Below are 57,671 nucleotides of genomic sequence, written 5' to 3' on the forward strand. Positions count from 1 at the left end.
CGCCAATGACGTCGTTCTCGGTCGCCTCGCCTCGCACGCCGCCGCACTCCTGCGCGGCAAGCACAAGGCCACCTTCGCCAACCACCTCGACTCGGGTGACTTCGTCATCATCATCAACGCCGACAAGGTCGCGCTGACGGGTCAGAAGCTCCAGAAGAAGATGGCGTACCGCCACTCGGGCTACCCGGGCGGTCTGTCGAAGGTCTCCTACGAGGAGCTCCTCGAGAAGAACCCCATCCGCGCTGTCGAGAAGGCCGTCCGCGGCATGCTCCCCAAGAACAGCCTCGGTCGTCAGCAGCTGACCAAGCTCAAGGTGTACGTCGGTGCCGAGCACCCGCACGCCGCTCAGCAGCCCACGACGTACACCCTCGACCAGGTCGCCCAGTAAGCGCCGCTAAGACCCCTAAGGATATTCTCGTGGCTGATACTCAGGACACCACCGAAACCCCTCAGAACTACTCGACCTCCAGCCCGGAGACGGTCGAGACCGAGGCGGCTCCCCGTCCGGTTCTCAACGTTCCCGGCGCAGCCGTCGGCCGTCGCAAGCAGGCCATCGCCCGCGTGCGTCTGGTCCCCGGCTCCGGCGTCATCACGGTCAACGGCCGTACGCTCGAGGACTACTTCCCGAACAAGCTGCACCAGCAGCTGATCAACGACCCGTTCACGGTGCTCAACCTCCAGGGCGCGTACGACGTCATCGCACGCATCTCCGGTGGCGGCGACTCCGGCCAGGCCGGCGCACTGCGTCTCGGCATCGCCCGTTCGCTGAACGGCATCGACGCGGAGAACAACCGCGCGACCCTCAAGAAGGCCGGCTTCCTCTCTCGTGACGCTCGCGTCATCGAGCGCAAGAAGGCTGGTCTCAAGAAGGCCCGCAAGGCGCCTCAGTACTCGAAGCGTTAAGCACGAGAGCCCCGATGCCGCTTTTCGGCACGGACGGCGTTCGAGGACTTGCCAACGGCATCCTCACCGCCGACCTCGCGCTCACCCTGGCCCAGGCGACAGCAGTCGTCCTGGGCCAGGGCCGCACCGCGGAAGCCCGCAAGTCCGAGGGAAAGCGACTGTCCGCAGTCGTCGCCCGCGACCCGCGCATCTCCGGTGAATTCCTCGTGGCGGCAGTCTCGGCCGGCCTCGCAGCATCCGGTGTCGACGTCCTCGACGCCGGTGTCATCCCCACTCCGGCCCTGGCGTTCCTCGTCGCCGATCACGATGCCGACTTCGGCGTCATGGTCTCGGCGTCGCACAACCCCGCGCCCGACAACGGGATCAAGATCTTCGCCCGCGGCGGCGTGAAGCTCCCCGACGAGGTCGAGCAGCGCATCGAAGCGGCGATGTCCGGCGAGAAGCTTCTGCCCACCGGTGCCTCTGTCGGTCGCATCGAGCGTTTCTCCGACGCGGAGGACCGCTACGCCCTGCACCTGCTGGGTTCGCTGCCGCACCGGCTCGACGGCATCCACGTCGTCCTCGACTGCGCGCACGGCGCAGCATCCGGTGTCTCGCCCGAGACGTTCAACGACGCCGGCGCTGAGGTCACTGTCATGGGTGCTGAGCCCGACGGCATCAACATCAACGACGGCGTCGGATCGACCCACCTCGACAAGCTCGCGGAGGCCGTCGTTCGTCTCGGCGCCGACGTCGGCATCGCGCACGACGGCGATGCGGATCGCTGCCTCGCGGTCGACGCGAACGGCAACATCATCGACGGCGACCAGATCATGGCCATCCTCGCGGTGGCGATGAAGGAACGCGGACACCTCACGGACGACACGCTCGTCGCCACGGTGATGAGCAACCTCGGTCTGCACCGTGCGATGGAAGCCAACGGCATCACCGTGCGCCAGACCGGCGTCGGCGACCGCTACGTGCTCGAAGACATGAACGCCGGCGGCTACGCCCTGGGCGGCGAGCAGTCCGGTCACGTGATCATGAGCGAATTCGCGACGACCGGTGACGGCGTTCTGACGGGCCTGCACCTGGTCGCCGAGATGGCGCGCCAGAAGAAGTCGCTCGCCGAGCTCGCCTCGGTCATGACTGTCTTCCCGCAGGTGCTCATCAACGTGCGCGACGTCGACAAGGACCGCTGCGCCGATGACGAGGGCGTGCAGGCGGCCGTCGCCGCCGTCGAGGCAGAACTCGGCGACACCGGACGCGTGCTTCTGCGCAAGTCCGGCACCGAGCAGCTGGTGCGCGTGATGGTCGAGGCGGCGGATGCCGAATCCGCTCAGTCCTACGCACAGCGTCTCGCCGACGTGGTCAAGGAGCGCCTCGCGCTCTAGCGGTGAGCCCGGGTTCGCCCGGGACGCGCCCCCGCCGGCCCGGCCCGGCCGGCGCCCCCGCGGTCACGAGGCGTGCCGAGAAGAGTTTCGCGGCTCCGAAGCATCGGAAAGCCCCGAAACTCTTCTGGGCTCCCTCCCGTCGGACGATAGGAAGGGTGCGGGGCGTTCACCGGGCGGCAACCCTGCGGCCATGTGGGACGGGGTAACGCGACACGTGATGTTGCGGCGGCGTCAATAACTTCGAGAGGTCCTGCCCTCCCCGAAGTCATTGGATCATCCCCCGTGCCTGTGCGCCGTTCTTCCCTTGTCCTTCCGTCCGTCCTCGGAACCACGGTGCTGCTGGCATCGCTGCTTCCGGCCGCGTCTGCCGCGGCAGCCAGCGTTCCGACCGTGCCCGTCGGCGCGACCGCGGCTGCGCCGGTCTCGGCCGCAACCGATGCGGCCCCCGCTCCAGCGACTCCGGCGATCATCGTCACCGAGATCCTCGCCAACACGGCGGGCGACGATCACTTCGAGTACTTCGAGATCCACAACACGACGGCAGAGGCGATCGACCTCGCGGCGCAGGGCTTCTCGTTCGCGTACTCCTACGTCGACTCCGATGACCGTTCGCGCGATGTGGCGCTCACCGTCGACGAGCCGCTCGTGCTCGCCGGGGGCGAGACGGCAGTGCTGTGGCTGAGCTACGCCACCGGCAACGTCGACTCGTTCGTCCGCACCGTCGACCAGTTCCGCGCGTACCACGGCGTGGATGCCGCGACCCAGGTCGTGCGCATCACGGGGCAGAACGGCATGGCGAACGGGGGAGACCGCGGCATCCGCGTGCTCCAAGCAGACGAGCTGCGCGCGTGGTCGCACTACCCCTCCGCCTCGATGGGCGAGGATCTCGCCGTGCACTTCCGGTTGCCATCCGAATCAGCCGACCCCACGGCTCCCGAGAGCCTGACCGTTCTCGGCCTGCAGTCCGAGCGCACACCGGGCACCGTGCTTCCGATCGCGCTCGAGCGTCCGACCACTGCACCCGAGCCGCCGGTGCAGGGCCCGGCCTCGAACTGGCCGATCATGGTCACCGAGATCGCGCCAGACAACTCCGGTGTCGACGACTTCGAGTTCTTCGAGATCCACAACACCACGGCCGAGGCGATCGACCTGCAGGGCTACTCCTTCGCCTACAGCTACGTCGACTCCGCCGACCGCAGCCGTGATGTTCCGCTCACCGTGACCGAGCCCACGGTCGTCGAACCCGGTGAGACCGTCGCGATGTGGCTCAGCTACACGACGACCACGGTCGACTCGTTCGCGCGCACGGTGGACGAGTTCCGTGCGCACTGGGGCGCCTCCGCCGAGACGCGTGTCGTCAGGGTCGAAGGACAGGCCGGCATGGCGAACGGCGGCGGCCGCGGCATCCGCGTCGTGCACACCGGCGACGACATCGCGAACTGGTCCTTCTACCCGTCCGGATCCGTCGGCGTCGACGTGACCGCGCACTTCCGCATCCCGGGCGACATCGCCGCGCAGAGCATGCTGCTGCTCGCCGAATCCGGCGCACCGACACCTGGCACGATCACGGACGAGGCGCTCACGGCGCCCGAGCCCGAGCCGGAGCCCGGCTTCGACCCGCAGCCCGACCCGTCCGTCGTGACCGCGCCGCTGCAGGTCACCGAGGTGATGCCCGACTCGACGAACGTGGGCGCATCCGACGGCTACGAGTTCATCGAGGTGTACAACGCCACGAGCGAGCCGATCGATTTCGGCGACTACACGATCAACTACCTGTATCCGGTCGACGAGTACACGAACACGCAGACCGCACGCTGGCCGGCGACCCCTGCCGACGTCGTGATCCCCGGTGGCGATTCGCTCGTGCTGTGGATCAAGAACGGGCCCAACAACGACCTGGGCGCGGCGGAGTTCAACGGCATGTTCGGCACGTCGCTGACGCTCGGTGAGGACCTGGTCGAGATCTTCGCCGGCGGCATGGCGAACTCGTCGCCGCGCGGCATCGAGATCATCACGAACACCGGCCACACCGTCAACCGCGGCTACTACTTCATGGGCGACACCGACGACACGGTGGCCGACCAGGGCATCCGCTACGCGATCCGTGAAGACGACCTCACCCTGCAGCGAATGCTGGGGATCGCCCCCGCCACGCCTGGCGCGGTGCAGTCCGACCAGGTGCCCGCCGGGCTCATGATCCCGGCGCCGGACACCGTCGCACCCGCGATCGAGAACCTGACGGCCGCGGAGATCGATCCGGCATCCGACTTCGCGCTGAACTTCCGCGTCACGGATGACGTGCTGCCGCGCACGGTCACGCTGTCGCTGGCGAACGACGTCGACGGCGCCTTCACACCGATCAACCTCAGCGACGCGGGTGACGGCACCTACGTCCACACGATCAACGCGGTCGACCTGTTGGGCAAGTCGTGGTTCGAGTACGCTGTGACGGCGTCCGACGGCACGAACGTCACGAGCACCGACACGGTGCGGGTCGCGGTCGCGGGCGCCAACACCGACCCGCTGCGACTGAACCTCGAGGAGGGCGCCTTCGTCGGCGGAGTCACGACCGTCGTCGGCGCGGGCGATGAGCATCCGGCCGAGATCGAACTCGATGTCGACGGTGAGCCGCTCGAGACCGTGACGAGCCTCGAGGCCGAGCCGGTGTTCGCCTTCGAGGCGTCGAACACCGACTACTACTTCAAGAACGGCGTGCGCATCGGCGACGACGTGCTGAGCATCTTCGACGAGGGCACGTACGCGAACTGGGAGACGATCACGACTCCGGTGCCGCTGTCGTATGTGCGCGAGGGCGACGAGCTCGTCGTGAGCGTCTGGGCCGGCACGAAGAAGGCTCCGGAGATCGACGAGGGCGAGAACAACGACGACTTCACGATCCGTGGGCTTCGGCTCATCCTTCCCGATGGGCGCACTCTCACTCCGCAGGGATACGACGACCCCGCGGCCGTGCTGCAGATGGGCGACAGCGCAGGGAAGTTCGACTTCTTCGACGCGCGGTTCACCCTGCCGGAGGACGCCTTCTCCGCAGTGACCGCCGAGTGGGACACCACCGCCCGCGACGACGGTGCCGCGGTCGTCACCGCGACGGATGCCGAGACCACCGTCTCCCGCGCGGTCAGCGTCGACAACACCGGACCAGAGGTGACGACCGAGATCGTCGACGGCTCGGCCTACCAGGGCGAGATCGCGATCGACGCCGAGGTCGTGGACGCCGGAATCGGCGAGGTCACCACGATCGCGACGCTCGACGGCGTCGAGATCGCACTGCCGCACACGACGTCGTCGGTCGAGCTCACAGCCGGCGAGCATGTCGTCGAGATCACGGCGACGGATGCTCTCGGCAACGCCTCGGAGTACACGGCGACCTTCATCACCTATGACGAGCAGCCCAGCGCCGGTGCGATCGCGCCGGTCGAAGGGGCCGAGGTGACGGCGGGCGATGTCACGCTGCAGGCGAAGGTCGAGGATCCGACCGGAGACGTGCTGGATGTGTCGTTCCTCGAGGGCCGCAGGGTCGACCTGTCCGACGGCGACATCGCGCTGCAGTCCGGCACGGTCAACGACGCGCAGAGCCTCGAGCGCGATCAACCGGAGACGCTGAGCGACGACGACATCCGGATGCTGTCCACCGCGGACGGTCTCGCCAACGACGTGTCCTCGAGCGCGGAGTTCCCGTACCAGCTGTTCGACGTCGAGACCGGTGACGCCGGCGACGGCTCGCTCGTGCGGGTGTCGTGGACCGGGCATGCGGATGCCGGTGCCACGGTGATCCTGTACGCGCTGACGGCCGATGGCACGTCGTGGACGGAGCAGACCAGGCAGGTCACGGCCGATGAGGGCTCGTTCACGCTCGATGCCGCCGTCGATGTCACCGCGCATGCGCGCGACGGGGTCGTGCGGGTGCTCGTGCAGCACTCGGAGGGCTTCGCGGGTGACGATCTCAGCACGCGCGAGTCCGATGTCGCCGCGCGGCATCCGCTCGACACTCCGCGTTCGGAGTACGACTTCACGTTCGGCTGGGAGTCCGACACGCAGTACTACAACGAGAACGCGATTCCTGAAGAGGACCGCTACCGCCACCAGCAGGCCATCCACTCGTATCTGCTCGAGCAGCGCGAGGCGATGAACCTGCAGTACCTGTTCCACACCGGCGACATCGTCGACGATTACGACCAGATGTACCAGTGGGAGAACGCCGACCCCGAGTATCAGCGTCTGGACGAGGCGGGGCTGCCGTACGGCGTGCTCGCCGGAAACCACGACGTCGGTCACCAGCTGATCGACTACACCAACTACGGCACGTACTTCGGCTCTGACCGGTTTGCGGGCAACCCCTGGTACGGCGGCAGTTTCGAGAACAACCGCGGGCACTACGACCTGCTCTCGGCCGGCGGCATCGACTTCATCATGGTGTACACCGGATGGGGCCCCGGTGACGCCGACATCGCCTGGATGAACGAGGTGCTCGCGCAGTACCCCGACCGTGTGGCGATCATCGCGCAGCATGAGTTCATCCTCACGACGGGCGGGCTCGGGGAGATGCCGCAGCGCATCCTCGACGAGGTCGTGGCGGTGAACCCGAACGTGAAGATGGTGTTCTCCGGGCACTATCACAGCGCTCTGACCCGGACGGATCAGTTCGACGATGACGGCGACGGTGTCGCGGAGCGCAACGTGTACTCGATGCTTTTCGACTACCAGGGTCTGCCAGAGGGTGGTCAGGGCTTCCTGCGACTGCTGCACTTCGACACGGTCGGCGAGCGCATGATCGTGCGGACGTTCTCGCCGTCGCTGGAGGATCCGGCCAACGGGGGAGCGCTCGGCAAGTACGACTCTGACGATCCGACGCTCGTGAACGCTCCGCAGGAGTTCGAGCTCACGTTCGATCAGCTCGGCATCGAGGCGGGCGAGCGGATGCTGGGCACCGACGCGTTCTCGGCCGAGATCCTCACCGCGAGCGAGATCGCGTCGTTCGAGGGTGTGGCTTCCGGCTCGATCCTCTCGGCGACGTGGCCTCTTGCCGAGGTGGGGGAGCGCGGATGGTACGTGCGCACGAGCGACCCGTACGGCGCGGTCGACTTCTCGCCGGTGCAGCTGTTCACTGTGCTGGCGGCTCCGGATCCCGACCCAGGCACCGGCGGCGGCGGCGACGGGGGCAACGGCAACCCGGGCAACGGCAACGACAACCCCGGCAATGGCAATGGCAATGGCAACCCAGGTAACGGGAACGGAAACCCCGGCAACGGCAACGGGAACGGCGGCAACGGTTCCAACGGCTCCGGTGGCGGAGCGGGCGGCGGAACGTCCGGCGAGGCGGGTGGATCCGGTGCGGATGCCGGTGACGACGCCCTCGCGACGACCGGTGGCGAGGTTTCGGGCCTGATCGGCTGGGCGATCGCGGGTGGGCTCGCGCTGCTGCTCGGCGGCGGACTTCTCATCCGCCGCCGCATCACGAGCACCACGCGCTGACTTCGCGTCAGTTTCTCACCGCGACACCCGTCGGGCTCTGACGACCCGGCGGGTGTCGCTGTTCGTGTCGTGGGCGCCAGCGAGCAGTACCGGTTCGTTGGCGCGTTGCGTCGGCGTCTCGGGGATGGCGTGCTTCGTCGGTTGCTTGGGACGTGTGGGCCGTCGCCTGCGTTTAGCGTGCGCGGCTCGGCGCGCGTGAATGGCCAGTGGAGCTTGGGAGTCGCCGGGTTCGCGCGCGAACGGCGGCGGCATCGACCGGCTACGCCGAACGAGCGAGTCGCGGATCCGTACCGTCGGTGGGCGCACTTCTCCAGTGCGGCCATTCGGGTGGCGGATCCCATGCCCAACGGATCGCGGATCGGCTGGTGAGTGGGATGGGCTCCCGGCTGGCGCCGATCCCGCTGCCGGCTTTATCACCGCCCGTCTCGCCGATTCCACCGCTGCCGCCTCCGCCACCGGAGCCAGACCCAGACCCAGACCCAGACCTAGACCCGGGCCCAGAGGCGTTCGCGCCGCGACCGCCCGGCGGATGGAGCATGAACCCGCCAAGTCCTTCGCGCGTGATCTTCCAGCCGTTGTTGTGCAGCAGCATGTGGTGATGTCTGCAGAGCAGAATGCCGCGGTCGACGTCGGTGAGACCGAGATCCTCATGCCAATGATCGCAATGATGCGCTTCGCAGTACGACGCGGGGACTCGGCATTCCGGGAACATGCATCCGCCGTCGCGAACAGCCAGCGCGACGCGCTGTCTCGCGGTGAACAGCCGCTGTTCGCGGCCGACGTCGAGAGGATTGCCGCAGCTGTCGACGATGACGCTCCGGCCGCCGACGGTGCACAGGTTCCGATCGACCACGGTTCCGGGTAGGGCGTCACCGCGATCTTCGAGGTGTCCGGTGGCGAGCATCCGTCCGAATGCATCGCGCACGCCGGCGGCACCGTCCACCGTGACGATTCTTATCCCCGGCTGGCGGGCGCCGAACACATCAGCGGCATTCGCGAGTGCACCTGCGCGCAGGATATCGGTGAACAGATCGTAGGTGATCTGGTCGTTCGTGCGCGGGTCGTCGACAAGAGCGCTCGCCGCTGCGCGTTCCTCATCTGTCATGAACCTCGGTCCGCCGCGGCGGGGGCGCAGCGCAGCATCCTGGATCGAGTCCAGCCACGCGGCCGTCTCGTCGTCGGAGATGATGTGCGTATGGTGCTGCCCGTCCGCATTGCGCCATGACCGCCACGATCTGGCCGCGTACGAGCGCTCGAACCGTTCCTGCACGCCCTGCGGATCCAGCGTGTCGCGCACCTGCCGCGCACGACGCGCGAGGTCTTCGACCGACATGTCGGCGGCCTCGACCACGAGCTGCGCCGCGGCGAGCGACCACACCTCGATCATCGCTTCCGTCGGGCTCTCGGCGCCGTCGCGAGCAGGAGGCTGGCCCATTCCACGGAAGATCGCATCGTGTTGGGCGGTCGTGATCCTGCCGTTGAACAAAGCCTGCCGCAACGGCTCGTGCCACGGCATCCGCACCTCGTGATCGTGCGAGCGGCCGTTGCCGCTCGGCTCGGCACCCCAGCCGCCGTCAGGCCCGGACGCACCGGCACTCGCACCATCGGCGTCACCTGCCGTCGCACCCTCATAGGTGGCGCCGTCTCCGTCTCCTACCGCGCCTTCCCAAGCCCCCGAGCCGCCAGCACCGGCACCGGCACCAGCACCAGCACCAGCACCAGGACCAGGACCAGGACCAGCATCAGCACCCGCACCAGCGGAATCGTCACCCCAACCCCAACCCCAGCCGGACCCCGCGCCCTCTCCGCCGGACGCATCTCCAACCGCACGGCCCGCCGCCGCGGCATCCGCCCCTTCGATCAACGACTCGCCCAACCGCACGGCGCGCGCCGCATCCGAGCGCGTGCCGCCGACGATCGATTGCACCAACGACATCGCGTTACGGTGCCCGCGTGCCGCCGCCAGCCCTGAATGCCCGGCCTCGCGCCGCGAGCGCTCGGCCACCACTCCCGCACCGACCGTCAGCATCCGTTCGGCGCAGTGCGCAACCGCCGCCGCACCGGCCAACGCGCCGATGACCGCATCATCGTCGAGTCTGCGCATGGCTGTCAGCAGGACGTCGATATCGACGTCGCCCATACGCGATTCCAACCCCTCGAGGGTGTCGCGCAGTTCGCTGAAAATGGCCATACTTCATAGTGTCAGCGGCCGCTGACATTCGAACAAAGATTCGTAGATCTGTGGATAACTACAGCGTGCCCCAGCGCCCGATCGGCCACAGGATCAGACCGACCTTGCCGACGACATCCTCGCGCGTCGCCCACCGCCAGCACGAAGCATCCGCATCCGGCACGCCGCGGCAGTGAGCCGCCGAGTCCGACGAGTTCGCCCGATTGTCTCCGAGCACGAGGTACGACCCCTCGGGTACCGTCACGGAGTCGAAGCACCGCATCGACGCGGGCTCGGTCGTGCAATCGAGCGTGCCCGCTTCGAAAGGGAAGTCCGAGCCCAGATACGTCTCGTCGAGTTCGACACCGTCGACGGTGATGGCTCCGGATGCTGTGCAGCACTCCACGACCTGCCCCGGCCCCGCGATCACCCGCTTCACGAGGGTGTGGGGGCCGGACGGCCCGAATCCGGTGACCTCGCCGACCCATCGGGCCGCGGCCTTCCACCAGGGCTCGGAGGCAGCCGCATGCGCGCCCCAGGTCTCGTCGGCATCGAACACGATGACGTCGCCGGTCGCCGGTTCTGATCCGACGTAGGCCAATCGGTTGACGAGCAGTCGATCGCCGGGCTGCAGGGTCGACTCCATCGACGCGGACGGCACCAGGTACGGTTTGGCGACGAAGGTCAGCAGCAGACCGGCGACCGCGAACGCGGCGATCAGGTGAAACCAGGCGCTGCCGGTGATGCGTCGCCAAAGCGGCCGGGATGCGGGAGCGGCGGGAGCATCGGTCGTCACACCCCCACGTTACCGGTGACGCATCTCAGCGAGCGGATGCTGCGCCGGTGCCCACTTCGACCGGCTCAGCGAGCGGAAGCTGCGACTCGATGCCCCTGGAACGGCCGGACGCCCAGGCTAGGCTCCGCATATGACGCCGTTTCGAACCCGATCCACTGCTCGACACTTAGCGATCGCGGTCGGCGCTGCCCTGCTTCTCGTGAGCGCCACCGGCTGCACGGCGGTCGCGGGTCCCGACGAGAGCGCATCGAGCGTGGACGCCGTAGAGGTGGTGGAGACGCCGGTGGCGACACCGACGCAGACACCGACGCAGACACCTGCCGAGACGACCTCGGCTGCCGATGAGGCGACCTGCGAAGGCTTCGCCGACGTGCAGACGATCCTGCTCAACGCGGAGACCGCCCTCCACCAGGACCGCATGACTCAGAAGGAGAAGGGCGCGTGGTTCAGTCTCGCGTCCCGTGTTCTCGGCAACGTCCCGTCGGCTGACGAGGGGCCGGTGGCCGAGGCTCTCGCGACGCTCACGCAGGAGTATCCCGCAGTTCCAGACCTGGACTCCACCGACATGGGCTCGGCGGACGAGTGGTACACCGCAGCAGGTGCGCTCATGGATGCGTGCGATGCGGCAGGGCACACCGTCATAGCGAACGCCTTCGCCGGCGGCTGAGCAGGTTCGGACCCGGCGGGCGAATCAACCTACGGCGCCGCGCAGATGCGGTACAGCCCGCTGTCGACGAGCACCTCGGTCGTGCATTCCATCCCGGTCAGGCGCGGCGCATCGGCCATGGCGGGGGCATCGAACAGTCCCACGTGCGCGCCGGTGAGCACGATCGGAGCCACCGCCGCGCCCCACGGCTGGGCCGCGAGCCATTCGATGTCGTTCTCCTCGACCCACTCCTTCAGCGGGGCGACGGCGGCGCGCTGCGTGGCCAGCGTGAGCCACGGGGGCTGGGTGGCGGCGACCGCGTGCACGGCGGCACCTCCACCGATCCCCAGGAAGACGACCCCCGCCGCGACCACCGAGACGACACGAAGGCGCCGCATCTGCAGCATCCGCTGGGCTCCCCACACAGCGCACGCCGCAAGGATCGGGAAGAACGCGAACACGCCGGCAGCCGGATGCCGCACCCACAGCGGCAGGTGCGACGCGGTGGCCCACCAGCCGACGAACGCGAGCGCGCCGACGGCGGACGCGGCGACGTAGACGACGACATCCGAAGACGAGCGGCGCGAGATCCACAACCCGCCGACGATCAGCAGCACCGAGACCACCGCGACGACCACGGCGACCCACACCGGCACCGACCACGACTCCGCGAGCGTCGTCAGCTTCTGCACCACTGTCGTCGGCTCGCCGGGCTGTCCGCCGCTGCGCACGAACGCGACGAGCGCCCGCAGGTGATCGATGAATCCGTCGAAGCCGAACGTCACCAGAGCGGCGAGCTCGAACAGGAACGTCGGCAGGGCGACGAACAGCAACGGCACGATCGAACTGCGCACCCACGCCCACACGCGCGACCATCCCGTTCCGGGAGCGAGCAGCAGCAGCGCCACCGCGAAAGCGGGCAGCGCGAGCAGCGCGATGAGCTTCGCCTGCACGGCGAGTCCGACAAGCAGCCCCGCGAGCCACGCTCGTCGCGGCAGCACGACGAGCGCCCAGACGAGCAGCGCCGCAGCGGGGATCTCGCCGAGCAGATCGGCGGGCCCCTGAACAGGCGACACCCCCGCAGACGTCGTGAACGCGAGTGGAACGGCGACCGCGAGAAGCGCGGCCCAGCGTCCGCCGATGCGGCGTCCGAGCACCCAGAGCCCCACGAGCAGCAGCACCCAGTATGCGAGCGGGATCAGCCGTGCCGCCAGAACAGGGTCGATACCGGTGGCGAGCAGCGCCGCGACGGGCAGCAGCACGACGGGTCCGGTCGAGATCCGCGCGTCGAACAGGGTGAGTGTCGACCCCGAGAGGGCGCCGTCACTCGCGTAGCCGAGCCCGGCGAGCAGATTGCGCGGCACGGTGAGGTTGAGCGCCTCGTCCTCCCAGAACCGCCAGACCGTCAGGCTCTGCCACGCGACGAGCACATGGCCGACCAGCAGGGCTGCGGCCAGCACCCAGAAGATGACGGAGCGAGCTCTGGTCATGTCAATCGTCAGAGAGGGGTCGTCGGATGCTGCGCAGCGGCGCCGATGGACGAAGCGACAGCGCCCACGCCTCCTGAAGAGCGGCGATCGCGAACTGGCGCAGCCGCTTGGGCGGCAGCCGAACGCCGGCGGCGCGGCCCCACATGGTTCCGCTGGCCGATTCGCCGCGGCGGGGGATGCTGGCCACGCGCACGTAGCGCACGATGAAGCCGCCGCGCGCCTCGGCGAGCGAGAAGTGCACGTGCGGCACGGTGACATCGGCGGGCACGGCATCCACCAGCGTCTGCAGAGCCGCCGGCCGATACGCGCGCAGGGGAGTGTTGACGTCGGGGATGCGACGACCGGATGCTGCGGCGATGAGCAGCCCGACCGCCGACGTGAGCACCTTGCGGTACCAGGGGTCGGTGCGCCCGTCGCGCACACCGTGCACGACGTCGGCGCGGGTCGTCTCGGCGGCCGTGATGAGGCGCACGAAGTCGACGCCGAGGAACTGGCCGTCTCCGTCGACGTGCACGAGCAGGTCGGGGTCGATCGCGAGCCCGGCGCGGTACGCGGCCAGTGCCGTCGGACCGTGGCCGCGATTGGCCGGCTGCGTCTGCAGGTCGACGTCTGCCACCTCGTCGAAGACGTGGGCGGTGTCGTCCGTCGAGCGGTCGTCGGCGATGACGAACGAGACGCGGTCTGCGAGGGGCGCGACGTGTTCGCGGATCTCGTCGATGAAGCCGCGGATGCCCTCGGCCTCGTTGTAGGCCGGCATGACGATGGCGAGATGGGTGAAGGTCAAAGGGTTCCTCGGCGGGCGTGTGCGGCGAGAGTACGCGCACGAAGTAGCCTAGTGGAGTGAAGATCCCTGCCCGTCTGCGCCGCCTTGTGGGCGTGGGAAGCCGATTTCTCGTGGTCGGTGCGCTCAGCACGGTCATCGAGATCGCGGTGTTCAACCTGCTCGTGTTCGTCTGGGGCTGGGATCCTGTGCTCTCCAAAGTGGTGGCGTCGCTCGTCGCCCTGGTCAACGCCTACATCGGCAATCGGGAGTGGACATTCCGGCACCGCGATCGCCGCGGCCGCGTCTCGGAGCTCGTGCTCTTCCTCGGCGTGAACCTCGCCTGCACCCTGCTGGGCGCCGCGCTGGTCTGGCTCGGCGTCGAGGCCTTCATCGGCCTGCGCGGGCACGCACCCGGTGCGCTGGCACTGAACATCGTGAACCTCGTGAGCATCGTGATCGTGGTGCTGCTGCGGTTCGTGCTGTACCACAAGGTGGTTTTCCGGGCTGCTCCGACGAGCTGAGTCCGCCCGAGCCTGTGCGGTCAGGTCAGGTGCGCGAGGGCCGCGGAGCCGCGATGCGCGGCCTGCTGGTGCCGCTGACGAACCCCAGCAGGGCTTCGAGCGGACCTCGCCGGTGCAATCGCGCGAGCACCGCGCCGATCACGAGGACGCCGACGATCTGCAGCAGCAGGATGCCGACTCCCTGGGCGTACCAGACCGGCGCCGTGGCTTCTCCGGCGATGATGGCGCGCGTTGCGACTGCCGATAGGAGCATCGTCACGAGCACATGTGCCGTGTAGATCGTCAGTGGTGCGGCACCTGCCGCGCGAACGGTCTCGACGGCGAAGCCGTGTTCCCGACGGCGCACATCGAAAAGCAGTATGAACAGCCCGATGAGAAGGCACGCGCCCGCGACCGTGCGCAGCATGTCGGCGGGGTTGCCGCTGTGCGGGGTGGGGATGATCAGCATCCACAGCTCGGTGCCGATCGGGGCGCCGCGCCCGCTGCTCAGCATCGATTCGCCGACATCGGGCAGTCCGAACCACGTCGGGCGCATGCGTGCGATGCGGCCGACAACCGTGATGACGGCGTAGATCGCGAGTCCCCAGAACACGAGGCGCAGGCACAGCCGGCGCAGCGCGTTGCGTGTCAACGTCGCGAACAGAATGCGGGCGAGCAGGATGCCGGTGAGCATGTAGGCGACCCATGTGATGGCGGGGTAGTGCCCGGTGAGAAGCAGATCACGAAGAACACGACCCACTTCGTCGATCGGTCCGGGTGCCGACGTCGGCGTTGCGGCGATCCCCTCGCGCACCTGTGCGTTGACGGCACCGCCGCCGAGCCACAGGACGACGGCGATCACCGTGACGGCTGTGGAAGGAAGAAGGAGCGCGAACGCGGCGATGATCATCGCGACACCGTAAGCGGTGAGCACGACACTTATAGGACCGACCAGAATCTCGAGCAGCACGCCGATGAGCGAGATGGCGAAGCCGCGGATGAGGATGCTGGTGAGCATCCGCCCGCGCGAACGATCGCGCATGCTGCGCGAGAGCAGCACGAGGCTGACGCCGCCGAGCACGGCGAAAGTCGTCGCCGAAGTGCTGCTGATGGTCGCCCCGATGAGTTTTCCGGCGAGGCTGTCGATGCGACCGGCGTTCGGGTCGGATCCGAGCTGCACCACGAGGTGTGCGGCCATCATGCCGATGATCGCGACGAAACGGGCGATGTCGATGCCGACGATGCGTCGTCCGGCGAGTGGTTGATCGGACGAGGTCATGTGCCCATCCTGGCATCCTGAAGGTGCACAGCACGATCAGTGAGAATGGAATGCGGAACGGGGGGACGCATGCCGGATCAGACAACGACACCGACGCGGTGGCACATCATCACGGTGTGCGCGGTCGTTTACGCGGTGGCGCTGTTGCTCGTCGCGTTCTGGCCGGTGCCGGTCGACACGTCGGCGGCAAAGCTGCTCGGGTGGGTCACCGAGCACTTCCCTGTGCTGACGTACCGACGCATCGAGTTCGCAGCGAACATCCTGTTGTTCGTCCCGTTCGGCGCGCTGCTGGCGTTACTCATGCCCGAGATGCGGTACCTGGTGCTCCCGCTCGGGTTGCTCGTTTCGGGAGGCATTGAGATCGGCCAGGCGGTGTTTCTGTCAGCGCGTTTCGCGACGTATTCCGACGTCATCGCGAACGTGGCGGGGGCGTGCATCGGTCTTGTCTTGGTCGTGATAGGGGAGACATGGGCGCGTCACAGGCGCCCGGGCGTGCCTTCCCGCTAGTTCTACGGTGGCCAGCCGGACGTCGCTACAACCGGTTTGAACGCGAGCGCTGCTCGCGCAGCATCCGTACGCCGCCGGGCAGGGACGCGATCCCGCGACCCCATCGCGCGATCCGACCGCTGATGGTTCCGACGGCACCTGGGCGGGTGTCCGGTCGCGCACGGCGCAGTTCTGCCTCTGGCGGCCAGAACGCGTGCCAGAGAACCGTCGCCCTCTCACGTGGTGTCCCGTGGGTGAAGGCCACAAGCCAGGGATAGGCACCATGTGTCGCGGTCATCGCGCGACGCTGCCACTCCCGGTACGCCTCGGAAGAGAGTTCTTCTGGTGTCGGGGGCGCGTCGACGCCGAGCGAACTCAACACCGAGGCTGCGGTCGCGGTCGACCCTGTCGATCGCGCGAGTTCACCAAGGGAGTTCTTCTCCTCGGCGGAGAGCGTCAGCGACTTCACAGATGCGAGCTCGCGTTCATGGCGGGTCTGACGACTTGATCCGCGCAGCGCGTGCAGCGTCACGATGAGGATACTTCCGAGCTTGTCGGCGATTGCGCACGGCTGATGCGCGATCATCATCTCTTCACGCCTGTTCCACAGAGCGTCGAACACGTCGGCCGGAGCACCGAGGAACCCCGGGAACGTGATGTGCGGGTCCAGGTCGCACGGCCACGTCTGCTTGATGAAGGTCTTCGAATGCAGCACCGTCAGCGCTTCGATGCCCGGTCGCTCGTGCCAACCGATCGTGCGGAGCAACTCGCAGAACTCGTTGAATCTCGCGGGTTCGACGAGAAGGTCTACGTCGGATGACGCCCATGCCTCGCGCAGTCCGTGGAAGGTGAGCGTGGGGCCTTTGATGAAGAGGACCCGGATGCCTGCATCGGAGGCGAGTCGCTGCGCCATCGCGTGCGCAAGCTCGACTGCTTCGAGCATGCGGAACGTGCTCGCAGTTGCCGACATGACTCCATGCTAGCCAGTGGCGGGGGTCGCCCTGCCGGTCCGGAGCGGTCGCGCTAGAATCGGAGCCGTTGCGGCACTTATTCTGATCGCTCGCACGCAGGGTAAAGACGAGGAGCCGGTTGACCGTGACGACGTACAAGATGCTCGTCGCCGCGCACAAGCCCGCTGTGATGCCTGACGATGAGCTGTACTTTCCCGTGCACGTCGGCCATGCGCTCTCGGAAACCTCGCTGGGCTACCAGCCGGACGACGAGGGCGATAACATCTCAACGCTCAACAGGTCGTATTGCGAACTGACGGCGCTCTACTGGGCGTGGAAGAACCTCGACGCGGATGTCGTGGGGCTGAGCCACTATCGGCGCTATTTCGTCGGTAATGCCGTCGGTCCGCGGGGTTCGGCGGTCATGTCATCAGACGACGCGCACGCACTGATGTCTGGAGCGGATGTCGTCCTGGCCAGGCCGCGAAACTACTATGTCGAGACCATCGACTCGCATTACCGCAATGGGCATCACGGCAGCGACCTCGACGTGCTCCGTTCCCACCTGTCAGACGCGCACCCGCAGTACCTGACGTCGTACGATGCGGTGTTCCAGGGACGCAAAGTGTCGCTCTACAACATGTTCTTGATGCGTCGTGACTGCTTCGATGAGTACGCGCAGTGGTTGTTCGGCGTCCTCGACGCGGTGGCACCGCACATCGATAACGGAAGCCGCACCGCCTATCAGCAGCGGACGTTCGGGTACCTGGGGGAACGGCTGCTGAATGTGTGGGCTCATGCCCAGAGCGAGAATCGTCGAGTGACGACGCACAAGATCGTCAACACGGATGGCGAGCCGAAGGTGCAGAAGGCCGTCGGGATGCTCAAGCGGAAGTTCGGGGGAGCATCGTGACCCGTGCGCAGAAGCTTCGTTCCCAGAACGACCATCGCTCAGTAACGGAAGAGACCTCGTCATCGGGCCTATACATAGTGACGCTCGTGTGTCTGCTCGGCATCGGTGCCGCTGCGATGCTGGGGCTGAACTGGTTCGCCGTCGTGCTGGTGCTGGTGGGGATCGCTTCATTGGCGGCGATCGATGTTCGTGGACTGCTGCTGCTCGCCTTCCCCGTCTATGCATTGCTCGGCGCATTGTGGTCTGTCGCATTGATCGAAGATGGCATGTACGTCACGGAGCAGTTCCGCTACGGGGTGAATATCGGTTCGACGCCGGTTCTCGCGGCGTACACACTGTGTTTCCTCGCGGTGGCGCATGCCGGGATCGTGCGCTGGCTCGGGCGGCGCAAGATTGTCGTAGAACCAAACGACCTTCGAAAGCTGAAGTCACTCGTAGTCGTCGGCTCTTTGGGTGTCGGGGCGATATACGCGTTCATCTTCAGCACGAACGGACTCGGTACCAGCTTCCGTTCACGATTCGAGTGGATCCAGAGTCTTACTCCGCTGGCAGGGCAACTGCACGGTGTCGCTAGCGCCTACATCGTCCCGGTCTTGTTTCTGCTCGCCGGTGTCTTTTGGGTGGTGAAGGGCAGGCGAGACATCACCTACCTGCTGATGCTCGTGCCAGTCGTGGCGATTCTTGCGACAGGAGAGAAGTTCAGCGGCATGATCTTGTCGCTGTCGTTACTTCTGACCGGTATCGGTCTTGGGCTTTATCTTCGCGGACGCCGTCTGCGGTTCCGCTTCACGTACCTTCTCGGCGCGATGGCACTGGCCTCCGTGCTCGTGTACGTGCTGGCGGAAGGTTACCGCCGACTCGGCGACACGGACATCGTGGCGGCAATCAACAATCGCATCGTGCTGCAGGGACACGTTTGGTACGGAATCTATGAGCGATTCCGCGGAGCACCCGGTGCGCCCGCTACAGAGGTTTTCGGTACGAACAGTCTTGAGGATCCGGCAGGGCTGGACTATCTGTCCTACCTCGTCTCCTCCGCAGACTTCGTCCATCGACGCATCGCTGCCGGCGTCACCTTCACCATGGGTGGGCCCCCGAGCATCCTTGCGGTGTTCGGAGCGGTCGGCGGGTTCTTCATCTTTGCACTTCTCTCATTGGCCTACACGCTCACGGTTCTCGGGGTCTTCAACGCTCTACTGCGGCAGGCGTTCGTTCAGGCTGCTTGTTTCGGCGCACTGTACATAGGCGTCGGGCTCGCTGTCATGATGGGTCGCTGGGACGTGGTGACGAACACGGTGATCTTGGCATCAGCCGGATACCTGGCTGTCTGCTGGCTGTTGCGGAGGGTCGCCAAGGTTCAGGCGCGCTCACACGCGACTAGCCCCGCGTGAATCTGCGCGCGAAGCCTCTACTCCGGCGAAGGATCTCCCGGCCCTCTTGCAGGATGCTCTCCAGCTCGGCGGGGCTCTTGTGAGAGCTGAAGCCCCAGTACTTGTCCGCGGTCTGCCAGGAACGCGGTTCGATCTGATCAAGCGAGGCATTGAGAAACGCTGCTTGCACCTCCGCGATCGCCGGATTCTTCACCGACCGGGTGCCGAACTTGCCAAGATCGCTCGCAGATCCTTGCAACGTGATCGATGAGGAGGAATCCACATACCGGTAGGGGACGTTGTCAGCCAAGCAATAGCCGACATGGGTGCCGATTCCGTCGCCGATCGCCGAGTCGGCGAGCATGAGAAGGGTGCGAAATCGGCGGAGGAAGTTCCGATCGTGTGTGAGTCCGCAGGAGACGATGCGAAAACCCTGGTCCTCGAGATAACGAACGTCGTCGTCGAGCAGATCCCACCAGAAGGTGTTGATCAGGATGGTGTCGAACTCGGGAGCGAGGTCCGTCAGCCACGCGTAGCGGCCGGTGCGCTCAACTTTCGCATCGTGAGTGCCATGCGAAAGAAAGACGAGCAGGGTTCGACCCATGGTCTTCTTCATCGATGCGATCTGCTCATCGTCATAATGAGGTGCGGCGTAGCGGGAGTACGGACCGACCGCTGCAACGGGAGTGCGCTGATAGCGCTCGATGATCCGTTTTCGGTAGTCGCTGAACGTGGCCACCATGGGGGCGGCAGTCTGAACGGTGTCTTCGGGGATCACGAAATCTCCGAAAAACAAGCCGTGCTCGATGGCTGGGGCACCAGGATCGAGAGCGTGACTCCCGAATAATGCCGTCTTGATCCCGTACATTCGGTTGTTGGACGCGATACGGTCAGGGTACTTTACCGGGATCTGGTTGCGCGCCACTGCTTCTCGTAGCGCGCGTAGCGCGGCGACGTCCGCAACCGGATCGAGCGATTCACTGCGATCAGCGTACTCTGCGTAAGCATTCGTGGTCACCGCTCCGAAGAATTGATTCAGCCTTTTGGCTGCGTAATAGTTCTTCGCCGCAAGCTGACGGGTGCCTGACAGAGCGGCTGACGGCAGAGTTCTGAGTCCGGCCATTGCTACATACGCCCCAGGAAGGACGCGTACGCGTCTTGCAACTGATGCGCGCTAGATGCACGGTCATATCCCGCTGCGGTGACGACGTCCTGCTGCCCGGATCGAGGGCCTTCAGCCGCGTTCTGCAGATTCCTTGCCCACAGCTCGGGCGCTGCGGCCAGCGGAATAAACGTCGTTCTTCCGATGATGTTCGTCTCTTGGGGAAACGCCTCAGAAACGACCATCGGAAGCCCCGTCGCCTGTGCCTCAATGGCGATGACGGGGAATCCTTCATGGACCGATGGCGCCAGCAATACATCGAAGGCGTTGAGCATCGTGCTGATGTCTGACCTGCGCCCGAGGAACAGAACATGTCCATCGATACCGAGAGATCTTGCCTCGTCCTCGAGCTGCGCGCGAAGTGGCCCGTCACCGACGATCACGAGCCGTGCTTCGGGGCGCTGGGCCAGCAGCGTGGCGAAGATGACGAGAGCGCGGCGATGATTTTTCTGATCGGTGAGCCGTCCGACCATTCCGACGACGAAATTCTGGGTGAGCCCCAGCTCGTCGCGTAGGACTTCTCTCGCCGTCGAGTCGTAGCCGAAACGGGCCACGTCGATTCCGTTCTTGACGAGTGTCCAACGCTGCGCATCTACAGGGCGATCGCCGAAAAGGTAGCGGGCGGCATCTTCAGAGCAGGCCCAATGATGAGTGGATGCGCGCACGAGCGCGTTCGTGGCGGAGCGCTTGAGCGCCCTCTTGAAGTTGCTTTCCGATGTTGCTGAATCGTGTGCATGCACAACCCTCACACGGGTTCCGGAAGATCTGGCGATCAGCGCGGCGGCGAGACACATAAATGTCGAGGTCATGTTGATCTCGACGACCTCGTACTTCTCTCTGCGGAAGAATTTCCGAAGACGGACCACTTCTTGAAGCTGACTGATCAGCACGTTCCCGTGCTCAGAGATACTGAGTGAGCGTACGGTCGCGCCCATTTCTCGCAACTCATGTTCGGTCGTGGCGTCCCACGGTGATGCGTAGCGGTATAGGAGGTCGAACTGGACCCGTGAGTGATCTAAGGCGCGATACATCTCAAGCAGGTACGTGTCTATGCCGGATACGTGCGAACCGCCGTATGTGTACTGCAGTACACGCGGTGGTTGATGAGATGGGGACAAGAAGTACCTCGATAAGATTCAGGTCAGTATCCGTAAGCCGGGGCGCTGAACAGTCTCACTCTACCGGCCACTCACAACCACCCGACGCGCTTACGCCGAGAGAAGTACACCGCTGACTTGACGATCAGCAGCATCGCACAGGCGCTCCCCAAAGCGGCCAGGACGGCGACAACGACGTCGATTCGAATGAGTAGCACGACAACCAGGGCGAACAGGGCAAGCGCCCCCACGGTGGACAGCAGAATCGCCCGATCCGCGTCCAGCGCGTACAGCGCGTAGTGCGGTACGAGGGAGACGTTATAGATGGCGTTGACGAGCATGACCCAGGGCAGCATCCACGCCTGCTGTTCGTAGGCGTCACCGCCGACGAACCTGAGCAGGAGAGGAGAGGCGGCGACGACGGCAAGAGAGATCGTCGTGACGCCGACCAAGGTCTGGAGGTTCAGAGACCGCAGCGCGCGCGTGAAGTCCGATGCGCTCTTGGCATGCGCGGCGGCGACAAGGCGCGGGTAGGCGAACTGCTGAACGCCGGCGTTGAGTACCTGTGTCATCCCTGAGCCCAAGCTCATGAATAGTCCATACGTGCCGAGGATAGCGAGACCGGCGGTTGCTGCCACGATCTGACGGTCGAAGGTGAACAGACCGCGAAGGCAGAGCGTGCCGATCAAGAAAGGTAGCGCCATCTTCACGCCGGTGAGGATCCATGAGTACCGCACTTTCCCCACTGGATGCTCGCGAAGGTGACGTCGCAGATACAACCAACCCACGAGGATACCGAGGACGTCGAAGGCGAACCAGGTTGCGAGGAGGAAATCGAGTGTGCGCAAGGCCGGCTCCATCAACATCAACGGCACAGCCACCAGAGATGTGCAACCTTGCCGGATGAACATCCCCATGCTCGCTCCGAATTGATCGTGCATGGCGATCAGGAGGCGGTCGATCTCGAGGCCGATGTGTTCTACGATCGCGAGTCCGAGGAACCAGCCCAGTGTATGCCAGGGCAGGAAACCGGTGGCGAACAGCACCACCAGGATCGGGCTGACCACGCCATAGAGAATGACCGAGAGTACCGCTTGTGACCGGATGAAAGCGCGCCGTTGGCGTCCGTCATCACGGATGATCTGTCTCGTCGAGTATGTGTAGAAGTCGAATCCGAAGATGAAGACGACGAATGAGATCGTCGCCAGGAGCAGGCTGTACAAGCCCACGTCCTCCACAGGCAACAGGCGTGCCAGGAAGAAGATGAGGAGGAAGCGCATGCCGAGAGCCGAGAGCCGAAGGCCGACGGGAATCAACCGGCGGGCACGCGTGGAGGCGGGCACGACGGGACCCTACTCGCCGAGCTTCTTCTGCTCGACGTGGGCGTTGAGCTCAGCCAATTCGGGGTGATCGTTGAGAACCGCGATGATCTGTTCGCTGTCGAGCGACGCCGCTTCGTGCCTTCGGATGAGTCGAGTGATCACGTCGTAGTCGTCGGAGGTGTCGAGCGTGACACGAAAACGCGAAGCGTCAGCCTCGCGGCGGATCGCGTGCATGGTCATCCGGCCGGACCTGTTCCGATACAGGTACGGCGTCACATGCTCGCGATCGGCGGGGTCGGTGGCATGAGCGTCGGCGTCAGCGAGCGCCGCGGCTGAGAACACTTCGAAGTCGAATCCTCGCGGGTAGGTGCGCTCCAGCACATTCGAGACGTGTGCGCCGGCGTCGTCCAGAGCGAGATACTCCTCTACCCCCCGGACGATGAGGCTGGCGTCGATGAGTGGGCAATCCGACGTCACCCGGACGACCACTTCGAGCTCAGCGTCCGCTGCTGCCTCAGAGAAACGTGACAGCACGTCGTTCTCGCTGCCGCGATACACGCGAGCGCCACGGGCGGTCGCCTCATCGACGATGGGGTCGTCGGTGACATTCTCGGTCGTCGCGACGATCACGGGATATCCCGCGGCCGCGAGTCGATCCAGGTGATGTCCGAGCATCGTCTTGCCGCCCGCGGTGAGGAGCACCTTGCCGGGCAACCGTGTGCTCGTCATGCGCGCTTGCGTGATGATGCCGACGCGGGTCACTGCAACGCCTTCACCAGGGTTTCGACGACCTGGTCGACTTGAGAGTCTGTGAGGTCGGGGAAGATCGGCAGCGACAGTTCTTCCGCGTAGAAGGCCTCGGCGTTCGGGCACATTCCGCGCCGATATCCGGCGTTCGCGTACACCGGGTGCCAGTACACCGGCATGTAGTTCACCTGCACGCCGACGCCGTCGTCGCGCATCTTGTCGAACACTTCGCGACGGCGGCCGCCGAGAACCCGGATCGGGTAGAGGTGACGGATCGGATCGACGTCATCGCGTTGTACGGGGATGCGGATGCCGTCGACTGACGCGAGGGCGTCGTTGTAGCGCTGTGTGATCTCGGCTCGGCGTGCTTTGAACGACTCAAGGCGTCGTAGCTGGGCCAGCCCGAGCGCGCAGGCGATGTCGGTGAGACGGTAGTTCACGCCGAACTCGTGCACCTCCTGGTGCCACGGGCCTTCGGTCGTGATCTCGAAGCGGTCTGAGTCGCGGACCAGCCCGATGAAGTGGAACTCATGCGCGCGCTGTGCGATCGTGGCGTCTTTCGCCACGACGGCTCCGCCCTCACCCGTTGTCAGGTTCTTCGTCGGGAAGAACGAGAACGTCGTGAGGTCGGCGAGATCGCCCACGGGGCGTCCCTTGTACGTGCTTCCGATGGAGTGGGCCGCGTCATCGAGCACGAGGGCGCCCGCTTTCGCAGCGATCGCGTTGAGTGCGTCATAGTCTGCGGGATGGCCGGCGTAGTCGACTGCGGCGACGACCTTCGTGCGCTCAGTGACCAGGCCCTCTACCAAGACCGGATCGATGAGTGCGGTGTCCTCCTCGACGTCAGCGAAGATGATCTTCGCGCCGAGGATCGAAGCCATCGACGTCGTGGCCACGAACGTCATCGGCGTCGAGATCACCTCGTCGTCGACGCCGACGCCCGCGGCGGCGTACGCCATGTGCAAGGCGGCAGTGCCTGACGTCGAAGTCACCGCGCGGTGCCCGCCGGAGAGGCGCCCGATCTCAGCCTCGAAAGCGGCCACGGTCGGGCCCGTCGTGAGCCAATCGCCGCGCAGGATCTCAGCGACCTCGGCGATGTCCTCTTCGGACACGGACTGACGTCCGTAGGGCAGCATCGTCAGAGACCGGCTTCGATGATGGCAGCGATCTCGTCGCGGGTGTACCAGGTGTCATTGCTGTCGGACTGGTACGCGAATCCAGGCTCGACCGGCACTGCGCCCTGTGGCGTCTGGTAACCCCATGATGCGAGGTCGGGCTGGATGATGAAGTACTTGCCGTCGCGGATGATGACGGCACGACGACCTTCTTCGGGGCTGATCATCTCTTCATGCAGTTTCTCACCCGGGCGCAGTCCGACGTCGACGAGCTCGGCATCCGGGACGACAGCATGTGCGAGGTCGGTGACCTTCATAGAGGGGATGCGAGGGACGAGCAGTTCTCCGCCCTGCATGAAGTCGAATGTGTCGACGACCATCTCCACCGCCTGCGGCAGCGAGATGAAGAAGCGCGTACAACGCAGGTCAGTGATCGGGAGAGGCTTGCCCTCGTCGCCGAGCTTGCGGAAGAACGGGATGACAGACCCGCGAGAACCCATCACGTTGCCGTATCGGACGACCGAGAAGCGCGTCTCGTACGCAGCGGCGTAGTGGTTTCCGGTGATGAACAGCTTGTCGGCTGTGAGCTTGGTCGCACCATACAGGTTGATCGGGCTCGACGCTTTGTCAGTCGAGAGTGCGACGACCTTCTTCACACCGGCGTCGATGGATGCCTCGATGACATTCTGGCTGCCGAGAACGTTCGTCTTCACGAACTCGAACGGGTTGTACTCAGCGGTGTCGACCTGCTTCAGCGCCGCCGCGTGTACGACGTAGTCGACACCATGCAGCGCACGGGCGAGGCGGCGTTCGTCTCGGATGTCGCCGATGAACCAGCGCAGGCGCGGGTCGTTTCCGAACAATTGTCGCACCTCGTACTGCTTGAGCTCGTCGCGCGAGAAGATGACCAGCCGGCGGGGGTTGAGGTTGTCGAGCGCGTAGCGGATGAACGCCTTGCCGAACGAACCTGTTCCACCGGTGATCAGAATGTTGGATCCCTCGAGAACGGACAAGAACACTCCCTGATGCGTATGCGGACACGGCTCAGGGATTGCCTACCCAAGCTGGGTTTATCCTATCGGTTGGGCGCGAAAGCCGAACGCCGCGACAGCGAGAAGGAACCTCTATGCCGAGACGAGCGGTCATCCACGCCGATGCGACGGTCGAAGGCGGTCTCGGGCACCTGATGCGCGCGCTCGCCGTCGGCCAAGAAGCGACTGGCAGAGGGTGGGCCGTCGAGATCGTCGGCGACATCCTCGACGATGCGCGCGAACGTATCGAGTCGATGGCGCCGGGAGTCGCGATTCGTCCGTTGAAGGGGCGAGACGCGGCGGACTTCCTCCGTGCAGCCGCGCACACGCACGACGTGGTGCACGTCGATTCGTACAATGCCGTGCCGGACATCACCGGAGGCCGCGCGCTGGTGAGCAACATGCAGGACGGCCCATACGGCGTCCGCTCTGCCGGCCTTGCGATCGATGCGAACCTCGGGGCAGAGCGGTGGTTCGGCAGGTCCGCTCACCCTGCCCAACGTCTCATCGGCATCGATGCGGCCGTGATCCGCTCTCAGGTGCGGCGGCAGCGTGACGTTCCCGTCGTTGCAGGAGATCGTCCTCGAGTTCTGGTGGTGATGGGAGGCACAGACCCTCGTCGGCTCACCGGACGCGTCCTGGAGGGACTCGCCCGCATCGAGACACCGCTCGAGCTCACTGTGGTCGCGGCAGCGGATCGGCACGACGAACTGCGCGATGTCATCGACAACGCGGCGCACATCGTCGATATTCAACCGTTCATGCCCGATCTGCCTGCCCTCGCGCGGCAGCAGACACTCGTGATCACCGCCGCCGGGACTTCGGTGTGGGACTTCGCGTGCCTCGGCGCGCCGATGGCACTCGTCTGTGCGGTCGACAACCAGCGTCGCGGCTACGACGCCGCCATCGGGGCTGGGCTCGGAATCGGTCTCGGCATGCCGCCGCACACCGACCTCGTGGACCGCGTCGCCGGACTTGCGAAGCTGGTGGTCGACCGCGCCCGGCTCGACGCGCAGGCTGCGCATGCGGCCGCCCTAGTGGATGGCCTCGGCGTGTGGAGGATCGTCTCAGCGTGGGAGGAGCTTCTCGACACGCGCGTCGTCACCGGTGCTTCGGGAGCGTGTGCCGTTCGCCGCGCGACGATGGCGGATGCCCGTACCCTGTTCGATTGGCGCAATGACGAGTCGACACGGCAGAACTCGAGGTCGTCTGAGGCGCTCGTCTGGGACGACCACGTCGCATGGCTCGCCAGATGCCTCGCCGATCCGGAACGGAGATTGTCGGTCGTCAGTCAGGGCCCGGATGACATCGGTACGGTGCGTTGGGACCGACGCGCCGATCATGACTGGGAGATCTCCATCACGCTGGCTCCGCAGAGCCGAGGGAAGGGCCTTGGCTCCGCCGTTCTCGCAGCAGGCGAGAAGGCACTGGACGTCGACGCGCCCGTCAGGATGCTCGCGAGCATCCATTCCGACAACGGAGCCTCACGACGACTCTTCCAACGTGCCGGTTACCTGCCGCATATGCCCCGCGACGAGAACGGCTTCGAGGTGCGCGCCAAATGGCGACTCCCTCATGACTCTGATTGAGTCTCGTCAGAGTGTGTCCCAGGTCAGCGGCGTGCCGCGACTCACGTCCTTGGTGAAGGCGCGACCGACGACGAGATCGAACGCGTCCGGTGCGAGGCCGCCCGCCGGGCGGATCGATCGCACATTGTCCGGGGTGACAGGGTCGCCCCGCCGCACATCCGCGACGACGTACAGCGACCGGCGCAGCGCAAGAACCGCCTGCTCTTCGGGAGTCGGGCCGAATGCCACACCGGATCCCACTGCGACGCGCGCCTGCTCGGCTGACGTGACGAGTGCCTGGAATTCATCGGGAACGAGAGAGAAGTCGGCGTCGACGCCACCGCTCTCGCGCGACAGCGTGAGATGTTTCTCGATAGCCACGGCGCCGAGGGCTGCCGCGGCGACGGCGACTCCGATGCCCAGCGTGTGGTCCGAAAGACCGACCGGGACATCGAAGGCATCACGCAGCGCCTGGATGTTACCGAGACGGGCCTCTTCCGGGAGCGCCGGGTACGCGGCGGTGCAGGCGAGCAGCACGAGGTCTTCGCATCCCGCATCGCGCACCGCAGTCACCGCGGTGTCGATCTCTGCCAGCGTCGCCATACCAGTGGACATGATGATCGGCTTGCCCGTGCGGGCGATCTCCCGCATGAGGGGAATGTCAACGATCTCCGCCGACGCCGTCTTGTACAGCTCGACGCCGAGCGCTTCGAGGAACTCGACCGCCGTGGGGTCGAACGGTGTGGAGAAGGGTATCAAGTTGCGCTCGCGGGCACGGTTGAAGATCGCCTCGTGCCATTCCCACGGGGTATGCGCTTCCTGATAGAGGGAGTAGAGGTTCCGTCCGCCCCACAGGCCGTGGTCGTTCTTCACTCGGAATGCTGGGGCGTCACTGTCGATCGTGAGGGTGTCGGCGGTGTACGTCTGAATCTTCAGTGCGCTCGCGCCGGTGGTCGCGACTGCATCGACGATCTCGAGCGCCCGATCGAGATCGCCGTTGTGATTGCCGGACATCTCGGCGATCGTGAAGATGGGATTGCCTGTGCCGATCCGGGCGCTGGGCAGGGCGATGGTTCGAGTTGAGCTCACGTTGCCAACATTACTGGAGGCCGGAGGAGTCAGTGCGCCGTCTCGCCGGGGGCGATGACCGCCTTCAAGGTGCGGAACAGAATGTGGACATCCCCAGTCAGAGACCAGTTCTCGACGTAGTACAGGTCGAGACGGATCGCGTCTTCCCAGCTCAGTGCAGAGCGGCCGCTGACCTGCCAGAGCCCGCTCATTCCGGGCTTCACGATGAGGCGGCGCTGGGCGGCGTCATCGTACAGTGCGACTTCGCCGTCGCGTTGAGGCCGCGGACCCACGAGACTCATCGTCCCGAGGAAGACATTGAACAACTGCGGCAGTTCGTCGAGCGAGTACTTGCGCAGAAAGCGCCCGACCTTCGTGACGCGGGGGTCGGATTCCACCTTGAACAGCGGCGTGCCGTCGCGTCCTTGCTGGGCGAGAAGCTCGGACAACTGGGCGTCGGCATCCACGATCATCGAACGGAACTTCATCATCTTGAACGGCTTGCCGTTGAGCCCCACCCGCTCCTGGCCGTACAGTGCAGGCCCCGCGCTCGTCGCGCGCACGAGCACGGCGATCACGAGCAGGAGCGGCGAGAAGAGGGTGATGAGCAGGCCGGAACCGACGAGGTCGAACACGCGCTTGATGAGAACCTGCGGGCCCGTGTAGTTCGGCGTCTCGACGTGCATGAGGGGGAGACCGGCGACCGGGCGCATGTGGATGCGCGGCCCGCCGATGTCCGTGAGATTGGGAGCCATGATGAGGTGCTGCTGGCCCGCCTCGAGTTCCCAACTCAGTGCCCGCACTCGCTCGGCCGGAATTCCACTTTCGCTGGAGACGAGAACGGTATCGGCTCCGGTGACGTCGAGCGCATGCGTCACCGTGTCGAGGTCGCCGAAAACGGGGACGTCTGTCGGGCCGAGCATGTCAGTGCGGCGGTCGGTCGGAAGACACGCTCCGACGACGACGTAACCGGCTTCTGGTTGCCGGGACAGCTCTGAGAGGATGCGAAGGTTCGCGGCGGTGTCTCCCACGAGAAGAACGCGTGAGAGCATGCCGCCGTTGCGGCGCTGAGCGCCAAGCCAACGTCGCCACCCCCACCGGCTCAGAACCAGTACGACCACGCCCAAGGGGAGGCTGATCAGGATGTAGCCACGGGAGATCTCGGCCTGCAGCAGGTAGGAGACGATCGCGATGAGGCCGAACAAGCGGAGCGCCCCGCTTGCGATCGCGCGATACTCGTCGTTGCCGAAGCCCAGCACGCGTCGACTGCGGGTGTCGTAGATGCTGAGCGTCGCCATCCAGCTGATGAGCAGCACTATCGAGACGCCCGTGTAATCGAGGATGCCGATACCGGAGACCCCGGGCGGTTCGATCCCGAGCCACAGGCACTGTGTCCCGAATACCACGACGGCGACGACGATGAGGTCGCTGATGACGAGCCGTCGAGCGTAGCTGGTCTGCCAATCGGGCGTGGCACCGCCAGCAGTCGACTTCGCAGGCGCATCGCGTTGCAATGTCACCGGGACCTCCCCTTAGCTGGTGATGACACGTGAGAACGGCGCGGAGATTCGGATTTCGCGCCGGACAAGGTCAAGCTACCAGGTGATTAGCAGGTTGCGCTTTGGTAGCGGCGTGAATATCGGGCGCTAATCGACGAGTTGTTCCGCGACGACCGAGACGAATTCGGAGATGGTGGCCGAGCCCTCGATGACCTCAGTGGCGACTGTCTCGGCATCTGCGGCGAGCAGCACCGCCGTCGGCAGGATGCGAATGCCGAGCGCCGCACGAGCTGCGCTCGCACCGAAGTACGTTCGATCGATGAACTCCGGGTGCTCGGAGAACAGGCGTCGTGGATCTGATGACGTCGCGATCAGTGGCACGACTTTCCCCCCGAGTTTCTCGGTCCAGTCCGGAAGCGATCTGGCCACGTTGCCGCAGTCTCCGCATCCGGCCTTCGCGAAGATCAGGAGCACTGCGCGGCCTCGGCCGAGCTTGGACAGTGGCACCGTCGTGCCGTTGACGCTCACGAGCTCGGCATCCGGGATGGGGGAGCCGGTGAGCGGATCGTCGGAATCGCGCTTGTACCGGTCCGCGCTCTGGTTGATGATCGTGCGGAGGCGATTGATGTGTCGGTGCTGTGCCACGGACCTGGCTACGAGAGCTACGAACAGGAAAGCGACGAGCAATGCGACGATCCGGATCGGGTCGAGTGACACGGCGAGGGCCGGCGCACCGAAGCCGGCGCAGAGAGCGAGCACTCCGCCGGCCACGAGGAAACAGTTGCGCGCAACGGTGAAGCGGTCGACGGGCTCACTCGAGGAAGACCCGAAGCAATTGCACGCGACTTCGGTGCGTTGTGCGACCGCGCGTGCGACGTAGAAGGTGAACACCGCGAACATCGCCGTGGCCAGAGCGGATGCCGTGAAACGGAAGGGACCGGGCGTCACGATGAGTGCCGCGCCGAGCAGCAACTCGACGAAGGGCAGCGAGAACGCGAACCCTCGCTTTTGAAGAAAGGCGGGGGCACCGAGGCTCTGCATCGCCTTCAGCGTCAGGAGCGGCGTGCGGAGTTTCGCCAACCCTGACCAGAGGAGGGTAACGGCGATCAGCCCGGTGGCAACGTCGATGACGATGCCGACCGGGCTGATCGGGAGCTGCAATGTGATCAGGCGCAGACCTGGACGTCGAGAGTGATGACGAACGGAATGCTCGCAGTCGTTCCGACCAGGACGGAAACGTTGTCGGAGATGCTCGAGTCACTCTGGAGAGCCAGAGTCTGTGTCGCGGCGACCTTGAGGTCGACGACAGCAGGCAGCAGGTCGAGCACGAACGACTGGCCGGCCGGGAGCTCCTGCTGCAACGTGATCTGCGTGACGCCGCCGCCAAGGCTGATGATGTCAAGCGCGGAGACATCAAGCGCACCCGTAACGCCGATCAGACCGACATTCAGCACGCCGGAGTTGTCAAGGGTCAACACCGTGCCAGCGGGGACAGCGGTTGCGCCGGCGGTAACCGTGAAGTTGCGAGTTGCCGGCTGAAGCCCCAGCACGGTAGCGAGCTGCTGGACGATGTTGCCTGCGAGTCCAGACGCGTTGAACGATCCCGAGCAGTTGCCGACGATGGTCAGGTCGAGCGCAGTCGAAGCGGACGCGAGCGGCGTGGCGACAGCGGCGGCGATGACAGGCACCGACCATGCGGCACCCTTGACGACGGTACGGCGTGAAATGCCCTTGGTCTGAATCTCTTCGGTCATTGAGGACCCTCCTTGAAAGTGCGAATACCCCGCGGGGACGTGGGGGGGGAAAAAGCGCAAACTGGCGACGCCTTCCAGAGATCAAGCTAGGAGAGAACTGCAGCGAATACCCAGCAAGATGAGAAACTGAGCGCATTGTGCGCGGTACGTGCGCGGATTGTTCCTTCGGGTGAGCTCGATCACGCGTCGCGGTCATTGCGCAGGGCGCTGGGCGTCGTGTGAAACGTCGCCTCGATCGCGCGCCGCAGACTCATCGTCGATTGGAACCCGGAACGGTCGGCGATCTGCGCGATGCTGAGCACGTCGTAGCGACTGTCCACGAGCAGCGACCTCGCCAGACGTGCCCGTTGTCGTCTGATCTCGCCGGCGACCGAGTTGCCGACCTGGGAGAACACGAGTTGCAGTTGCCGCAACGACGACTGCACTTCACGGGCGACGTCACCGGGCGACAGCTCGGGGTTGCTGCACTGCTGGGTGATCACAGCCACCGCACGATTGTGCAGTACCGCGCGCGGCGACCCCGTGCCCGACTCGGCGCCGATGCGGTCGAGAAGGATGGCACCGCACATCTCCATGAGCAGTTGCTCCACGGCATACTGCTCGATCGCTGATGCGCTCTGCGCCGGACCGACCAGCCCGTACGCGAAATTCTCGGCCGCGACGTCGAGCATCCGGCGATCTGCGTGCAGCACGGTGCGCGGAGGCAGCGCCGCGACGAAAGTCGACAGTGCTGCGCGAGGGACGATCATCGACAGCATCTGCCAGCCGTCGTCGCCATGCACCTCGCCGATGGCAGACTGCGGCGCGATCACGAGACTGTCGTCGACGCCCATCCATGATCTGTCATCGAGTCGCGCCCGCATTCCTTCGCCGCGGAAGAAGGTGAACACCGCGTGCTCCGGATACGCCCGCCGGGTGTCGACGGAGAACCGCGCTGCATCGCCGACCAGAGAGAGCACCACGGTGTCGCGCGCGCGCATCTCGCGGGCGTGCAATCCGCGCGGGGGAGTCATGCATCGGATACCGTGCGCGAGCAGCCCCTCGATGCCGATCGCTCGGCCGATGTTCGGCTCCACCGCTGCCCCCTCGGCCTCATCTCGTGACGACGGGACACCGTCATCCGTCCTTTCGATCGTTACCTTAGCGGTGTGTGCGCACGCCGGATCGCGTGCATCGCACGAACCGCAGCCGCACGGCATCTGAGGGCCGCGTCCGCTGTAGTAATGTCGGGGCGAGAGTTCAGGCGCCCGCAACCCGGGCACGATGAGAGGGCGTCGATGGATCTGCGCGACTATGCGAGGGTGTTCAGAGCGCATTGGGTCGGGATGCTGCTCATCGCTGCGGCAGGCGTCGTGCTCGCGTTCGGATGGACGTTGTTCCAGCCGAAGGTCTATACCGCCGACACCACAGCGATCGTGCAGGCCTCTAGCGGTGAGGCCGCCCCCAACGACCTCGGCACTGCCACGCTCGGCAACAATCTCGCGAACTCACGCGTGAAGACCTATGTCGCGCTCGGCATGACGCGCTCCGTCGCCGACCGCGTTGTCGAGCAGCTCAACCTCGACATGTCGGCCGACAGCCTCGTGGAACAGGTCTCCGTCACGCAGACGCTGGACACGCCGTCGCTCACGATCACGGCGCATGGTCCGACGCCCGAGGCGGCGCGTGACCTCGCCCAGGCGTGGGCTCAGTCCATGTCCGCCGAGGTGAACAAGCTCGAGTCGGGCGACGTCGCGACCCCGGGAGCGATCTATCTGACTCCCGTCGACAGCGCCGGCCTTCCCACCAGCCCGTCATCGCCAAACGTCAGACTCGCTCTGGGGATCGGCCTGCTCGCAGGCATCGCCCTGGCGATCGCCTATGCACTGCTGCGATACACCTTCGATCGCCGCATCCGCTCGGTCGAGGCCGTGGAGCGTGAGACCGACGTCGCCGTCGTGGGATCCATCCCCGAAGAGAAGTCGTTCAGCGCGGACCAACGCCTCATCCCGTTCGACGGCGGCAATTCGACTTCGAGTCAGAACGCACACCTCTTCCACATCGCCGAGGCGATGCGGGAGTTGCGCACCAATATTCAGTTCATGGACGTCGACAACCCGCCACGGATCATCGTGATCACCAGTCCGCTCCCCGGCGATGGCAAGTCGACGACCGCGTCGAACCTCGCGATCGCGCTTGCGTCGAGCGGCAAACGCGTCGTCCTCATCGACGGCGACCTGCGTCGCCCGATGATCGGCACGATCTTCGGGCTCGGCAAGACCGCCGGGCTCTCCGACGTACTGGCAGGACGCGCCAGCATCAACGAAGTCGCCCAGCGTTACGGCAACGGAAACCTTCTCATCGTCGGCGCGGGACAGATCCCACCGAACCCGAGCGAAGTGCTCGGGTCGGAGCGGATGCGCGAGCTGCTGCACGCCGTGGCACAGGAAGCAATCGTTATCATCGATGCTCCGCCGCTCATCCCTGTCACCGATGCCGCAGTGCTCACCCACAGCGCAGACGGCGCGATCATTGTCTCGACAGTCGGCCGGACCACCTACGAAGTGCTCGGCCGTGCCCTCAGCAACCTTGAACGTGCCGACGCCCGGGCCCTGGGCATCGTGCTCAACCGCGTGCCGCGCCGCGGCGCGGGCGCCACTTACTACGGCTACCAGTACCAAGGCGAGTACTACCGCCGTAATCACGACGATGCCGACCTGCGGGGTCCGCTTCGCAGCGGCGCCGGCGAACTCACGTTCACGTCAGAAAAATGAAGTCGCTCTGGGCTGTGGAGTGATCGGAATGGGTGGAAACCTGATTTCGGGACTGCTCAGCGTCGCGCGAGACGCCGCCTGGGTTCAGCACGGAGCTCGAGTCATCGCGGTCGACCTCGCGCATCTCGCACAGGCCCCGGTCGTGCTGGAAGGAACCGCTGCGGTCATCTGGGAGACGATCGCAGCGAATGACAGCACCTCGCTCAAGCAGATCATCAGCGACCTCGCCCGGGACTTCGACGTTGACGAAGACCGCATCAGAGACGACGTCGAAGAGGTCGTGCGCAGCCTGACAGCTCGAGGAATGCTCGACGCCCGCTGACATCGGTACAGCGAAATCAGCGCAAGGCAGCCGTGGTGATTCGCTGCACCGCATGCAGTCCTGGCGTGATCTGGCTCGCAGATTGCTCGTACACCGCGCGGTCGCGACGATAAGGATCAATCACGTCGTCGTCGACCTCGCGCGCCGGAGACAACATGCGGCGGTCGTTCACCAGCACGGCGGCGTTTCGCAGTCTTGCTGCGGGCGAAATGCTGGCGTCGCCGCGAACCATCGCAGCATCCATCCCCGCGGCCAGACGTGCGAACTCCGGCACGGTGAACGTCCTTTTCATGACCCTCGGCGCCATCTGCACGACGCGCTCGCGCTGTTCCACGGTCATCGTGAGGATGAGGTCGGAATCGAAAAGCAGCGGTTCGATGAGATATCGTGCCCGGTGCGCGCTCGCCGCATCCGGGTCGGCACCTAGCTTGATCGCGATCTCCTGCGCGGGAGTGGTCATCTCGTAACCGACGAGTGCCTGTGTGCCTGCGCTGTGCACACGCACACCGAGTGAGTCGAGACTGCGTCGCAACAAGATCTCGGCCATCGGCGATCGACAGATGTTGCCAGTGCAGACGATCAGGATGGTCGGCCGTGCGCCCTTGAGCTGTTCATCGGTGCTCTCAGCCGAAGCGAACAGACCCGGCAGAGCAGCCGATCCCTGCATGCTCGCCGGCGTCGAAGCTCCCGCGGTACGTCGGCGCCACTCGCGGCGGCTGATGCCGGCGGGAGGATCACCGAAAGGGAGCGAATTCACCCTCTCAGCCTAACGTCGCGCGCTCACGGCCGACCCATCCCGAAGTACTGCCACCCCGCCGCGCGCCAGGCTGCGGCATCGAACCCGTTGCGTGCATCGACCACAACACGACCCTCCGTGAGCGACGACGCATGCTCGGGCGTCAGCTCGCGGCGGTACTCGTCCCACTCGGTCACCATCACCACTGCATCCGCATCTCGGATCGCGTCATCTCGACCGGTGATATAGGTCAGTTGCGGGTGGAGATTGCGGGCATTCTCGATAGCCTGCGGATCGGTGACGACGACGTCCGCCCCGAGGCCGTTCAGCCGCACGGCGACGTCCAGGGCAGGGGAGTCGCGCACATCGTCGCTGAACGGTTTGAACGCGGCCCCCAGCATCGCGACCTTCTTCCCGAAGACCTTGCCGCCGAGCCCATCGATGACGAGCTGCACGGCGCGATCGCGACGGCGCAGATTGATGGCGTCGACTTCGCGCAGGAAGTTCACCGATTCGCCACGGCCGAGCTCTTCGGCACGGGCGGCGAAAGCGCGGATGTCCTTCGGCAGGCATCCGCCACCGAACCCGATTCCGGCTCCGAGAAAACGACGGCCGATGCGCGCGTCATGGCCGATCGCATCGGCGAGCTGGGTGACGTCGGCGCCGGTGACCTCGGCGATCTCGGCCATCGCGTTGATGAAGGAGATCTTCGTGGCGAGGAAGGCATTCGCCGAGACCTTCACGAGCTCTGACGTCGCATAGTCCGTGACGATGAACGGTGTGCCCTTGGCGATGGCCGGGTGATACACCTCGCGCAGGATGGCTGCCGCGCGCTCGCCCGGCGCTCCGGTCGGAACTCCGGCGACCAGACGATCGGGATCGACCGTGTCCTGCACGGCCCAGCCCTCGCGAAGGAACTCCGGGTTCCACACCAGCGTGGCACCGGCATCCCTGATCCGCGGAGCGAGCTCAGCAGCAGTGCCCACCGGAACCGTCGACTTGCCGGCGACGATGTCGCCCTGCGCCAGGTGGGGGAGCAGCGAGTCGATCGCAGCGTTCACGTGCGTGAGATCTGCCGCGTGGCCGCCGGCCTGCTGCGGGGTGCCGACGCCGATGAAGTGCACGGCCGCGCCGGCCGCCGCGGAGATGTCTGTCGAGAACGACAGGCGACCGGAACGGATGCCGTCGTCGAGGATCTCCGGCAGCCCCGGTTCGAAGAACGGCGCTGTGCCCGCCGACAGCGCGTCGATCTTGCGGGAGTCGACGTCGATGCCGACGACCTCATGCCCGATCGACGCCATCGCCGCAGCATGCACGGCCCCCAGATATCCGCAGCCTATGACCGAAAGTCGCATGATGGCTGTTCCTCTCTCGGACGAACGTTGGCCCCATCATCCCGTTCGTGCGGGCGGCATTCGGGGCGTTTCGGTAGCCGGGAGGTGTCCGTTTCCTTACCTCTGGAAGACGCGGCGAGCACTCAGGCCGCCGGTCTGAAACGTGCGGAGGAAGAGGACAGGGACGAGTGCGGAACCCACGATCGCCGCACCTCCTCCTCAATACCCACGAACCGGCGGATCCTCTCCGCGAAGATGCCTTCGTGGAAACGCGCGGTCGCAGCTCGGGCGTCGAATCGCGGCAGGTCGAGCGCTGTGCTGATCGCATCGGCGAAGCCGACAGCATCCGTCGACTGCGCGGTCACACCGCTCACCCCGTCGATGTACGTCTCGATCTGACCGCCCACTGGCCCCGTGACGACGGGCACGCCCGCCGCCTGCGCCTCGACCGGCACGATGCCGAAGTCCTCCACCGGAGGGAACACGAACACCGCCGCACGCTGCATGAGTGCATACAGCAGGGCGTCCGAGGGCGCGATCACGAACGTCACCGGAACCCCGGCCTGCGCGGCGACCGCCCGCAGCCGCTGCTCGTCGGCTCCGGAGCCGGCGATCACAGCGGGATGGCCCGAGCGAGCCGCGGCCTCGATGACGAGATCGAGACGCTTGTACGGGATGAACCGCGACGCACCCAGCACGTATGAATCGGGTAGCCGATCGATGATCCGGCGCTCCTCATCATCGGTCACCCCGGTGCGCCAGTCGGCCCGCGACAGGATGCGCTCGACGGCGACCGGAGGGTGGATGACCGTGGCGTCCCGATCCCAGGCCCGGCGGATGCGGTCGCGCACGAACTCACTGTTCGCCGCGATCGCCGTCGCCTCCTGCGCACGGCGTCGATCGATGCTGCGGAAGATCGGCGCGACGGCGCGTACGACCGGGTTGTCACCGCGGCGGTCGAGCTCGGGATTCCAGATGTACCGAGCCGGCGTATGCGCGTAGACGTACTTGGGAATGTCCTGCCCGACCAGGCGCACATGATGAGCGAACACGTAAGAGCTCACCAGCATCCAGTCGTACGACCATTCGGCATTGACATGGCGCCACAGCGTCGGCATCAGCGGCAGAGCCAGCGCCTTGTGGCGGCGCAGCGGGGTGCGCGCGAGCCACGACTGATCCAGCTGCCGCGTCGGGAAAGCCGATGGCGGATCGCTCCACAGGCAGCGGATGTCGGCATCAGGGAACGCATTGCCCATCACGTCGAGCACGCGCTCCGCGCCGCCCGATCGCTCGATCCACTCCGTCACGAGCAGGCCGCTCATCGCAGCCACCCCAGATTCCCACTGCGCATGCTGAACTGCCTCTCCCCAGAGAACGACGGCCCTCCCACAGGGCGTCGGCATCGACGACCCTCCCACAGGTCATCGATGTGCCCATCATGCCGCATCTCGAGGCATTCGGGAACAAGATCGCAGGCAAGGTGCGAAATCGTGACCACCACGGCGGCGGCACGGGTGCCATACTGACTCAATGGGGATCGGTGGGGATCCGACCCATCAGCGAACGGGGGTTCGCCGGTGGCTTGGGGAATTTTGGGCGGACGCGTGGCGCTGGGTGCTGTTCGCCGTCATCGTCGTGGGCGCGGTGTACTTCGTGCTCGAACGCGGACTCGCCAACGGGGCGATCACCGCGATCGTGATCGGCGTGCTCATGATCGCCGCCGTGATCACATGGTCGCGGCCCATCGCGACGATGCTGATGGCGACCCCCGCGATCTTCATCGTCGAACGGATCGGCCTGGGCGGCGGAGACCTCACGGTGTCGGATGCGGCGCTCGCCACGGGCTTCGGCGTCGCGATCCTGCTGGGCCGCCACGAGCACACCCCGCCCATGCGCGCGATGCTGTGGCTGAACCTGATCTATCAGCTCAGCACGGTCTTCACGGTGATCATCAATCCGTTCCAGCAGAACATCGTCGAGTGGGTGCACGCCTGGCTGCTCATCTCGGGCGCCCTGATCCTCGGCTGGGCGATCGGCCGCGCCGGGAAGGCCCACATCGCCTTCCGGCTGATCCTCATCGTCGGCGCCGTGATCGCCGTCGGCACCATGATCACCGCGATCACCAACCTCGCCCGTGGCGACATCGGAGCGGTCTACCCGATCTGGCCGTGGCCGATGCACAAGAACTTCGCCGGGGGAGCACTCGCGTTCGTCGCCTTCGCGGCCTGGCTGAACCCGGACTGGGTGCGGGTTCCCCGGCGCTGGGCCCGGATCGCGTTCGTGCTCTGCCTCATCGCGCTGCTGCTGACGCAGTCGCGGCAGGCCATCATCGGCTTCATCGTCGTGATGCTCATCTACGTGCTGCGCCAAGGCGGTGCCAAGCACTGGGTGCTCGCCTTCCTGCTCGCCCTGCCCGGCGTCGTGCTGCTCGTACAGAGCGTGATCGAGCAGGTCGAATCGCAGGACAAGTACAACTCGGTCTACCAGCGGCTCAACTGGCTGCAGGAGGTCTACCACCTCTGGCGCGAGCAGCCGCTCGTCGGTCACGGCCTGCGGTACTGGTACGTGCACCCGACCGCGAACTTCCAGCCGCCGCAGGCTGAGCTCGAGGTCATCGCCTCGGCGGGGCTCGTCGGCCTCGTCGGCTTCACGATCATGTGGGTCGGATTCATCGTCGTGCTCTGGCGGGTGGATCCTCGATTCGGGATGCTGGCGCTCGGCTCCGTCCTCGCTCGCATCGTGCAGGCCCAGTTCGACCTGTTCTGGGTCTCGGCCCAGGTGTCGATCCCCTTCCTGGTCGCCGGTCTCTGCCTGGGGGCGCAGGCCTTCGAGGCCGCTCGGCCACCACGAACATCCGAGCCCGCGGAACTCTCCCGCGTGCGCACCTTCACATCAAACAATCTGGGGGCCTCATGGAACTCCGCGACTACTTCGTAGCTCTGCGCCGGCACGCACTCGCCATCGTGCTGCTCACGGCAATCGGTCTCGGCGTCAGCTACGGCTGGGCCAAGTTGCAGACACCGGTGTACGAGGCCTCGGCGAGCGGCTTCGTGAAATCGCGCGACATGGGCACCGAAGCCGACGTCGTCGTCGCGCCCGGCGCCGAAGACGCGATCGCCAAGGCCAAGGTCGACACGTACCTCGACATGGCGCTGTGGCGCACGGTCGCCGAGCACGCGGCGACCGAGCTCGGCCTCGACGCCACCCCTGAGCAGCTCGTCCGCCTCATCACGGTCGAGAATCCCGCGCGAACCGCGATCCTGCGCATCACCGCGCAGGGATCGAGTCCCGAGGCGGCACGCGACCTCGCCTCGGCCTGGGTGCGAGGGCTCACGGCCACGATCGACCAGTTCGACGGCGACGGCACGGAGGGCTCATCGCCGGTCACCGTCATCCTCGGCGAATCCGCGTCGCTGCCGGTGGCGCCGGCGTTCCCCGACACGCGCTCGGCCGTGGTCATCGGCGGCATCATCGGCTTCGCAGCCGGAATCGCCTTCGCGTTCATGCGCGCCTACTCGGATCGACGGATCCGCGCCGCCGACGATGTCGAGCAGCGCCTCGGCGTCTCGGTGCTCGGCGCCATCCCGACCATCTCCGGACTCGACAAGCATCAGCGCCTCATCACCGAACAGGACGGCTCGTCGAAGAGCTCGTTCGCGGTCTCCGAATCGCTGCGGGTCATGCGCACCAACCTGCAGTTCATGGACGTCGACCACCCGCCGCGGCGGATCGTCGTCACCAGCGCGCTGCCCGGCGAGGGCAAGTCCACCGTCGCCGCGAACCTCGCCGCGACCCTCGCCGCCAACGGTGCGCACGTCGTGCTCGTCGACGGCGACCTGCGCCGCCCGACCGTGGCGCGCACCATGGGCCTGGGGCACGGCGCCGGACTCACCGACGTGCTCGCCGGCCGGGCCGACCTCACCGACGTGCTCCAGCGCGCACCGGGCATGCCCGGGCTGCTCGTGCTCGGCGCCGGCACCACTCCGCCGAACCCCAGCGAGCTGCTCGGGTCTGACCGCATGAAGACGCTGCTGGATCAGCTCGCCGATCACGCCACCGTCATCATCGACGCACCGCCGCTGGTGCCCATCACCGACGGTGCGATCCTGACGCATCAGGCCGACGGCGCGATACTGGTCATCGCGGCAGGGTCGAGCACCTACGACATCGTGGGCAAGGCGATGGATGCGATCGAGAAGGTGCACGGACGCGTGCTCGGCGTCGTGCTCAACCGCGTCGCCCTGTCGAGTTCGGGGACGAGTTACGGTTACGGCTATCAGGCCGTGCCCGCAGAGGACGATACGGCCGCCCCCGCACCGCGGCCCCGCCGAGGCTCGCGGCAGCCGTCCGGTCCTCGACGCGCCCCCGCTGACCGCTCAGACGGATATCAGGCGGACGAGACGATGTCGATCGACGACCTGCTCCGCGCGGCGAGCGCCGATGCGCCGACCGAACGACCTCTCCGGCCGGCGAGCATCGACCTGCCGACTGAACGCCATGGCGGACGCGGTGCGACGAAGAGATGACGCGCCCTCCGGCCTTCGCATCGCCCTGATCTCGTCGTCCTTCGCGCCGTTCGTCGGAGGAGTGGAGGAGCACGTCGCACGCGTCGCGGAAGAGCTGCAGGTGCGTGGGAACGCGGTCGAGGTCTGGACGGTCGATCGAGGAGGCCGGGCGTCGTCCGCGCCGTGCACTGCAGGATCGTTCGGGGTGCGGTACCTGCCGACACCGCTGCCGGCACGCAGCGCCGCCGACCTGGGGCGGTTCGCGTCGCGGGCACCTGGGGCCCTGTCGAAATGGTCGCGGGCGGTGCGCGAGTTCCGCCCCGATGTGCTGTCGGTGCAGTGCTTCGGGCCGAACGGCCTGTATGCGCTCGGGGTGCATCGGCGGTACAGGGTGCCGCTCGTCGTGACCTCGCACGGCGAGACGCTCGGCGACGACACCGGCGTCCACGCCCGCTCGGCCCTGCTGCGAAAAGGGCTGCGCGACGCCATCGCCGCGGCGTCGGCCGTGACCGCACCCAGTGAGTACGTGCTCGCGGATCTGCGAGAGCGGTTCGGGCTGGGAGACGGCGACGGAGCGGTGATCCCGAACGGGGTGGCTGATGCGCAAGCCGGCGCGGCGGGGACGACGCCTCGACAGGATCAGCGATCCGATCGGCTGCTGGTGGCCGTCGGGCGTCTCGGGCGGATGAAGGGCTTCGACCTGCTCGTCGACGCCTTCGTCGAAGCCGATCTTCCCGGCGTCGAGCTCGAGATCGTCGGCGAAGGGCCAGAGCGTGCGGCACTGGAGCAGCAGATCTCTCGCGTCGGGCACGCCGATCGCATCCGGTTGGCCGGACAGATGACGCCCGAGGGCGTCGCTGCGCGGATGGCGGCGGCGACCGCGGTCGTGGTGCCGAGCCGGTCCGAGGCGTTCGGGATCGTCGCGCTGGAGGCGTGGCGCGCGGGCGCGCCCCTGATCATGACGTCGCGCGGCGGTGCGGCCGAGTTCGTGCGCGCCGGCGAAGACGCTCTGCTGGTCGATCCGACCGATCGCCAGGCGCTGGCCTCGGCGATGCGGCGGATGCTGGGCGACGAGCCGCTTCGTCGCACCATGGCGGCAAGCGGCCGGGCGCGCCTGCCGGAGTTCGACTGGGCACGGGTCGCCGAGTCGTACGAGCACCTGTTCCACGATGCGACCCGCGCGACGGCAGGTGCGACGTGAAGTATCACGGAGCCGCCAGGCGGCGGTTGAGACAACTGCAGCGATTCGGTTCCGCTCTCGGGAGCCCGGCCGCCAGAGGCGGGCACATCGTGCCGGTGTTCTGGTGGGACGGCCACCCCAACTTCGGCGACGATCTCACCCCATGGCTGCTGCCGCACTACGGGCTCGTGCCGCAGTACCGCGAACCGCGCGCCGCGCGGCTCGTCGGCGTGGGGAGCCTGCTCGAGTTCCTGCCCCCGGAGTTCTCGGGAGCGATCTGGGGGTCGGGTCTCATGCGCGACGCCGCGCATCCGCTGCCCGCAGCATCCGTCCTGGCCGTGCGCGGCCCGCTCACCGCCGAGCGCATCGGCGCGCGAACCGACCCCGCCTACGGCGATCCAGGATTGCTCGTGGCCCGCCACCAGGCCCGCCCTGCCGACGACGGCAGGATCGCCGTCGTGCCGCACGGGCACCATCGATCGCACCCGGGCCTGGCGGCTCTCGTCGAGGCGGCCGGTGACGGCGTGCGGGTGGTGAACGTGCACCAGCGAGCCGGTGCTGCGGTGCGCGAGATCGCATCCGCGCGGGCGGTGATCACGACGTCGCTGCACGGGCTGATCACGGCCGACTCGTACGGGATCCCGGCCGTCTGGACCGTGCTGGATCCACCGCTCGACGGCGGCGACTTCAAGTTCCGCGACTACGAGGCGGCGGTGACACCAGGGCGCTCGAGGTATCGGGAGTTCGACGCGTCGCAGCCGCTGGCGGACTCGGCCGAATCGGCGTGGGCGGCCGATGCGGGCGATGTCGCCCGGCTGAACGACGGGCTGGAAGCCGCGCTCGGACGGGTGGCGGCGCTGCCGCTGGGGCAGCGGCCGTTCCCGGCGGGGATCGTGTCGGCGCTGCGCGGATGAGGGGCCGAACGAGTCGGAGCCGACGCGCGGCCTCACCGCGGCCCCGCAGCATCCGCATCCGCTCCCGCACGGCGCGCCCCGACGGGAGCACCGCTCGTGCCACCCGCCAGGGCGCCCAGCCGGTCGCCGGCACGCCGAACTCGCCGGCGATCGCGCGACTGATGGGGCGCCCCGCGCCGCCCAGCGCATTGCCGGAGTGCGACTGACTCGTGCCGACCCGATAGAGCGCGCCGGGGAACGGCAACGGCGCGAGTGGCAGGTCGGTGGGCGCGCGCGAGGCCGACGGCGTTCTTCGTGCCCTTGTCGCGCAGCACGGCGGCGATGCCGGTGCGAGCGGTGCGCGCGTCGGACGGCGGAGGGAACGACACCTGCACCTGGTGCACGCGGTCATCACCGGGCAGCTCCACGGGCCGGTTCGCCACGACGACGATCACGAACCGCGCATCGCTCTGACCCAGCCACGCCGTCAGGGATTCGCGCAGCATGGACTCGATCGACGCGTAGTCGGTGCTGTTGTGCGGATGCCGGATGCTCGTGACCAGGGCGAGCACAGGCCTCTGCGTGGTCATCGCACGGCGTTCCACACGCGCGCGTGGCCGGCGGCACTGCGCTCCCACGTGTACTCCGCGGCGTGCGACCGGGCATCGGCGACCATGCGGGCGATCGCACCGTCGCCCGAGGTCGCATCGATGACGCCCGCGGCGATGGCGGCGGCATCCGGTTCCGTGAGGATCGCGTGGCCGCCGGCGACCTCTGGCAGGCTGCTCGTGTTCGCGGCCACCACGGGAACACCCGCGGCCATCGCCTCGAGCACGGGGAGCCCGAACCCCTCGTACGACGACGGCACCACGACGGCGGAGGCCGCGGCGACGAGTCCTGGCATGAGCTCGTCCGGCAGCCGTCCGAGCAGGTGCGCACCGGGTCGGCCGTCGAACAGCGCCGTGCGCTCGGGATGCGCCGGGCCGGCGAGCGCGAGTCGAAGATCGGGCCGCTCGCGATGGATGAGCGGCCACGCTGCGGCGAGGGCGCGCAGGTTCTTGCGCCGGGCGGCGCCGCCCGCGTGCAGCACGTACGGTCCGTCGAGTCCGAGCCCGTGCAGCAGCGCAGGGGCGAGCGGCGCCGCATCGAAGTACCGGGAGTCGACGCCGTTGGGGACGACGTGCGGTTCGGAGATGCCCAGCAGTTCCTGAGCCTCGGCAGCGGTGAAGGCCGACACGCAGATGACGGCGGCGCTGCGCCGCAGCTCTTCACCCGCGGCGGCCACCGGCCGCGACTCGTCGGGGAAGCGCCACGCCACCACGTCGTGCAGGGTCACCACATCGGCGTGCGGCGACGGCGGCAGCTCCAGGGCCATCCGGTGCGAGACGTCGTCGCCGCGGTACAGCAACCGTCCCACCGCGGCCCGTGTCGACGCGGAGGCCACAGCCAGCCGTCCCAGCGGCAGACGCCGATCGCCCGGCAACGGCGACCGCAGCGAGCGCACGGTGTGCTCGCGCACCGTCCACGATCCTTCCGTCGCGGCCAGCGCTTCCGCCGCCCGCGACGTCACCTGGCGCTGGTACGCCTGCGCGCCCATCGGCGTGTCCGTCGCGATCGTCGTGATGGAGAGCTGGGGCATGGCCTGAATCTAGCGTGCCGTCGCGGGTCGCGGTCGCTATAGTCGAGGCAGCGCGGGATCAGGGGACGTTCCGTGCACCAGGGGAATGCACCAGGGGAGTGTGGACGATGGCGCGTCATGCAGTGGTGGTCGTGGCGACGTATCGTCGCCCGGAATACGTGCGCACGTGCCTCGAGCATCTGGGCAGGCAGACGCTCGCGCCAGAGCGCATCGTCGTCGTGGATGCGTCGCCGGACGACCTGACGCATGCGGTCGTCGACGAGTTCATCGGCGCCTCCGCTTTCCCCGACGTCGAGTACCGCCGCAATGATCTCGGCGCTGGCACGCTCGCGGCTTCCCGTGCGATCGGCTCGTTCGATGCGACCGAAGACGTCGTGGCGTTCATAGACGACGACGCGTACGCCGAGCCGCAGTGGCTGGCCGAACTGCTCGCAGCCTACGAACCCGATGACGTCGGCGCGGTCGGCGGCAGGGCGAGCAACGGCCGCGCCGGAGAGGAGCTCGAGGGGCACGACCGCATCGGCCGATTCCTGCCGAACGGCCGGCTGACCGGCAACTTCGGCGCCGACCCCGGACGCATCGTCGACGCCGATCACATGCTCGGCGCCAACATGTCGGTGCGCACCCGGGTGCTCACGGAGATCGGCGGCATCCACGACTTCTACCCCGGTACCTGCCTGCGGGAGGACAGCGACCTCGCCCTGCGCGTGCGCAAAGCCGGGTACCGCATCGTCTTCGCTCCGGATGCCGCCGTGCTCCACGTCGCCGGTGACTACGCGAAGGGGCGCCGCTTCGATCGGCGCTACCGGTTCTACGGCGCGCGCAACCACGTGCTGCTGCTGCGAACGACGCTCGGATGGGCGGATCCGCACATGTCCCGCTATCTCGGCTCCGTCGTCGCCGGTCTCGGGCGGGAGGCGTTCACCGGCGTGCGGGAATGGAGCACGAAGGACTCAGCCGGTGCGCGGATGCGCGGTGTCGGCGGTGGCGTGATCCGCGCGGCCGTCGATGCGGCCGGCACCGCCGCTGGACTGTGGGCGGCCGTGCGACCGACCGACCGGGCCGCGGCGATCAATGCGCCGCTGCGCGCGAGCACCGGAGCGCGCGGTGTCTGACGAGGGCGCGCCCGCCCCCGTGAGCAGCCCTGCCCCGCTCGTCAGCATCGTGCTGGCACTCGGACACGACAGCGAGTACCTCGCCGCCGCGTTGCAGGGCGTCCGCGAGCAGACCTTCCGCAACTGGGAGCTGATCGTCGTGGACAACGGTGCTGCGCACCCGGAGCGCGTCGAGGCGCTGATCGCCGACGACCAGCGGATGTCGATGATCACGATCGAGCGCTCAGCCACGGCCGGGCTCTCCCGGAACGTCGGCGTGGAGTTCACCACCGGCCCGCTGATCACGTTCCTCGACGATGACGACGTCTGGGTGCCGGAGCGCCTGGCCGTGCACGTGGCGCGTCACGCCGAGAACCCGGCGGCCCCGGCATCCTTCTCCGGCTACCGGCACATCGACGCCGACGGCGCGGCGTTCGGAACCGACTGGCGATCCCGTCAGACGCCGGCGTCCGACATTCTGCGCGGGGCCGCACCGACACCGCTGGGCCCGACGCTCATGATCCGTCGCGAAGAGTTCTTCGCGATCGGCGGGCACAGTCCGGAGATCCCGATCCTCGTCGACTTCGAGCTCGGGCTGCGACTCGCGCTGCGCGGCGACCTCGTCTACATCGACGAGCTGCTGGTGCGCTACCGTCGCCACTCCTCCAACATGACCTCGATGGCGCCGGCGAACGTGCGGCTGCGCCGGCTCGCGATGCAGGACATGATCGAGCGGCAGCGGTGGGCGGCGAGCGGACGCGGAGACGACGAGGTCGCCGGATACTTCGCCGAACGCTGGGACCGCTACCGTCGCTCAGAATCGCGGATCGCCGGAGCCGACGTGCCGAGGCAGCTGCGGCGAGGCCACCTCGGCGACGCCGCCAGGAGCGCGGCGTGGGGGCTGCGTCGTGCGCCGCTCGCGTTCGTCGCAGGCGTGATCGGCACCGTGTCCGGTCGCGCTCGCCGCAGGCGGTGACCCGGCGCGGCGGACGGGATCAGTGGAAGCCGGGCAGCGCCGTCCACTGCGGATCGAGCTGATGCGCATCCGTGGGGTCGTACAACCGGCTGTGGAACAGCGGCATCACGATCTCGGCATCCTGGCGGATCGCATCCGCCACATATCCCGCCCAGTAGGTGAACGTCGAGTTCATGCCGATGATGCGCCGTGCGCCGGCGACGCTGAGGAAGTTGCCCACCGGATCGGGCTCGACGTATGCGAACGTCGCCGTGGGCGGGGCGAGCGGTGCCACGTTCGCACGGCACCAGTCGGCGTCGTCCGAGACGACGAGCACCTCGTCGATGTTCTCGAACTCGGCCAGGGCGGCGCGCAGGTACCCGACCTGATCGAACCCGTAGCGCTCGCGAAGCTCTGGGCGTGCGTAGTAATCGCCGCGGCGCACGTTGATCACGAGACGTTCGGCGGGGCCGTGGGGGATGCCGTCGGCGATGCACTCCCGCACGAAGCGCTGCAGCGACTCGCGGGTGAAGTCGGCGCCGAACACCTGCCGCCAGTCGCGGTCGTTCCACTCGCGACGATCGTGGAAGCGCAGCTCATCACGGGTGACCGTCAGCGCGCGCAGGTGCGGGAAGGCCTCCAGCCACGGATCCATGCCGGGCGCCGCGAGCACGACCGTCGGGGCACCGGCCGCGGTCTTCTGGTGCGCGTCGAGCCATAGGTACATCCAGTTGCCGAAGCGGAGGCCGGCGGGCGGCGTCATGACCACGGTCCGGTCGCCGCGCCGCATCCGGTCGAGGGTCACGGCGACGGCCCGACGCACGCGCCAGCGGGCGTGCGTGAGGGCCCGCTTCAGGAACGTGGACGGCGTCGTACGTGACATGCTCGATAGCCTATGGGGCGTGGACCGCGGCCCGACGGTCCGCGGTACGAGTCTGGGGGTGCGTGCGTGTCAGGGACGATCAGCGTGATCATCGCGACGAACCGCGGCGGACCGTACCTCGCCGAGGCGGTGCAGTCCGTCAAGGCGCAGACCTCGGCAGTGCACGAGATCATCCTCGTCGACGACGGCGCACCCGCCGGCGCGCTGGAGCGGTTCGCCCGCGAGCACGCTCTGCGGTACCTGCGTTCGCCGGGCACCGGAGTCTCCACCGCGCGCAACGCCGGGGCCGCGGCGGCGACGGGGGACTGGCTGATCTTCCTCGACGACGACGACGTCTGGCATCCGCGACGCATCCAGGCGCAGCGCGCGGCGCTGGACGCCGACCCGCAGGCGATCGCGAGCCACACCGGCGGCTGGTACATGGACGCCGACGGCGCCGCGTTCGGAAACGGCTGGCAGGTGCGGCAGGTACCGGCGCTCGACATGCTGCGCGGCGCCGTGCCGCTTCCGCGCATCACCACGCTGCTCGTGCGCCGCGACGTGTTCGACGAGATCGGCGGCTTCCATCCAGAGCTCCGCATCGGCGAGGACAACGAGCTCATCCGTCGACTGCTCGTGCACGGCGGGTCCGCGGCCGTGGACGAGGCGCTGGTCGGCTACCGTCGCCATTCCGACAACGTCAGCAGACGGATGCTCGACGGGCGTCTGAGTGCGCCCCGTTCGCTGCGGCGCCTTCGTGACGAGGCGCGCGAGCGCGGGCAGCAGCCGGTCGTCGATGCGCTGGAGGAGCGTCTGCGGAAGATGCGTCACGAGGCCGCCGACGAGAACCTCGGTGAGCTGATCGCGGCGATCCGCCATCGCGACGGGGGATACGCCGTGCGTCTGGTCGGCTACGTGCTGCTGACGCCCTGGTCGTCAGCGCAGGCCGTGGTGCGTCGCATCCGCTCGTGATTCGAGGGCGGAACTCACTCCAGCCTGCCGAGTTCGACGAGCCGTGCGAAGTCGGCGTTCTGCTGCCTCACCTCGTCGAACGTGCCGGCCGCGGCGACCGAACCGGAGTCGAGGTAGATGAGCTCGTCCGCCCCGCGCACCGTCGACAGGCGATGGGCGACCACGATGATCGTCATCCGTCCGCGCAACGCGTTCAGGGTCTGGGCGATCTCGTGCTCGGTGGCGTTGTCGAGCGCTGAGGTGGCCTCGTCGAGCACGAGCACACTGGGCTCGCGGTAGAGGGCCCTGGCGAGACCCACACGCTGCCGCTGCCCGCCGGACAGGCGCACACCGCGGTCGCCGACCGCGGTGCTCAGACCGTCGGCGAGCTGGCCGATGAGGTCGCGCAGCTGCGCCATCTCGAGTGCGGCGTCGAGCCGCTTCTCGTCGACCTTCTCCGGCGCGACGCCGAACGCGATGTTGGCGCGCAGGGTGTCGTTCGTGAGGAAGACGTCCTGCGGCACGACACCCAGCTCGGCGTACCACCCGGCGAGATCCTCGTCGATCGCCCGGCCGCCACTGGTCACCGTGCCACCGGTCGGGGTGAGCAGGCCGAGAACGAGGTCGAGCAGCGTGCTCTTGCCCGCTCCGCTCGAGCCGACGAACGCGGTGGTCCGGTCGGCGCGGATCGTCAGGGTCAGATCGTCGATCGTCGGAGCATCCGCATCGTCGTACCGGAACGTGACGTTCTGCAGGTGGATGTCGCCGACGAACCGGCGGTCGTCTCGGCGCTGCTCCTCATGCGGGGCGTCGTCGTTGAGCTCGTCGAGCGTCTCGGTGAGGATGCGCAACCCGGCCTGCCCGCTGCGCACCGTCGCGAAGTTCGAGGTGATGCGGGTCATGGTCGGCAGGGCGCGCATGGAAGCGGCGGCGAACAGGCCGAGCACGGGGAGCACCTGCGCCCCCTGTCCGATCGCGGCGAGCACCCACGCGATCGCGATGATCGCGATGATGAACGCGACCTCGAGGAAGTAACGGGGGATCTCGGCGAGGATCGAGCGAGTGCGGTTCAGGTCAGCACGGCGCAACTGGGTCGTGCGGAAGCCGTCGACCAGGGTGCCGGCGCTCGACGCCAGTCGTGTCTCGCGGAAGCCGTCCAGCGCCGGCATGAGGAACTGCCAGCTCTCCAGGCTCGCCTGAGCGGTCTGCTCGCCGATGCGCAGCTGACGAGGGCGCAGCACGCGCTGCGTGATCGCGATGAGCAGTCCGAACACGACGACGGTGAGCAGGGTAGCCACGGGGGAGTTCACCGCGAGCACGATCGTGATCGCCGCGAGCACGAGGAAGTCGCTGAACAGGCTCACGACCCCCAGCAGCACGCTCGCGGCCTGCGAGGTGCAGTCGGTGATCTTCCAGTACGTCTCACTGATCGCGCGGGTGCGGTGCTTGGCGAACGGCGACAGCACGAAGCGCCGCATGAGCTCGGACGAGGCCCGCGCCGACACCCGCGAGGTGCGGCCGACCAGCCACCAGCGGAACACGAGTGCGCCGATGCTCTTCAGGACGAACGCGACGGCGACCAGGCCGGCGACGGCCGGCAGCAGCACGTTCACGTCGTCCGTGCCGAGGACGTCAGAGGCGGCGGTGATCACGAAGTTGTCGCCGGTCCCGCCCGTCACCAGCTGCATGAGCGGGACCATGGCGGCGACGCCGATGGTGTCGAGTGCGGCGAGGGCGAGCGATGCGAACACCGTTCCGCTGATCCAGGCGACGGGCTTGGCCCCGGTCACGAGGAGCAATCGGCGGAGCATCGACGGGATGCCGGGAGAGGTGCTCATTCTTCACCTTTCGATGGCGTCGGGACTCTCGTCAGAACACCTGTTCCCAAATGCCGAGATTAGGCTAAGATTAGCGCGTCGTCACTCATTCAGTGCTCTGTGGGAGAGCCCGGGGTGGCGACGGGGACAATTGGGGAACCTCATGGTTGACAATGCATCGACCGCTTCGGAAGGCATCAGCCGCCGAACCGTCACCAAGGCGATGGCCTGGGCGCTACCGGCGATCGCGGTGGCCTCACCGGTGCCCGCATTCGCGGCATCGGGTGACACGCCCACCATCACGCCTGGCGCGGCGTGCAAGGCGCCGGGTAACAGCTGCAACCCGATCGTCAAGGGCTACAGCGTTCCCGCCACGGTGAACAACACCAGCGACAAGACCATCTACGTGACGGCGATCGTCATCAACGTCAACACCAGTGGTATCAACTTCGGCTTGAACCCGATCCCGGCGCTGCCGTGGACGGTTCCCGCCGGCGGCTCGCTGAACGTGAACTTCAACGCCACGAGCCAGAACAGCGCCAACCTCAGTTTCGATCTGGGTTTCAGTGTCACGTGGGGCCACGAGAGCGACGGCTCCGACATGGAGCACGCACCGATCCAGGTCACCGTATCGGTTTCAGCGACGCCGCCGGACTGCTGCAAGTAAGCAGCACGGCCGGGCCGATCCGTCAGCGGATCGACGTGAGGATCTGACCGATCTGGCGCACGCGTGTGCTCCAGTCGATGTCGGCGGTGTCTGCTGACGCCTCCGATGGCGACGACGCGAGTGCAGCTCCCACTGCGTGTGCGAAGTCCTCTTCGCCGGCGATCCGGATGCGGGGGTCGGCGCTGTCTCGGAACCCGGCCACTCCGGTCGAGACGACCGGGCGCGCGGCGGCGCGGTACTCGTACAGCTTGATCGGGTCGAGGCTGTCGGTGAACGCCGTGACCAGATGCGGCACGATCAGTGCGTCTGAATGCTGCAGGAGCGCGGGCACGTCGTCGCGCGCGACCGGCCCGAGACGCACGACCCCGGCGGCATCGAGCCGTTCACGATCGGCGGCGCCCAGGAGATCGGGGCCCGCCAGCACGAGGCGCACGCGACCGGTGAGCTCGCGAGCGACCCTGATGCACAGCGGTACATCGATGCGGTCGTCGTGCAGCGTGCCGAGGTACAGGGCGACCGGGGCGGGCGGCAGCGCCGTGGGACGCACGGTCGGCGTGCGGTAGGCGTCGAGATCGACGCCGTTCGGGACGAGATGGATGTCGCCCCGCTGCGGACTCTTGCGGCGCACGAGCTCCGGCGAGCAGGCCACGACCGCGTCGGCGCGATCGAGCAGCAGCGTCTCGCCAGCCGCGATCCGCTCGAGCTCGGCCGGCGGGCGTGCGGCGCTCAGCCAGTCGTCGGTGATGTCGTACAGCGACCGCCACCCCGTGAGCGTCACGATCCCGGCCGCTGCGGGGTCGTTGACCCAGAGCACCGGTGCCGTGAAGCCGAGCTGCATCGCCGTGCGGCGGATCGCCCTCGCTCTGCGGTCATCCCCGCGGGAGTCCAGCCGGCGGGGCAGCCACTTCACCGGGCGCAGGGTCCACAGGCGCTCGCCGACCCGGGTCAGCGGTGCGCCGAAGCCGGGGCTGCGACGCCCGCGCAGATCGTGCAGCGGATCGTCGGACGGCTCCACGAACAGCACTCTCATCGTCGGGTCGGCGGCGATGAGCCCGGCGATGAGGTGCTGGTTGCGTCGCCAGACCGCGTCCCACCGTTCGAGCGAGATCACGACGAGATCGTTCATGCGCGTCTCCTCGCGATCGCATCGCGGTAGACGGCGTCGGTGCCGGTGACCTGCCGATTCATCGTGAACGCGGTGAGGGCGCGCTCCTGCGCCGTGCGCGCGAGCATCCGGCGACGCTCAGGGTCAGCGGCGAAGGCGCGCAGCGCCGCCGCGGCATCGGCCACGTCATCGGGACGGAACAGGGCGCGCTCGTCGAGCCCCTCGAGCAGATCGAGATGCCCCGCCGCACCGGCGGCGATCGGGGCGAGGCCGTGCGACATGGCCTCGAGCACGGCGAGACCCAGCCCTTCCACCGGGCACGTCGAGAGCAGGAGCGAAGACGACCTCAGCAGCTCGGGCACATCATCGCGGAAGCCCATCAACTGCACGGATGATCCGACACCGAGATCGGTGATGAGGGCTTCGAGCCCCGCGCGATCAGGGCCCTCGCCTACGATGACGAGCCCCCAGTCGTCGTCGGCGAGACCGGATGCCGCGAACGCCCGCACGCCGATCGCGGTGTGCTTCTCGGGCTGCAGCCGCTGCACCATGAGGATGCGAAGGGCGGGCGGATGGCCGGGCTGCTCCGCGGCGTCGCCAGGAGCGGGCAGGCCGGGACGCACCACCGTGCTCGTGGTGCCGGTGGCCGCAGCCACCGCCCTGCTCACGGATATCTCGGCGTCCACCCGGCGAAGGAACGGGTCTATCGACAGCGGGCCGGCATGCGCACGCCGGCCCGCGAAATGGCGCGTCGAGACGAGTGCGGTGCGCCGGCCGAGCAGAGCGATGGCGGATGCGGCGTCCGCCGCCGTCATATGCGAATTCACCACGTCGGCCGGAGTGCGACGCACCGCGCGCAGGACGTCGATCGCGGTGCGGGCGGGGAGCACCCGCACGCCGGCCCGTTCGAGCGCGCGCATCTGCTCAGGGGCGCCGCCGGCCACGGTGACCTGATGGCCCTGCTCGGCCTGGGCGGCGGCGAGGCGCCGCACGAACTGCTCCACGCCGGCGAAGCGGTCGGATGCGACGGTGTGCACGATGCGCAGCGGTGCCACGACGCCCGACGGTGTCACGACGCAGCCTCTGGCTGTCGCGAGGCACCCGGACGGAAGCGTGCTTCGACGCGGATCGGACCGAGCCGATAGATCGCCGCGCGTCGCCGGGCCTGCGCGCCACGCTCCCCGCGCAGCACGACCGATCGTGCGAGTGCGCCCGCCCACCCCGCGACGCGGGCGACGGACCACCCGGCGGCGCCGAAGTGCTTGCGGAAGTAGCGCTCCTGCGACGCGAAGAAGAACGCCTCGCGGCGGCGCGGGTCGGTGCTCGTGCCACCGGCGAGGTGCCGCGCGGTCACCTCGCGCACGGCACCGTGACGCCAGCCGAGAAGGTGCGCGCGATAGGACCAGTCGGTCTCCTCCGCATAGAGGAAGAACCGCTCGTCGAAGCCGCCCACCTGGTCGAGGGCCTCGGCGCGCAGCAGCAGCACCGCACCGATCACGAAGCGCGGCCCGCGCTCCAGGCGACCGAGGCCCAGAGCGTCCATGACAGCGCGGTGAGGCGCGGGGAACGGCCACTCGACGCGCGCAGGGCGCCCATCGCCGTCGACCTGCGCGGGACCGACGCTGGCGAGTGACGCATCCGCGTGCAGCGCCCTGTGCAGCTGATCGATTCCTGCGGGATCGATCTCGGCATCCGGATTCAGCAGCAGCACGTCGGCGCCCGGCAGCAGGCGGTCGGCCAGCGCGAGGTTCACCGCCGCGCCGAACCCGAGGTTCGCGCCCGAGTCGCGGTAGCGGATGCCGAGCTCAGCGCACAGCGCCGCGATCTCGGGCAGGGAGGAGTTGTCGATCACCGTGACGGCGAGTGCGGCGACCGGCTCGAGCGCACGGCGCAGCATGGCGGGAGCGCCGTACGCCACGACGACGATCTCCACTGGGGCCTCCGGAGTGCTCGAGGCCGTCCGCACGACCGAGCGGTACAGCGCCTGATAGGCACCGGCGACGCTGTCCCAGCTGCACTCCTCGGCGCGCACGCGACCGGCGGCGACCAGTTCCTCGCGCCGAGTGCCGGCAGCCTCGACGAGCGCAGCGGAGAGGGCTGCGGCATCCTTTTCCGGCACGACGATGCCGGCGCCGCCGACGACATCCGGCAGCGCCCCGGCATCGCTCGAGACCACCGGCACGTCCATCGACATGGCCTCGACCGCGACGCGACCGAACTGCTCGGTCCAGCCCGCCCGTGCCACGGACGGCACCGCGAGCACGTCGATCGAACGGTAGAAGTCGTCGACGGCTGCGGGATCGACCGGCCCGATGAGCTCGACGCGGTCCGCGACCCCGCGCTGCGACGCCCAGTCCGCAAGCACGCTCCCGAGGGGGCCCGATCCGCCGATCCGTGCGTGCAGTCGTGGCTCGAGCACCAGGGCGTCGAGCAGTGCGGCCAGGCCCTTCTCCGGCACGAGGCGGCCCAGCATGCCGACCGTGATGCGACCATCGTCGGCCACCGGACGGCGGGTGGTCGCGGCGGCGTCGGAGACCGCATCCACCCCGAGCGGGATCACGCGCGCGCGGCCGGCGAACCCCTTCGCCTCGGTGATGCGCGCGGCTTCTGCGTTGCACGCCGAGATGCCGGCGGCGCGGCCCAGCGCCCAGCGCTCCAGCCAGCGAAACGGCACCGGATAGCGCTTGCGCAGATTCTGGGCGGTGTACAGCACGACCGGTGCGGGATTGCGCCGCAGCATCCGCATCACGAGCACTTCGGCGGTGCTCAGCGCGAACGGCTCCTCGTGGATGTCGATCACGTTCCACTGCTCGCCGAGCGCGCGCCACAGCGGACGCGGGTCGTAGACGAACAGGGCGGGATGCGTGCCGAACGCCCGTGCGGGGATGACGGTCTCGTCGGCCCCGGCATCGAGCTCGACCCACACGCCGCCCGCGTGCCAGCGCGGTGCGGTGATCAGCGCGACATCGTCGCCGCGTCGCCGCAGAGCGCGCTCTCGACCGCGCCATGACGCGATCGCGGCGCTGTGCGAAATCCGTAGTACCCGCACATCGCCTCCCCAGGATATGCTCAGTGTGAGCAAGACTATCCGCCCATCCATGCGCTGGGGAGTGCAGGACGGATACAGCCTTCTGGGGAGGCAATCTTTGGGGAATTCGTACTCGAGCGCGCGCGCCCTGCGTGTCGTGCATCTCGATCACACGACCGCGCGCGGCGGCGCTGAACTCGCCCTCGTGCGGCTGCTCGCCGCCGAGCAGTCCGCGCCGGAACCCGCATGGACACCAGCGGTGCTCGTGCCGACGATCGACGACGACGACGTGTTCGCGCAGCTTCCGCCATCGGTCGTGCGGCGCACCCGCGGAGTGCGTCAGAGCGCCGGGGGCAGCGGCTCGTCACCCCTGCGAATGGCGGGGCTCGCCGCACGTCTGCTGTGCCAGGCTGTGCTCACCGGCACCCATCCGAACGTGCGTACCGCGGATGTCGTGATCGCCAACAGCACGAGGGCGGCGGCCTACGCGGCGCTCGCGCTGCAGTTCTCGCGCACGCCGCTGGTCGTGCAGCTGCGCGACATGATCGACGAGGAGAGCCTGGGCCGGCTCGGCTACGCCCTCATGACGAAGGTCGTGCTGCCGCGAGCCGACGCGGTGATCGGCAACTCCCGCACCACGCTCGCCGGAGCGTTGCCGTTCCTGCGACCGGGCACGGAGGCCGTGGTCATCCACAGCGCCTCGGGACTCACGCTCTCCACCGCGCGGCGGCGGCCGGCGGATGCTGCGCCCTCAAACCCGCTGCGCATCGGCATGCTCGCGCGCATCGATCCGTGGAAAGGGCAGCTCGAACTGCTCGAGGCGTTCGCAGCGGCATTCCCCGCCGGCACCGCCCAGCTCGAACTCGCCGGCGGTGCGCCGTTCGATCAGGCCCGCTTCGCGGCGCAGCTGCACGAGCGCGCGCGGGAGCTCGGGGTGGCAGGCCGCGTGCACCTGCTCGGCCACGTCGACGACACGGCCGCGCTGCTGCAGCGATGGGACATCGCGGTGCAGTATTCGACCAGGGCCGAGCCGATGGGGCAGAACGTGCTGCAGTACCTCGCCGCGGGCACGGTCGCGGTCGTGGCCGACGAAGGCGGACCCGTGGAGTGGGTCGACGACGGCGTCAACGGTCGCACCGTGCCACCGCGCAGCGTGGCGGCGCTGGCCAGGGTGCTGGGGGAGCTCGCCGACGACGCCGCACAGCGCGAGCGCCTCGGAGCGGCCGCCGTGCGGACGCCGGGCCTGCTCGACGACGCCGCGGTCGCCGCCAGGCACGCGGACGTGTTCCACGACGTGTGCCGCGTGCGCCAGAGTCGCCGGGCATAAGCTGACGCCGTGGACTCGCTGGAGACGACACCCATCTCGCTCGACGTGCGGATCGAGTTCAGTCGCGCCGCGATCGAGGTGATCGCGCGTCGCGCCGGCATCCGCGTGCTTCACGTCAAGGGCGCGACGCTCGACCGCTCCCTCCGTCGTGTTCGGCGCAGCGGCACCGACGTCGACGTCATGGTCGATCCGCTCGCCGTTCCAGCCATGCACGCCGCCCTCACGCATCACGGCTGGAGTGTGTACAGCTCGTTCGTCGAGGGGTCGCCTTTCGGGCACGCGCAGACCTATCACCACACGGAGTGGGGCTACCTCGATCTGCACCGCCGTTTCCCCGGCATCGGGGTGCCGGATCAGGACGGCTTCGAGGTGCTGTGGGCGGCGCGCGAGGCGCATGCCTCTGCCGGCATCGAATGCGCGATCCCCTCGGTGGACGCGCAGGCGGTGCTGTTCGTGCTCAACGCCGCGCGCGATCTGGATGCGCTCGGCGGCGAGGCGCACAGGCTGTGGGCCGACCAGGGGGAGCAGGCGCGCATCCGCCGGTCGAGGCTCGTGCGGATGCTGCGTGCAGAGGTCGCATTCGGGGCCGGCCTCGGCGATCTCGAGAGGTACCGGCATCGGCGCGAGTATCTGCTGTGGAAGACGGTGTCGCAGGGCGGCGGAAAGCTCGCGGAGTGGTGGGGCCGGATCAAGGCGGCGCCGACCTTCGGCGACGCACTCCGCACGGCCGCACGGGCTCCGCGCGTCAACCGCGCCGTGCTCGCGCACGAGCTGGGTCGCGAGCCGGACAGCCGCGACATGTTCTTCGCCTTCCTGCGGAGGATCGGCGCGGCGCTGTCCGGTGACAGTTCGCGGAAAAGGGGGCGCGCATGACGCGCTTCGCCCAGGCTCCCGATGTCGGTGTGATCGACGACGGCATCCGCGTGTTCGCCGCGTCGCTGCCCGACGGGCCGATCGTCGTGCTCGCCGACATCGCCGCGGCCGTCTGGCGCGCAGCGCCGGGACGAGACC

General features: G+C 67.5%; 50 protein-coding genes (2 of these 50 running past the window's edge). 23 read left to right on the forward strand and 27 right to left on the reverse strand.

Going from position 1 to position 57,671, the window contains the following annotated elements; genetic code table 11:
• The 4 genes from rplM to ACYVG2_RS00285 all read left to right on the forward strand — a co-directional run.
• Nucleotides 1–388, forward strand: the 3' portion of a protein-coding gene (gene rplM / locus ACYVG2_RS00270) for a 50S ribosomal protein L13 (RefSeq protein WP_448710886.1). Its footprint begins 59 nt before the window's first position; 388 of the gene's 447 nt are visible here — the last part of the coding sequence; its start codon lies beyond the left edge, outside the window; its stop codon occupies nucleotides 386–388.
• Nucleotides 389–417: 29 nt separating this feature from the next.
• On the forward strand, nucleotides 418–903 hold the full coding sequence (gene rpsI, locus ACYVG2_RS00275) for a 30S ribosomal protein S9 (RefSeq protein WP_426184849.1): 486 nt from the start codon (nucleotides 418–420) through the stop codon (nucleotides 901–903).
• Between the two features lie 14 nt (nucleotides 904–917).
• Nucleotides 918–2,276, forward strand: coding sequence for a phosphoglucosamine mutase (glmM, locus tag ACYVG2_RS00280; RefSeq protein WP_448964120.1), 1,359 nt, complete (start codon nucleotides 918–920; stop codon nucleotides 2,274–2,276).
• A gap of 282 nt (nucleotides 2,277–2,558) precedes the next feature.
• Nucleotides 2,559–7,766: a metallophosphoesterase gene (locus tag ACYVG2_RS00285; protein WP_460779150.1), complete on the forward strand. Its 5,208-nt coding sequence runs from the start codon at nucleotides 2,559–2,561 to the stop codon at nucleotides 7,764–7,766.
• A gap of 259 nt (nucleotides 7,767–8,025) precedes the next feature.
• On the opposite strand, the gene ACYVG2_RS00290 is transcribed toward ACYVG2_RS00285, so the two are convergent.
• Both ACYVG2_RS00290 and lepB read right to left on the reverse strand, forming a co-directional pair.
• On the reverse strand, nucleotides 8,026–9,957 hold the full coding sequence (locus ACYVG2_RS00290; protein ID WP_460779151.1) for an HNH endonuclease signature motif containing protein: 1,932 nt from the start codon (nucleotides 9,955–9,957) through the stop codon (nucleotides 8,026–8,028).
• 58 nt (nucleotides 9,958–10,015) lie between these two features.
• Complete coding sequence (gene lepB / locus ACYVG2_RS00295) at nucleotides 10,016–10,732, reverse strand: signal peptidase I (protein WP_460779152.1); 717 nt, start codon at nucleotides 10,730–10,732, stop codon at nucleotides 10,016–10,018.
• Between the two features lie 130 nt (nucleotides 10,733–10,862).
• Here lepB and ACYVG2_RS00300 point away from each other — a divergent pair, with 130 nt between their 5' ends.
• Nucleotides 10,863–11,399, forward strand: a complete 537-nt coding sequence (locus tag ACYVG2_RS00300; RefSeq protein ID WP_460779153.1) for a hypothetical protein — start codon at nucleotides 10,863–10,865, stop codon at nucleotides 11,397–11,399.
• A 29-nt stretch (nucleotides 11,400–11,428) separates the two neighbouring features.
• Here the strand turns inward: ACYVG2_RS00300 and ACYVG2_RS00305 are convergent, their stop codons facing one another.
• The gene (locus ACYVG2_RS00305; protein WP_460779154.1) at nucleotides 11,429–12,868 is read right to left on the reverse strand and encodes a hypothetical protein; all 1,440 of its coding nucleotides are present in this window, start codon (nucleotides 12,866–12,868) and stop codon (nucleotides 11,429–11,431) included.
• A gap of 1 nt (nucleotide 12,869) precedes the next feature.
• Nucleotides 12,870–13,652, reverse strand: a complete 783-nt coding sequence (locus tag ACYVG2_RS00310) for a glycosyltransferase family 2 protein (RefSeq protein ID WP_460779155.1) — start codon at nucleotides 13,650–13,652, stop codon at nucleotides 12,870–12,872.
• Nucleotides 13,653–13,708: 56 nt separating this feature from the next.
• Here ACYVG2_RS00310 and ACYVG2_RS00315 point away from each other — a divergent pair, with 56 nt between their 5' ends.
• Nucleotides 13,709–14,152 carry a GtrA family protein gene (locus tag ACYVG2_RS00315; RefSeq protein WP_460779156.1) on the forward strand — a complete coding sequence of 148 codons (444 nt, stop codon included), beginning with the start codon at nucleotides 13,709–13,711 and terminating at the stop codon, nucleotides 14,150–14,152.
• 25 nt (nucleotides 14,153–14,177) lie between these two features.
• On the opposite strand, the gene ACYVG2_RS00320 is transcribed toward ACYVG2_RS00315, so the two are convergent.
• A complete protein-coding gene (locus tag ACYVG2_RS00320; protein ID WP_460779157.1) occupies nucleotides 14,178–15,410 on the reverse strand; it encodes a heparan-alpha-glucosaminide N-acetyltransferase domain-containing protein in 1,233 nt (410 codons plus the stop codon).
• Nucleotides 15,411–15,479: 69 nt separating this feature from the next.
• Here ACYVG2_RS00320 and ACYVG2_RS00325 point away from each other — a divergent pair, with 69 nt between their 5' ends.
• Nucleotides 15,480–15,917 carry a VanZ family protein gene (locus ACYVG2_RS00325; protein WP_460779158.1) on the forward strand — a complete coding sequence of 146 codons (438 nt, stop codon included), beginning with the start codon at nucleotides 15,480–15,482 and terminating at the stop codon, nucleotides 15,915–15,917.
• 25 nt (nucleotides 15,918–15,942) lie between these two features.
• On the opposite strand, the gene ACYVG2_RS00330 is transcribed toward ACYVG2_RS00325, so the two are convergent.
• Nucleotides 15,943–16,866 carry a nucleotidyltransferase family protein gene (locus ACYVG2_RS00330; protein ID WP_460779159.1) on the reverse strand — a complete coding sequence of 308 codons (924 nt, stop codon included), beginning with the start codon at nucleotides 16,864–16,866 and terminating at the stop codon, nucleotides 15,943–15,945.
• Between the two features lie 125 nt (nucleotides 16,867–16,991).
• Between ACYVG2_RS00330 and ACYVG2_RS00335 the strand changes: the two genes are divergently transcribed.
• The gene (locus tag ACYVG2_RS00335) at nucleotides 16,992–17,759 is read left to right on the forward strand and encodes a DUF4422 domain-containing protein (protein WP_460779160.1); all 768 of its coding nucleotides are present in this window, start codon (nucleotides 16,992–16,994) and stop codon (nucleotides 17,757–17,759) included.
• The gene (locus ACYVG2_RS00340; RefSeq protein ID WP_460779161.1) at nucleotides 17,756–19,150 is read left to right on the forward strand and encodes a DUF6418 domain-containing protein; all 1,395 of its coding nucleotides are present in this window, start codon (nucleotides 17,756–17,758) and stop codon (nucleotides 19,148–19,150) included. The genes ACYVG2_RS00335 and ACYVG2_RS00340 overlap by 4 nt, the downstream gene beginning before the upstream one ends.
• On the opposite strand, the gene ACYVG2_RS00345 is transcribed toward ACYVG2_RS00340, so the two are convergent.
• The 6 genes from ACYVG2_RS00345 to pseB form a co-directional block, all read right to left on the reverse strand.
• Nucleotides 19,137–20,147 (reverse strand): hypothetical protein, encoded by a 1,011-nt coding sequence (locus ACYVG2_RS00345; RefSeq protein ID WP_460779162.1) that lies wholly within the window; start codon nucleotides 20,145–20,147, stop codon nucleotides 19,137–19,139. The genes ACYVG2_RS00340 and ACYVG2_RS00345 overlap by 14 nt on opposite strands.
• Before the next feature lie 107 nt (nucleotides 20,148–20,254).
• The gene (locus ACYVG2_RS00350) at nucleotides 20,255–21,409 is read right to left on the reverse strand and encodes a glycosyltransferase (RefSeq protein ID WP_460779163.1); all 1,155 of its coding nucleotides are present in this window, start codon (nucleotides 21,407–21,409) and stop codon (nucleotides 20,255–20,257) included.
• 71 nt (nucleotides 21,410–21,480) lie between these two features.
• The gene (locus ACYVG2_RS00355; RefSeq protein WP_460779164.1) at nucleotides 21,481–22,731 is read right to left on the reverse strand and encodes a lipopolysaccharide biosynthesis protein; all 1,251 of its coding nucleotides are present in this window, start codon (nucleotides 22,729–22,731) and stop codon (nucleotides 21,481–21,483) included.
• Nucleotides 22,732–22,740: 9 nt separating this feature from the next.
• On the reverse strand, nucleotides 22,741–23,472 hold the full coding sequence (locus tag ACYVG2_RS00360; protein ID WP_460779165.1) for a cytidylyltransferase domain-containing protein: 732 nt from the start codon (nucleotides 23,470–23,472) through the stop codon (nucleotides 22,741–22,743).
• Complete coding sequence (locus ACYVG2_RS00365) at nucleotides 23,469–24,569, reverse strand: DegT/DnrJ/EryC1/StrS family aminotransferase (RefSeq protein ID WP_460779166.1); 1,101 nt, start codon at nucleotides 24,567–24,569, stop codon at nucleotides 23,469–23,471. Before ACYVG2_RS00365 ends, ACYVG2_RS00360 begins: the two co-directional genes overlap by 4 nt.
• A gap of 26 nt (nucleotides 24,570–24,595) precedes the next feature.
• Nucleotides 24,596–25,585 carry a UDP-N-acetylglucosamine 4,6-dehydratase (inverting) gene (gene pseB / locus ACYVG2_RS00370; RefSeq protein ID WP_460779167.1) on the reverse strand — a complete coding sequence of 330 codons (990 nt, stop codon included), beginning with the start codon at nucleotides 25,583–25,585 and terminating at the stop codon, nucleotides 24,596–24,598.
• A gap of 113 nt (nucleotides 25,586–25,698) precedes the next feature.
• Between pseB and ACYVG2_RS00375 the strand changes: the two genes are divergently transcribed.
• Nucleotides 25,699–27,192: a GNAT family N-acetyltransferase gene (locus tag ACYVG2_RS00375; protein ID WP_460779168.1), complete on the forward strand. Its 1,494-nt coding sequence runs from the start codon at nucleotides 25,699–25,701 to the stop codon at nucleotides 27,190–27,192.
• Between the two features lie 6 nt (nucleotides 27,193–27,198).
• Here ACYVG2_RS00375 and pseI read toward each other — a convergent pair whose 3' ends face one another.
• The 5 genes from pseI to ACYVG2_RS00400 form a co-directional block, all read right to left on the reverse strand.
• On the reverse strand, nucleotides 27,199–28,260 hold the full coding sequence (gene pseI / locus ACYVG2_RS00380; RefSeq protein WP_460779169.1) for a pseudaminic acid synthase: 1,062 nt from the start codon (nucleotides 28,258–28,260) through the stop codon (nucleotides 27,199–27,201).
• A gap of 29 nt (nucleotides 28,261–28,289) precedes the next feature.
• A complete protein-coding gene (locus ACYVG2_RS00385) occupies nucleotides 28,290–29,759 on the reverse strand; it encodes a sugar transferase (protein ID WP_460779170.1) in 1,470 nt (489 codons plus the stop codon).
• Nucleotides 29,760–29,885: 126 nt separating this feature from the next.
• Nucleotides 29,886–30,899: a MauE/DoxX family redox-associated membrane protein gene (locus ACYVG2_RS00390; protein ID WP_460779171.1), complete on the reverse strand. Its 1,014-nt coding sequence runs from the start codon at nucleotides 30,897–30,899 to the stop codon at nucleotides 29,886–29,888.
• A gap of 5 nt (nucleotides 30,900–30,904) precedes the next feature.
• Complete coding sequence (locus ACYVG2_RS00395) at nucleotides 30,905–31,492, reverse strand: hypothetical protein (protein WP_460779172.1); 588 nt, start codon at nucleotides 31,490–31,492, stop codon at nucleotides 30,905–30,907.
• A gap of 179 nt (nucleotides 31,493–31,671) precedes the next feature.
• Nucleotides 31,672–32,568 (reverse strand): helix-turn-helix domain-containing protein, encoded by an 897-nt coding sequence (locus tag ACYVG2_RS00400; protein ID WP_460779173.1) that lies wholly within the window; start codon nucleotides 32,566–32,568, stop codon nucleotides 31,672–31,674.
• Nucleotides 32,569–32,769: 201 nt separating this feature from the next.
• On the opposite strand from ACYVG2_RS00400, the gene ACYVG2_RS00405 reads away from it, so the two are divergent.
• Nucleotides 32,770–34,245, forward strand: a complete 1,476-nt coding sequence (locus ACYVG2_RS00405) for a tyrosine-protein kinase domain-containing protein (RefSeq protein ID WP_460779174.1) — start codon at nucleotides 32,770–32,772, stop codon at nucleotides 34,243–34,245.
• Nucleotides 34,246–34,273: 28 nt separating this feature from the next.
• Complete coding sequence (locus ACYVG2_RS00410; RefSeq protein WP_460779175.1) at nucleotides 34,274–34,567, forward strand: PqqD family protein; 294 nt, start codon at nucleotides 34,274–34,276, stop codon at nucleotides 34,565–34,567.
• Between the two features lie 16 nt (nucleotides 34,568–34,583).
• On the opposite strand, the gene ACYVG2_RS00415 is transcribed toward ACYVG2_RS00410, so the two are convergent.
• The 3 genes from ACYVG2_RS00415 to ACYVG2_RS00425 form a co-directional block, all read right to left on the reverse strand.
• Complete coding sequence (locus tag ACYVG2_RS00415; RefSeq protein ID WP_460779176.1) at nucleotides 34,584–35,324, reverse strand: arsenate reductase/protein-tyrosine-phosphatase family protein; 741 nt, start codon at nucleotides 35,322–35,324, stop codon at nucleotides 34,584–34,586.
• A gap of 23 nt (nucleotides 35,325–35,347) precedes the next feature.
• Nucleotides 35,348–36,658, reverse strand: coding sequence for a UDP-glucose dehydrogenase family protein (locus ACYVG2_RS00420; RefSeq protein ID WP_460779177.1), 1,311 nt, complete (start codon nucleotides 36,656–36,658; stop codon nucleotides 35,348–35,350).
• 122 nt (nucleotides 36,659–36,780) lie between these two features.
• The gene (locus tag ACYVG2_RS00425) at nucleotides 36,781–37,959 is read right to left on the reverse strand and encodes a glycosyltransferase (protein WP_460779912.1); all 1,179 of its coding nucleotides are present in this window, start codon (nucleotides 37,957–37,959) and stop codon (nucleotides 36,781–36,783) included.
• Nucleotides 37,960–38,251: 292 nt separating this feature from the next.
• Between ACYVG2_RS00425 and ACYVG2_RS00430 the strand changes: the two genes are divergently transcribed.
• From ACYVG2_RS00430 to ACYVG2_RS00445, 4 genes are read left to right on the forward strand one after another with little or no spacing between them, the layout of a single operon-like run.
• Complete coding sequence (locus ACYVG2_RS00430; RefSeq protein ID WP_460779178.1) at nucleotides 38,252–39,574, forward strand: O-antigen ligase family protein; 1,323 nt, start codon at nucleotides 38,252–38,254, stop codon at nucleotides 39,572–39,574.
• Nucleotides 39,550–41,163: a tyrosine-protein kinase domain-containing protein gene (locus ACYVG2_RS00435; RefSeq protein ID WP_460779179.1), complete on the forward strand. Its 1,614-nt coding sequence runs from the start codon at nucleotides 39,550–39,552 to the stop codon at nucleotides 41,161–41,163. Before ACYVG2_RS00430 ends, ACYVG2_RS00435 begins: the two co-directional genes overlap by 25 nt.
• On the forward strand, nucleotides 41,147–42,343 hold the full coding sequence (locus tag ACYVG2_RS00440) for a glycosyltransferase family 4 protein (RefSeq protein WP_460779180.1): 1,197 nt from the start codon (nucleotides 41,147–41,149) through the stop codon (nucleotides 42,341–42,343). The genes ACYVG2_RS00435 and ACYVG2_RS00440 overlap by 17 nt, the downstream gene beginning before the upstream one ends.
• Nucleotides 42,340–43,236 (forward strand): polysaccharide pyruvyl transferase family protein, encoded by an 897-nt coding sequence (locus ACYVG2_RS00445; protein WP_460779181.1) that lies wholly within the window; start codon nucleotides 42,340–42,342, stop codon nucleotides 43,234–43,236. Before ACYVG2_RS00440 ends, ACYVG2_RS00445 begins: the two co-directional genes overlap by 4 nt.
• Nucleotides 43,237–43,268: 32 nt before the next feature.
• Here the strand turns inward: ACYVG2_RS00445 and ACYVG2_RS00450 are convergent, their stop codons facing one another.
• Both ACYVG2_RS00450 and ACYVG2_RS00455 read right to left on the reverse strand, forming a co-directional pair.
• Nucleotides 43,269–43,805, reverse strand: a complete 537-nt coding sequence (locus ACYVG2_RS00450) for a hypothetical protein (RefSeq protein ID WP_460779182.1) — start codon at nucleotides 43,803–43,805, stop codon at nucleotides 43,269–43,271.
• Nucleotides 43,802–44,854 (reverse strand): glycosyltransferase family 4 protein, encoded by a 1,053-nt coding sequence (locus ACYVG2_RS00455; protein ID WP_460779183.1) that lies wholly within the window; start codon nucleotides 44,852–44,854, stop codon nucleotides 43,802–43,804. The genes ACYVG2_RS00450 and ACYVG2_RS00455 overlap by 4 nt, the downstream gene beginning before the upstream one ends.
• Nucleotides 44,855–44,961: 107 nt before the next feature.
• Between ACYVG2_RS00455 and ACYVG2_RS00460 the strand changes: the two genes are divergently transcribed.
• Together ACYVG2_RS00460 and ACYVG2_RS00465 are read left to right on the forward strand one after the other, a co-directional pair.
• On the forward strand, nucleotides 44,962–45,969 hold the full coding sequence (locus tag ACYVG2_RS00460) for a glycosyltransferase family 2 protein (RefSeq protein WP_460779184.1): 1,008 nt from the start codon (nucleotides 44,962–44,964) through the stop codon (nucleotides 45,967–45,969).
• Nucleotides 45,970–45,988: 19 nt separating this feature from the next.
• Nucleotides 45,989–46,924, forward strand: coding sequence for a glycosyltransferase family 2 protein (locus ACYVG2_RS00465; RefSeq protein ID WP_460779185.1), 936 nt, complete (start codon nucleotides 45,989–45,991; stop codon nucleotides 46,922–46,924).
• Nucleotides 46,925–46,943: 19 nt separating this feature from the next.
• Here the strand turns inward: ACYVG2_RS00465 and ACYVG2_RS00470 are convergent, their stop codons facing one another.
• On the reverse strand, nucleotides 46,944–47,786 hold the full coding sequence (locus tag ACYVG2_RS00470; protein ID WP_460779186.1) for an alpha-1,2-fucosyltransferase: 843 nt from the start codon (nucleotides 47,784–47,786) through the stop codon (nucleotides 46,944–46,946).
• A 66-nt stretch (nucleotides 47,787–47,852) separates the two neighbouring features.
• Here ACYVG2_RS00470 and ACYVG2_RS00475 point away from each other — a divergent pair, with 66 nt between their 5' ends.
• Nucleotides 47,853–48,737: a glycosyltransferase family 2 protein gene (locus ACYVG2_RS00475; RefSeq protein ID WP_460779187.1), complete on the forward strand. Its 885-nt coding sequence runs from the start codon at nucleotides 47,853–47,855 to the stop codon at nucleotides 48,735–48,737.
• A gap of 14 nt (nucleotides 48,738–48,751) precedes the next feature.
• Here ACYVG2_RS00475 and ACYVG2_RS00480 read toward each other — a convergent pair whose 3' ends face one another.
• A complete protein-coding gene (locus tag ACYVG2_RS00480) occupies nucleotides 48,752–50,554 on the reverse strand; it encodes an ABC transporter ATP-binding protein (RefSeq protein WP_460779188.1) in 1,803 nt (600 codons plus the stop codon).
• 142 nt (nucleotides 50,555–50,696) lie between these two features.
• On the opposite strand from ACYVG2_RS00480, the gene ACYVG2_RS00485 reads away from it, so the two are divergent.
• Nucleotides 50,697–51,200, forward strand: coding sequence for a hypothetical protein (locus ACYVG2_RS00485; protein ID WP_460779189.1), 504 nt, complete (start codon nucleotides 50,697–50,699; stop codon nucleotides 51,198–51,200).
• Nucleotides 51,201–51,222: 22 nt separating this feature from the next.
• Here the strand turns inward: ACYVG2_RS00485 and ACYVG2_RS00490 are convergent, their stop codons facing one another.
• Genes ACYVG2_RS00490 through ACYVG2_RS00500 form a run of 3 tightly spaced genes read right to left on the reverse strand, consistent with a single transcriptional unit; the run spans nucleotide 51,223 to nucleotide 55,387 of the window.
• Nucleotides 51,223–52,326: a glycosyltransferase gene (locus ACYVG2_RS00490; RefSeq protein ID WP_460779190.1), complete on the reverse strand. Its 1,104-nt coding sequence runs from the start codon at nucleotides 52,324–52,326 to the stop codon at nucleotides 51,223–51,225.
• Complete coding sequence (locus ACYVG2_RS00495; RefSeq protein WP_460779191.1) at nucleotides 52,323–53,378, reverse strand: glycosyltransferase family 4 protein; 1,056 nt, start codon at nucleotides 53,376–53,378, stop codon at nucleotides 52,323–52,325. Before ACYVG2_RS00495 ends, ACYVG2_RS00490 begins: the two co-directional genes overlap by 4 nt.
• Nucleotides 53,375–55,387 (reverse strand): glycosyltransferase, encoded by a 2,013-nt coding sequence (locus ACYVG2_RS00500; protein WP_460779192.1) that lies wholly within the window; start codon nucleotides 55,385–55,387, stop codon nucleotides 53,375–53,377. The genes ACYVG2_RS00495 and ACYVG2_RS00500 overlap by 4 nt, the downstream gene beginning before the upstream one ends.
• Here ACYVG2_RS00500 and ACYVG2_RS00505 point away from each other — a divergent pair.
• The 3 genes in view from ACYVG2_RS00505 to ACYVG2_RS00515 are tightly spaced (at most 9 nt apart) and all read left to right on the forward strand, a layout consistent with a single transcriptional unit that may run on beyond the window.
• Nucleotides 55,380–56,660 carry a glycosyltransferase family 4 protein gene (locus tag ACYVG2_RS00505; protein ID WP_460779193.1) on the forward strand — a complete coding sequence of 427 codons (1,281 nt, stop codon included), beginning with the start codon at nucleotides 55,380–55,382 and terminating at the stop codon, nucleotides 56,658–56,660. The genes ACYVG2_RS00500 and ACYVG2_RS00505 overlap by 8 nt on opposite strands.
• A gap of 9 nt (nucleotides 56,661–56,669) precedes the next feature.
• Nucleotides 56,670–57,533, forward strand: coding sequence for a nucleotidyltransferase family protein (locus ACYVG2_RS00510; protein WP_460779194.1), 864 nt, complete (start codon nucleotides 56,670–56,672; stop codon nucleotides 57,531–57,533).
• Nucleotides 57,530–57,671, forward strand: the 5' portion of a protein-coding gene (locus tag ACYVG2_RS00515; RefSeq protein WP_460779195.1) for a hypothetical protein. Its footprint extends 125 nt past the window's final position; 142 of the gene's 267 nt are visible here — the first part of the coding sequence; it begins with the start codon at nucleotides 57,530–57,532; its stop codon lies beyond the right edge, outside the window. The genes ACYVG2_RS00510 and ACYVG2_RS00515 overlap by 4 nt, the downstream gene beginning before the upstream one ends.

It is taken from the genome of Microbacterium shaanxiense (genome assembly GCF_054779995.1).

What these genes read in the sequence shown, in the direction of transcription:
- ACYVG2_RS00485 (WP_460779189.1), top strand. Translation starts at nt 50,697, where the DNA reads ATGGTTGACAATGCATCGACCGCTTCGGAAGGCATCAGCCGCCGAACC.
- ACYVG2_RS00330 (WP_460779159.1), bottom strand. Translation starts at nt 16,866, where the DNA reads ATGTCGGCAACTGCGAGCACGTTCCGCATGCTCGAAGCAGTCGAGCTT.
- ACYVG2_RS00470 (WP_460779186.1), bottom strand. Translation starts at nt 47,786, where the DNA reads ATGTCACGTACGACGCCGTCCACGTTCCTGAAGCGGGCCCTCACGCAC.
- ACYVG2_RS00435 (WP_460779179.1), top strand. Translation starts at nt 39,550, where the DNA reads ATGGAACTCCGCGACTACTTCGTAGCTCTGCGCCGGCACGCACTCGCC.
- ACYVG2_RS00480 (WP_460779188.1), bottom strand. Translation starts at nt 50,554, where the DNA reads ATGAGCACCTCTCCCGGCATCCCGTCGATGCTCCGCCGATTGCTCCTC.
- ACYVG2_RS00450 (WP_460779182.1), bottom strand. Translation starts at nt 43,805, where the DNA reads ATGACCACGCAGAGGCCTGTGCTCGCCCTGGTCACGAGCATCCGGCAT.
- ACYVG2_RS00405 (WP_460779174.1), top strand. Translation starts at nt 32,770, where the DNA reads ATGGATCTGCGCGACTATGCGAGGGTGTTCAGAGCGCATTGGGTCGGG.
- ACYVG2_RS00490 (WP_460779190.1), bottom strand. Translation starts at nt 52,326, where the DNA reads ATGAACGATCTCGTCGTGATCTCGCTCGAACGGTGGGACGCGGTCTGG.
- ACYVG2_RS00460 (WP_460779184.1), top strand. Translation starts at nt 44,962, where the DNA reads ATGGCGCGTCATGCAGTGGTGGTCGTGGCGACGTATCGTCGCCCGGAA.
- ACYVG2_RS00320 (WP_460779157.1), bottom strand. Translation starts at nt 15,410, where the DNA reads ATGACCTCGTCCGATCAACCACTCGCCGGACGACGCATCGTCGGCATC.
- ACYVG2_RS00410 (WP_460779175.1), top strand. Translation starts at nt 34,274, where the DNA reads ATGGGTGGAAACCTGATTTCGGGACTGCTCAGCGTCGCGCGAGACGCC.
- ACYVG2_RS00425 (WP_460779912.1), bottom strand. Translation starts at nt 37,959, where the DNA reads ATGAGCGGCCTGCTCGTGACGGAGTGGATCGAGCGATCGGGCGGCGCG.
- ACYVG2_RS00325 (WP_460779158.1), top strand. Translation starts at nt 15,480, where the DNA reads ATGCCGGATCAGACAACGACACCGACGCGGTGGCACATCATCACGGTG.
- glmM (WP_448964120.1), top strand. Translation starts at nt 918, where the DNA reads ATGCCGCTTTTCGGCACGGACGGCGTTCGAGGACTTGCCAACGGCATC.
- ACYVG2_RS00290 (WP_460779151.1), bottom strand. Translation starts at nt 9,957, where the DNA reads ATGGCCATTTTCAGCGAACTGCGCGACACCCTCGAGGGGTTGGAATCG.
- ACYVG2_RS00305 (WP_460779154.1), bottom strand. Translation starts at nt 12,868, where the DNA reads ATGACCAGAGCTCGCTCCGTCATCTTCTGGGTGCTGGCCGCAGCCCTG.
- ACYVG2_RS00455 (WP_460779183.1), bottom strand. Translation starts at nt 44,854, where the DNA reads ATGCCCCAGCTCTCCATCACGACGATCGCGACGGACACGCCGATGGGC.
- ACYVG2_RS00375 (WP_460779168.1), top strand. Translation starts at nt 25,699, where the DNA reads ATGCCGAGACGAGCGGTCATCCACGCCGATGCGACGGTCGAAGGCGGT.
- ACYVG2_RS00420 (WP_460779177.1), bottom strand. Translation starts at nt 36,658, where the DNA reads ATGCGACTTTCGGTCATAGGCTGCGGATATCTGGGGGCCGTGCATGCT.
- ACYVG2_RS00395 (WP_460779172.1), bottom strand. Translation starts at nt 31,492, where the DNA reads ATGACCGAAGAGATTCAGACCAAGGGCATTTCACGCCGTACCGTCGTC.
- ACYVG2_RS00300 (WP_460779153.1), top strand. Translation starts at nt 10,863, where the DNA reads ATGACGCCGTTTCGAACCCGATCCACTGCTCGACACTTAGCGATCGCG.